This window comes from Pseudomonas sp. sp1636 (assembly GCF_030376615.1).
Lineage (GTDB): Bacteria > Pseudomonadota > Gammaproteobacteria > Pseudomonadales > Pseudomonadaceae > Aquipseudomonas.
The window spans coordinates 1-55,601 of the sequence record NZ_JARRAB010000021.1; the positions used below are offsets into that span (position 1 = coordinate 1).

The 55,601-nt window shown below is 65.0% G+C and carries 51 protein-coding genes; 25 read left to right on the forward strand and 26 right to left on the reverse strand.

Annotation, left to right across the window (positions count from 1 at the left end):
* Positions 1–92: 92 nt before the first annotated feature.
* Positions 93–827 (forward strand): two-component system response regulator OmpR, encoded by a 735-nt coding sequence (gene ompR / locus P8H27_RS17955; RefSeq protein WP_289639042.1) that lies wholly within the window; start codon positions 93–95, stop codon positions 825–827.
* A gap of 92 nt (positions 828–919) precedes the next feature.
* Positions 920–2,233: an ATP-binding protein gene (locus P8H27_RS17960; protein WP_289639043.1), complete on the forward strand. Its 1,314-nt coding sequence runs from the start codon at positions 920–922 to the stop codon at positions 2,231–2,233.
* 126 nt (positions 2,234–2,359) lie between these two features.
* On the opposite strand, the gene rimK is transcribed toward P8H27_RS17960, so the two are convergent.
* Both rimK and P8H27_RS17970 read right to left on the reverse strand, forming a co-directional pair.
* Positions 2,360–3,265 (reverse strand): 30S ribosomal protein S6--L-glutamate ligase, encoded by a 906-nt coding sequence (gene rimK / locus P8H27_RS17965; RefSeq protein ID WP_289639044.1) that lies wholly within the window; start codon positions 3,263–3,265, stop codon positions 2,360–2,362.
* Positions 3,262–3,696, reverse strand: a complete 435-nt coding sequence (locus P8H27_RS17970) for an ATP-dependent zinc protease (protein WP_289639122.1) — start codon at positions 3,694–3,696, stop codon at positions 3,262–3,264. Before P8H27_RS17970 ends, rimK begins: the two co-directional genes overlap by 4 nt.
* 149 nt (positions 3,697–3,845) lie before the next feature.
* Here P8H27_RS17970 and P8H27_RS17975 point away from each other — a divergent pair, with 149 nt between their 5' ends.
* The gene (locus tag P8H27_RS17975) at positions 3,846–4,241 is read left to right on the forward strand and encodes an RNA-binding S4 domain-containing protein (RefSeq protein ID WP_289639045.1); all 396 of its coding nucleotides are present in this window, start codon (positions 3,846–3,848) and stop codon (positions 4,239–4,241) included.
* Positions 4,242–4,487: 246 nt separating this feature from the next.
* The gene (locus tag P8H27_RS17980) at positions 4,488–5,141 is read left to right on the forward strand and encodes a protocatechuate 3,4-dioxygenase (RefSeq protein ID WP_289639046.1); all 654 of its coding nucleotides are present in this window, start codon (positions 4,488–4,490) and stop codon (positions 5,139–5,141) included.
* 4 nt (positions 5,142–5,145) lie between these two features.
* Here the strand turns inward: P8H27_RS17980 and P8H27_RS17985 are convergent, their stop codons facing one another.
* The 6 genes from P8H27_RS17985 to P8H27_RS18010 form a co-directional block, all read right to left on the reverse strand.
* Complete coding sequence (locus tag P8H27_RS17985; protein ID WP_289639047.1) at positions 5,146–6,987, reverse strand: SLC13 family permease; 1,842 nt, start codon at positions 6,985–6,987, stop codon at positions 5,146–5,148.
* 83 nt (positions 6,988–7,070) lie between these two features.
* Positions 7,071–8,255, reverse strand: coding sequence for an NAD(P)/FAD-dependent oxidoreductase (locus tag P8H27_RS17990; RefSeq protein WP_289639048.1), 1,185 nt, complete (start codon positions 8,253–8,255; stop codon positions 7,071–7,073).
* Between the two features lie 65 nt (positions 8,256–8,320).
* Positions 8,321–8,857, reverse strand: a complete 537-nt coding sequence (locus tag P8H27_RS17995) for an O-acetyl-ADP-ribose deacetylase (protein WP_289639049.1) — start codon at positions 8,855–8,857, stop codon at positions 8,321–8,323.
* 30 nt (positions 8,858–8,887) lie between these two features.
* Positions 8,888–9,550 carry an ATP-binding cassette domain-containing protein gene (locus tag P8H27_RS18000; RefSeq protein WP_289639050.1) on the reverse strand — a complete coding sequence of 221 codons (663 nt, stop codon included), beginning with the start codon at positions 9,548–9,550 and terminating at the stop codon, positions 8,888–8,890.
* A complete protein-coding gene (locus tag P8H27_RS18005) occupies positions 9,543–10,304 on the reverse strand; it encodes an ABC transporter permease (RefSeq protein WP_289639051.1) in 762 nt (253 codons plus the stop codon). Before P8H27_RS18005 ends, P8H27_RS18000 begins: the two co-directional genes overlap by 8 nt.
* Positions 10,301–11,254: an ABC transporter substrate-binding protein gene (locus tag P8H27_RS18010; RefSeq protein WP_289639123.1), complete on the reverse strand. Its 954-nt coding sequence runs from the start codon at positions 11,252–11,254 to the stop codon at positions 10,301–10,303. The genes P8H27_RS18005 and P8H27_RS18010 overlap by 4 nt, the downstream gene beginning before the upstream one ends.
* Positions 11,255–11,924: 670 nt before the next feature.
* On the opposite strand from P8H27_RS18010, the gene P8H27_RS18015 reads away from it, so the two are divergent.
* Entirely contained in the window at positions 11,925–13,175 is a 1,251-nt protein-coding gene (locus P8H27_RS18015; RefSeq protein ID WP_289639052.1) for a DNA cytosine methyltransferase, read from the forward strand.
* Between the two features lie 42 nt (positions 13,176–13,217).
* Here P8H27_RS18015 and P8H27_RS18020 read toward each other — a convergent pair whose 3' ends face one another.
* Complete coding sequence (locus P8H27_RS18020) at positions 13,218–14,036, reverse strand: PmeII family type II restriction endonuclease (protein WP_289639053.1); 819 nt, start codon at positions 14,034–14,036, stop codon at positions 13,218–13,220.
* A gap of 444 nt (positions 14,037–14,480) precedes the next feature.
* Here P8H27_RS18020 and P8H27_RS18025 point away from each other — a divergent pair, with 444 nt between their 5' ends.
* Positions 14,481–15,212 (forward strand): ABC transporter substrate-binding protein, encoded by a 732-nt coding sequence (locus P8H27_RS18025; RefSeq protein ID WP_289639055.1) that lies wholly within the window; start codon positions 14,481–14,483, stop codon positions 15,210–15,212.
* 87 nt (positions 15,213–15,299) lie between these two features.
* On the opposite strand, the gene P8H27_RS18030 is transcribed toward P8H27_RS18025, so the two are convergent.
* The 4 genes from P8H27_RS18030 to dbpA all read right to left on the reverse strand — a co-directional run bounded on the left by P8H27_RS18030 (position 15,300) and on the right by dbpA (position 20,832).
* Positions 15,300–16,625 carry a TldD/PmbA family protein gene (locus tag P8H27_RS18030; RefSeq protein ID WP_289639056.1) on the reverse strand — a complete coding sequence of 442 codons (1,326 nt, stop codon included), beginning with the start codon at positions 16,623–16,625 and terminating at the stop codon, positions 15,300–15,302.
* Complete coding sequence (locus tag P8H27_RS18035) at positions 16,625–18,067, reverse strand: TldD/PmbA family protein (RefSeq protein ID WP_289639057.1); 1,443 nt, start codon at positions 18,065–18,067, stop codon at positions 16,625–16,627. The genes P8H27_RS18030 and P8H27_RS18035 overlap by 1 nt, the downstream gene beginning before the upstream one ends.
* 102 nt (positions 18,068–18,169) lie before the next feature.
* Complete coding sequence (locus tag P8H27_RS18040) at positions 18,170–19,405, reverse strand: diguanylate cyclase domain-containing protein (protein WP_289639058.1); 1,236 nt, start codon at positions 19,403–19,405, stop codon at positions 18,170–18,172.
* A 47-nt stretch (positions 19,406–19,452) separates the two neighbouring features.
* The gene (gene dbpA / locus P8H27_RS18045) at positions 19,453–20,832 is read right to left on the reverse strand and encodes an ATP-dependent RNA helicase DbpA (RefSeq protein WP_289639059.1); all 1,380 of its coding nucleotides are present in this window, start codon (positions 20,830–20,832) and stop codon (positions 19,453–19,455) included.
* A 200-nt stretch (positions 20,833–21,032) separates the two neighbouring features.
* Here dbpA and P8H27_RS18050 point away from each other — a divergent pair, with 200 nt between their 5' ends.
* From P8H27_RS18050 to creC, 4 genes are all read left to right on the forward strand, one after another.
* A complete protein-coding gene (locus P8H27_RS18050; RefSeq protein WP_289639060.1) occupies positions 21,033–21,215 on the forward strand; it encodes a hypothetical protein in 183 nt (60 codons plus the stop codon).
* Positions 21,212–23,242 carry a methyl-accepting chemotaxis protein gene (locus tag P8H27_RS18055; RefSeq protein ID WP_289639061.1) on the forward strand — a complete coding sequence of 677 codons (2,031 nt, stop codon included), beginning with the start codon at positions 21,212–21,214 and terminating at the stop codon, positions 23,240–23,242. The genes P8H27_RS18050 and P8H27_RS18055 overlap by 4 nt, the downstream gene beginning before the upstream one ends.
* Before the next feature lie 81 nt (positions 23,243–23,323).
* Positions 23,324–24,013 (forward strand): two-component system response regulator CreB, encoded by a 690-nt coding sequence (creB, locus tag P8H27_RS18060; RefSeq protein ID WP_289639062.1) that lies wholly within the window; start codon positions 23,324–23,326, stop codon positions 24,011–24,013.
* Position 24,014: 1 nt separating this feature from the next.
* Entirely contained in the window at positions 24,015–25,439 is a 1,425-nt protein-coding gene (creC, locus tag P8H27_RS18065; RefSeq protein ID WP_289639063.1) for a two-component system sensor histidine kinase CreC, read from the forward strand.
* 113 nt (positions 25,440–25,552) lie between these two features.
* Here creC and arsN2 read toward each other — a convergent pair whose 3' ends face one another.
* On the reverse strand, positions 25,553–25,987 hold the full coding sequence (gene arsN2 / locus P8H27_RS18070; RefSeq protein ID WP_289639064.1) for an arsenic resistance N-acetyltransferase ArsN2: 435 nt from the start codon (positions 25,985–25,987) through the stop codon (positions 25,553–25,555).
* A gap of 225 nt (positions 25,988–26,212) precedes the next feature.
* On the reverse strand, positions 26,213–26,566 hold the full coding sequence (locus P8H27_RS18075; protein WP_289639065.1) for a DUF2834 domain-containing protein: 354 nt from the start codon (positions 26,564–26,566) through the stop codon (positions 26,213–26,215).
* A gap of 184 nt (positions 26,567–26,750) precedes the next feature.
* Here P8H27_RS18075 and creD point away from each other — a divergent pair, with 184 nt between their 5' ends.
* Both creD and P8H27_RS18085 read left to right on the forward strand, forming a co-directional pair.
* On the forward strand, positions 26,751–28,109 hold the full coding sequence (gene creD, locus P8H27_RS18080; RefSeq protein ID WP_289639066.1) for a cell envelope integrity protein CreD: 1,359 nt from the start codon (positions 26,751–26,753) through the stop codon (positions 28,107–28,109).
* Positions 28,110–28,150: 41 nt separating this feature from the next.
* Positions 28,151–28,456, forward strand: coding sequence for a hypothetical protein (locus P8H27_RS18085; protein ID WP_289639067.1), 306 nt, complete (start codon positions 28,151–28,153; stop codon positions 28,454–28,456).
* A 129-nt stretch (positions 28,457–28,585) separates the two neighbouring features.
* On the opposite strand, the gene P8H27_RS18090 is transcribed toward P8H27_RS18085, so the two are convergent.
* Complete coding sequence (locus tag P8H27_RS18090; RefSeq protein ID WP_289639068.1) at positions 28,586–29,215, reverse strand: glutathione S-transferase; 630 nt, start codon at positions 29,213–29,215, stop codon at positions 28,586–28,588.
* Between the two features lie 345 nt (positions 29,216–29,560).
* On the opposite strand from P8H27_RS18090, the gene P8H27_RS18095 reads away from it, so the two are divergent.
* From P8H27_RS18095 to yegQ, 3 genes are all read left to right on the forward strand, one after another.
* Entirely contained in the window at positions 29,561–29,827 is a 267-nt protein-coding gene (locus tag P8H27_RS18095) for a DUF4212 domain-containing protein (RefSeq protein WP_289639069.1), read from the forward strand.
* Positions 29,828–29,837: 10 nt separating this feature from the next.
* Positions 29,838–31,604: a sodium:solute symporter family protein gene (locus P8H27_RS18100; protein WP_289639070.1), complete on the forward strand. Its 1,767-nt coding sequence runs from the start codon at positions 29,838–29,840 to the stop codon at positions 31,602–31,604.
* A gap of 517 nt (positions 31,605–32,121) precedes the next feature.
* Positions 32,122–33,438, forward strand: coding sequence for a tRNA 5-hydroxyuridine modification protein YegQ (gene yegQ / locus P8H27_RS18105; protein WP_289639071.1), 1,317 nt, complete (start codon positions 32,122–32,124; stop codon positions 33,436–33,438).
* A gap of 156 nt (positions 33,439–33,594) precedes the next feature.
* Here the strand turns inward: yegQ and P8H27_RS18110 are convergent, their stop codons facing one another.
* From P8H27_RS18110 to P8H27_RS18140, 7 genes are all read right to left on the reverse strand, one after another.
* Positions 33,595–34,302, reverse strand: coding sequence for a PolC-type DNA polymerase III (locus P8H27_RS18110; protein WP_289639072.1), 708 nt, complete (start codon positions 34,300–34,302; stop codon positions 33,595–33,597).
* A complete protein-coding gene (locus P8H27_RS18115; RefSeq protein WP_289639073.1) occupies positions 34,299–36,230 on the reverse strand; it encodes a putative nucleotidyltransferase substrate binding domain-containing protein in 1,932 nt (643 codons plus the stop codon). Before P8H27_RS18115 ends, P8H27_RS18110 begins: the two co-directional genes overlap by 4 nt.
* Before the next feature lie 128 nt (positions 36,231–36,358).
* Positions 36,359–36,829, reverse strand: coding sequence for a hypothetical protein (locus tag P8H27_RS18120; RefSeq protein ID WP_289639074.1), 471 nt, complete (start codon positions 36,827–36,829; stop codon positions 36,359–36,361).
* Positions 36,826–38,004: a hypothetical protein gene (locus P8H27_RS18125; protein ID WP_289639075.1), complete on the reverse strand. Its 1,179-nt coding sequence runs from the start codon at positions 38,002–38,004 to the stop codon at positions 36,826–36,828. The genes P8H27_RS18120 and P8H27_RS18125 overlap by 4 nt, the downstream gene beginning before the upstream one ends.
* A gap of 45 nt (positions 38,005–38,049) precedes the next feature.
* Positions 38,050–40,191, reverse strand: coding sequence for a TonB-dependent receptor (locus tag P8H27_RS18130; protein WP_289639076.1), 2,142 nt, complete (start codon positions 40,189–40,191; stop codon positions 38,050–38,052).
* A 277-nt stretch (positions 40,192–40,468) separates the two neighbouring features.
* Positions 40,469–40,843 carry a DUF2946 family protein gene (locus P8H27_RS18135; RefSeq protein WP_289639077.1) on the reverse strand — a complete coding sequence of 125 codons (375 nt, stop codon included), beginning with the start codon at positions 40,841–40,843 and terminating at the stop codon, positions 40,469–40,471.
* 260 nt (positions 40,844–41,103) lie between these two features.
* Entirely contained in the window at positions 41,104–43,293 is a 2,190-nt protein-coding gene (locus tag P8H27_RS18140; protein WP_289639078.1) for a malate synthase G, read from the reverse strand.
* 356 nt (positions 43,294–43,649) lie between these two features.
* On the opposite strand from P8H27_RS18140, the gene P8H27_RS18145 reads away from it, so the two are divergent.
* The gene (locus P8H27_RS18145; protein WP_289639079.1) at positions 43,650–44,111 is read left to right on the forward strand and encodes a GNAT family N-acetyltransferase; all 462 of its coding nucleotides are present in this window, start codon (positions 43,650–43,652) and stop codon (positions 44,109–44,111) included.
* A gap of 67 nt (positions 44,112–44,178) precedes the next feature.
* On the forward strand, positions 44,179–44,697 hold the full coding sequence (locus P8H27_RS18150; protein WP_289639080.1) for a glycine cleavage system protein R: 519 nt from the start codon (positions 44,179–44,181) through the stop codon (positions 44,695–44,697).
* A gap of 276 nt (positions 44,698–44,973) precedes the next feature.
* Here the strand turns inward: P8H27_RS18150 and rarD are convergent, their stop codons facing one another.
* From rarD to P8H27_RS18165, 3 genes are all read right to left on the reverse strand, one after another.
* Complete coding sequence (gene rarD / locus P8H27_RS18155; RefSeq protein ID WP_289639081.1) at positions 44,974–45,861, reverse strand: EamA family transporter RarD; 888 nt, start codon at positions 45,859–45,861, stop codon at positions 44,974–44,976.
* Between the two features lie 307 nt (positions 45,862–46,168).
* Positions 46,169–47,143, reverse strand: a complete 975-nt coding sequence (locus tag P8H27_RS18160; RefSeq protein WP_289639082.1) for a serine/threonine protein kinase — start codon at positions 47,141–47,143, stop codon at positions 46,169–46,171.
* Between the two features lie 171 nt (positions 47,144–47,314).
* Positions 47,315–48,049 carry a ComF family protein gene (locus P8H27_RS18165; protein ID WP_289639083.1) on the reverse strand — a complete coding sequence of 245 codons (735 nt, stop codon included), beginning with the start codon at positions 48,047–48,049 and terminating at the stop codon, positions 47,315–47,317.
* 79 nt (positions 48,050–48,128) lie between these two features.
* Between P8H27_RS18165 and bioB the strand changes: the two genes are divergently transcribed.
* The 8 genes from bioB to P8H27_RS18205 all read left to right on the forward strand — a co-directional run bounded on the left by bioB (position 48,129) and on the right by P8H27_RS18205 (position 55,428).
* Positions 48,129–49,184 carry a biotin synthase BioB gene (gene bioB / locus P8H27_RS18170; protein ID WP_289639084.1) on the forward strand — a complete coding sequence of 352 codons (1,056 nt, stop codon included), beginning with the start codon at positions 48,129–48,131 and terminating at the stop codon, positions 49,182–49,184.
* 140 nt (positions 49,185–49,324) lie between these two features.
* Positions 49,325–50,497, forward strand: a complete 1,173-nt coding sequence (gene bioF / locus P8H27_RS18175) for an 8-amino-7-oxononanoate synthase (protein ID WP_289639124.1) — start codon at positions 49,325–49,327, stop codon at positions 50,495–50,497.
* A complete protein-coding gene (locus P8H27_RS18180; protein ID WP_289639085.1) occupies positions 50,490–51,221 on the forward strand; it encodes an alpha/beta fold hydrolase in 732 nt (243 codons plus the stop codon). The genes bioF and P8H27_RS18180 overlap by 8 nt, the downstream gene beginning before the upstream one ends.
* Entirely contained in the window at positions 51,214–52,014 is an 801-nt protein-coding gene (gene bioC, locus P8H27_RS18185; RefSeq protein ID WP_289639086.1) for a malonyl-ACP O-methyltransferase BioC, read from the forward strand. Before P8H27_RS18180 ends, bioC begins: the two co-directional genes overlap by 8 nt.
* Before the next feature lies 1 nt (position 52,015).
* On the forward strand, positions 52,016–52,705 hold the full coding sequence (gene bioD, locus P8H27_RS18190; protein WP_289639087.1) for a dethiobiotin synthase: 690 nt from the start codon (positions 52,016–52,018) through the stop codon (positions 52,703–52,705).
* 96 nt (positions 52,706–52,801) lie between these two features.
* Positions 52,802–53,101 (forward strand): hypothetical protein, encoded by a 300-nt coding sequence (locus tag P8H27_RS18195; RefSeq protein ID WP_289639088.1) that lies wholly within the window; start codon positions 52,802–52,804, stop codon positions 53,099–53,101.
* A 172-nt stretch (positions 53,102–53,273) separates the two neighbouring features.
* Complete coding sequence (locus P8H27_RS18200; RefSeq protein WP_289639089.1) at positions 53,274–53,414, forward strand: hypothetical protein; 141 nt, start codon at positions 53,274–53,276, stop codon at positions 53,412–53,414.
* 208 nt (positions 53,415–53,622) lie between these two features.
* Positions 53,623–55,428, forward strand: a complete 1,806-nt coding sequence (locus P8H27_RS18205; RefSeq protein WP_289639090.1) for a phenylacyl-CoA dehydrogenase — start codon at positions 53,623–53,625, stop codon at positions 55,426–55,428.
* The last annotated feature ends 173 nt before the right edge of the window (positions 55,429–55,601 follow it).

Here is a 55,601-nt window from a genome sequence, read left to right on the forward strand (position 1 = left end):
GCCACGGCGATGGGCGCGGCTGAGCCATAATGCCGGCGTTGGAAACTGTTTACGCCCGACGGGCGGTACAGATTGTCGGTCAAGGAGCTTCTATGAGCAGTACTGCACTGGCGGTTGAAGGCGAGAAAATTCTGGTGGTCGATGACGATGCCCGTTTGCGGCGCTTGCTCGAGCGCTTCTTCGAGGAGCAGGGCTACCGCGTGCGCACGGTGGAAAACGTCGAGCAGATGGATCGCCTGTTGGCACGCGAGTTGTTCCACCTGGTGGTGCTCGACCTGATGCTGCCGGGCGAGGACGGCCTGTCGGCGTGCCGCCGGCTGCGCGCGGCGAACAATCAGGTGCCGATCATCATGCTCACCGCCAAGGGCGACGAAAGCAGCCGTATCCAGGGCCTGGAACTGGGCGCCGACGACTACCTGGCCAAACCCTTCAACCCGCGCGAACTGCTGGCGCGGATCAAGGCCGTGTTGCGCCGTCAGACGCCAGTGGTGCCGGGCGCGCCGGGCAGCGAGGACGAGAACGTCAGCTTCGGCGAGTACCAGCTGTCGCTGGCTACCCGCGAGCTGAAGAGGGGTGACGAAATCCACATGCTCACCACCGGCGAGTTCGCCGTGCTCAAAGCCCTGGTGCAGCACGCGCGCGAACCGCTGACCCGCGACAAGTTGATGAACCTGGCCCGCGGCCGCGAATGGGACGCCCTGGAGCGCTCCATCGACGTACAGGTCTCGCGCCTGCGCCGGCTGATCGAACCGGATCCGTCCAAGCCGCGCTATATCCAGACGGTCTGGGGCGTGGGTTATGTGTTCGTGCCGGATGGCAGTAAATAACCCGTAAGGGGGATGACGCTTTTTTCATCCGCCATGACTCCGCTCGGTGGATCGATAAAGCGCGATCCACCCTACAACTGCTTCGAGTATCGATGAAAACCCCCCTTTGGTTCCCGCAAAGTTTCTTCGCCCGCACCCTCTGGCTGGTGCTGATCGTGGTGCTGTTCTCCAAGGCGCTGACCCTGGTTTATCTGATGATGAACGAGGACGTGCTGGTCGACCGCCAATACAGCCATGGCGCGGCGCTGACGTTGCGCGCCTACTGGGCCGCCGATCCGGAGGATCGCGAGACGATTGCCGCGGCCGCGGGCCTCAAGCGGGTACCCCGCGAGACTGTGCCGGTCAGCGAGCAGCACTGGCCCTATAGCGATATTTTCCAACGGCAGATGCAGGCCGAACTCGGCCCCGAGACCGAAGTGCGGGTGAGTGCGAAAAGTCCGCCGGCGCTGTGGGTGCATGCCCCGGCGTTGGGCGATGACTGGCTGCGGGTGCCGTTGTATCCGCACCCGCTACGCGGTCAGCGAATCTGGAGCGTGCTCGGCTGGTTCCTCGGCATTGGCTTGCTGTCCACCGCGGCGGCCTGGATCTTCGTGCGCCAGTTGAGCGCGCCCTTGAAGCGCCTGGTGTTCGCTGCCCGGCAGATCGGCAAGGGCCGCAGCGTGCGCCTGCCGGTCGGCGACACGCCGAGCGAGATGACCGAGGTCTACCGCGCCTTCAACCAGATGGCCGAAGACGTCGAGCAGGCCGCCCGCGAGCGCGAGCTGATGCTGGCCGGGGTGTCCCACGACCTGCGCACGCCGCTGACCCGCTTGCGCCTGTCCCTGGAGTTGTTGAAGCACGACTCCGAGCTGACCGAGGACATGGTTCGCGACATCGAGGACATGGACGCGATTCTCGACCAGTTCCTCGCCTTTATCCGCGACGGGCGTGACGAGCCGTTGGAGCCGCTGGATTTTGCCGAGCTGATCCGCGAGGTGGCGGCGCCCTACAACCAGCAGCAAGAGGTGGTGCGCCTGTGCCTGCAGGCGGTGCCGCCGTTTCCGCTGCGGCGGGTGTCGATCAAGCGCCTGCTGGTCAACCTGGTCGAGAACGCCCTGCGCTATGGCGGCAATGGGGTCGAGGTCGCGGTCTCGGTATCGGGGGATCACAGTGCGCCCTATGTGCTGCTCAGCGTGCTCGACCGTGGCGACGGCATCGACCCGGCGGAGCTGAATAGCATCTTCAACCCCTTCATTCGCGGCGACCGCGCCCGCGGCGGCCAGGGGGCCGGGCTCGGCCTGGCCATCGTCAAGCGCATCGCCGCCCTGCATGGCGGCAGCGTCGAGCTGCGCAACCGCTGCGGCGGCGGCCTGGAGGCGCGGGTGTGCCTGCCGTTGGGGTTGCTGCTGCCGCGCGACGCGGTCTAGCCGCAACCGACCGTAGCCCGGATAAGCTCAAGCGCAATCCGGGGAAATCCAGCGTCTGGCCAACCGCTCCCGGATTGCATCCGGGCTACGGGACTCGGCTGCCTCGCCTGCGTTTTCGGCGGCCGGTTAACCCTGGCCGCGGGTGCGCGTGCGGTTGGGGCTGCCGTTCTTTTCCAGGTACTGGATGACCAGGCCGGCGACATCCTTGCCGGTGGTGGTTTCGATGCCTTCCAGGCCCGGCGAGGAGTTGACCTCCATCACCAGCGGGCCGTGGAGGGAGCGCAGGATATCCACCCCGGCGACATTGAGGCCCATGATCTTGGCGGCGCGGATGGCGGTCATGCGCTCTTCCGGGGTGATCTTGATCAGGCTGGCGCTGCCGCCACGATGCAGGTTGGAGCGGAACTCGCCGGGCTTGGCCTGGCGTTTGATCGCGGCGATCACCTTGTCGCCGATCACGAAGCAGCGGATGTCCGCGCCGCCGGCCTCCTTGATGTATTCCTGCGCCATGATGTTGTGCTTGAGGCCCATGAAGGCCTCGATCACCGATTCGGCGGCCTGCTGGGTTTCGCACATGACCACGCCGATGCCCTGGGTGCCCTCCAGCAATTTGATGATCAGTGGCGCGCCGTTGACCATCTGGATCAGGTCGGGAATGTCGTCCGGCGAGTTGGCGAAGCCGGTCACCGGCAGGCCGATGCCCTTGCGCGAGAGCAACTGCAGCGAACGCAACTTGTCGCGCGAGCGGGTGATGGCCACCGACTCGTTGAGCGGGAACACGCCCATCATCTCGAACTGGCGCAGCACCGCGCAGCCATAGAAGGTCACCGAGGCGCCGATCCGCGGGATCACCGCATCGAAGCCTTCCAGCGGTTGGCCGCGGTAGTGGATCTGCGGTTTGTGGCTGGCGATGTTCATATAGGCGCGCAGGGTGTCGATCACCTGCATTTCGTGACCCCGTTGTTCGCCGGCCTCGACCAGGCGACGAGTGGAATACAGGCGCGGGTTGCGCGATAGTACGGCGACTTTCATGGGGCACCAGAGATGTCGAGGAGCGTGGGTTTGTCTTGAACGTAGACCAGCGCCGGGTTGACCACCAGTTGGCCGTCGATCAGCGCCTTGGAGCCGAGCAGCACGCGGTAACGCATGGTCTTGCGGCAGGTCAGGGTGAACTCAACCGGCCACACCCGGTCGCCCAAGGTCAGGTGGGTACGGATCACGTAGCGGCTCTGCACATGGCCGGTCGAGCTCTTGATGTTCTTCACCGTCACCAGCTGCGCCTCGCAGCGATGGCGGCGTTGCACCAGGGTGCCGAGGTGCGCGGTGAAGCGTACCCAGCCCTCGCCATCGCGCTGGAACGGCTGGATATCGCTGGCATGCAGGCAGGAGGTGCTGGCGCCGGTGTCGATCTTCGCGCGCAGGCCGACCATGCCCAGTTCCGGCAGGTTGATCCATTCGCGCAGGCCAATCACGCTGAGGTGGTCGAAGGTCTTCACGTCGGGCGGGTTCCGTCAGGCCGGGTTGGCCCGTAGTTATGGGCATTCTAGTTGGGCCTTATGACAACTGCATCAGGCAAAATGCACAGGAACCGGCTGTTTCGATCGAGAGTGCAATGAGCGATAAAGACGACGACAAGGTACGCCTGGACAAATGGCTGTGGGCCGCACGTTTCTACAAGACCCGCGCCCTGGCCAAGGCCGCGATCGAAGGCGGCAAGGTGCATTGCCGCGGCGAGCGCTGCAAACCGGGCAAGGAGCCGAGGATCGGCGACGAACTGCTGATCCGCAACGGCTTCGACGAGCGCAGTGTGGTGATCCAGGCGCTGTCGACGGTGCGCCGCGGTGCCCCCGAGGCCCAGGCGCTGTACGCCGAAACCGCCGAGAGTGTTGCCCGCCGCGAACAGGCCGCCGCGCAGCGCAAGGCCGGCGCTCTGGGCGTGCAGACCGACGGTCGGCCGAGCAAGAAGCAACGCCGGCAGATCCATCGATTTCGTGATGGGCAGGATTGAGCGCTTGGGAAAAACGCTCGCGACGGCGCTCGATATGCTCACAACCTTCGAGAACAACCCGCGATCCGGGCGTCACTCGCCGCAGGCAGTGCGCCATGGTTCCGGCACAAAAGCTGGCGGGCTGTCGCTTCGCTCCGAGGCCGCCCTACCCGCAAGCAGTGCACCATCGATCAGCGGGCAACACGAAACCGGGACATAGCCTTCGGCTAATCTATACGCATCGCCATTGCCGTTGCGGAGGCCAGCATGACCCCGATACGCATCAACCGTCGCCGCCTGCTCGCCGGGCTCGGCGGCGGCGTCTGGCTGCTGGGCAGTCGCGGGATCTTCGCCGAGCTGCTGTTGACCCCGGCGCAGGCCCTCGGGCCCTTCTATCCCGAGCAACTGCCGCTGGATCAGGACAACGACCTGCTGAGCGTCGGCGACCAGCCGACTCAAGCCCGCGGCATCGTGGTGCAGCTGCACGGGCAGATCCTCGATGCCCGCGGCAAGCCCCTCAAGGGCGCGCTGGTGGAGATCTGGCAGGTCGATGCCAATGGCATCTACCTGCACCGTCTGGGCGGCGACCGGGCCAGGCGCGACCCGAACTTCCAGGGCTACGGCCGCTTCGAGACCGCCAGCGATGGCCGCTACCGCTTCCGTACCCTGCGTCCAGTGCCCTACCCGGGGCGCACCCCGCATATCCATGTCGCCGTGACCCTCCCCGGCCAGCCGCGTTTCACCACCCAGTGCTACATTCGCGGCGAGCCGCTCAATCAGCGTGATGGCGTGCTCAATGCGATCCGCGAGCCGCGCTTGCGTGAACGCCTGATCGTGCCCTTTGTACCGGTGGCCGGCGCGCGGGCAGGCGAGCAGGTGGCGCGGTTCGACATTGTCCTCGGCATAACGCCTGCTTCCTGAGGCATTACAACGGCCAGACCACCAGCAATAGCGGCACGCCGACCAGCACCACCAGGATTTCCATCGGCAGGCCCAGGCGCCAGTAGTCGCCGAAACGGAAGCCGCCGGGGCTGAGGATCAGGGTGTTGTTCTGGTGGCCGATGGGGGTGAGGAACGAGCAGGAGGCGCCAATCGCCACGGCCATCAGCAGCGAATCGGGGTTGACCCCGAGCTGGCTGGCCGCGCTCAGGGCGATCTGGCACATCACCGCGGCGGTGGCGGCATTGTTCATGAAGTCCGACAGGGTCATGGTCACCACCAGCAGCAGGCCCAGCACCACCACCGGGTTGCCCTGGGCCACGTGTTCCATCAACAGGCGCGCCAGCAGGTCGGCCGCACCGCTGCTGGACAGGGCGCCGGCGACCGGAATCAAGGCGCCGAGCAACACGATCACCGGCCAGTCGATGGCCTCGTAGACCGCCCGCAGGGGCACCACGCGCAGCACCATGAACACCAGCACGCCGGCGGCGAAGGCCACCGCGGCCGAGAGCAGGCCGAAGGCGGCGACGGCGATGGCCAGCAGCATCACCCCCAGGGCCAGGCTGGCCTGCCTGGGGTCGGGGATGCTGATGGCGCGGTCGGCCAGCGGTACGCAGGTGTAGTCGGAGGCGAACTCGGCGATATCGTCTGAGGCGCCCTGCATCAGCAGCACATCGCCGCGCTCGATCAGGGTCGAGCGCAGGCGCTTGATCGAGCGATGGCTCTGCCGGGAAATCGCCAGCAGGTTGAGGCTGTAGCGGCTGCGCAGGCGGGTGCTGCTGGCCGAGCGGCCGATCAGCTGCGAGTCGGGGCGCACCAGCAACTCCTGCAGCACGCTGTCATCGCTGCCGGGGTTTTTTTTATGCGCCTCCTCCGGCTTGTGTTTGCTGGTTTTTCGGGCGTCGGCGGCGCTGTCCGAATCGGCTGTTGCCGTCCTCTTGCGCTCGGCCTCCAGGGTCAGCCCCAGCTTGCCCAGCGCCTTGCCGAGAGCCTCGGGCTCGGCCTCGATCACCAGCACGTCGTCGGCCTGGAGGATGCGCCGCGGGTTGGGTGCGGACAGGCGCAGCTTGTTGCGCACCATGCCGACCACCTGGGCATCGACCGCATCGAGCAGTTGCTCGACTTCGCGCAGGCTCTTGCCGGCCGCCTGGCCGCCGTCCTTGACCCGCGCCTCGGTGAGGTAGGTGCCGGTGTCGAAACTGGCCGCGCTGGCGACCTCTCGCTTGGGCACCAGGCGCCAGCCGAGCAGGGCGATAAACACGACGCCGCTGAGTGCCACCGCGATGCCCACCGGGCTGAAGTCGAACATGGCGAAGGGGCCGGCGCCGCTCTGCGCACGGAAGCTGGAGACGATCAGGTTGGGCGGCGTACCGATCAGGGTGGTCATGCCGCCGAGAATGGTGCCGAAGGCCAGCGGCATCAGCACCCGGCCGGGGGGCAGGCCCTGCTTGGCGGCGATTTGCAGGGCAATCGGCATCAGCAGGGCGAGGGCGCCGACGTTGTTCATAAAGGCCGAGAGCAGGGCGCCGAGGCCGGTCAGCGCGGCAATCGACAGCATCGGTCCGGCGTTGGCCGGCAGCAGCCGGTGGGCCAGGGCATCCACCGCGCCGGTCAGCTGCAGGCCGTGGCTCAACACCAGCACGCAGGCGACGGTGATCACCGCCGGGTGGCCGAAGCCGGCGAAGGCCTGCTGCTCCGGCACCAGGCCGGCGATCACGCAGGCCAGCAGGGCACCGAGGGCGACTATGTCATGGCGCCAGCGGCCCCAGAGGAACAGGCCCATGGTGGCGACGAGGATGGCGAAAATCAGGCCTTGGTCTTGGCTCATGGGGCTGGACTATCCCTGGGTTGGGCGCATTGCGTTGCCTGTGTTGTAGCAGAGCCGGTCGGTTCAAGGATAGGCACAGACCACTAGACGTACTGCGCCGCGGCATAACCCGAGGCCCAGGCCCACTGGAAGTTGAAGCCGCCCAGGTGGCCGCTGACATCCAGCACCTCGCCGATGAAATACAGTCCCGGACTCTTCAGCGATTCCAGGGTCTTGGACGACACTTCACGGGTGTCGATGCCGCCCAGGGTCACCTCGGCGGTGCGGTAGCCCTCGGTGCCGGCCGGCACCAGTTGCCAGTCGGCCAGCCGGTCGGCAATCGCCTTGAGTTCGCCCGGGCTGTATTGCTTCAGCGGCTTGCTGGCGAACCAGTGGTCGGCCAGCAGGCCGGCCATCTTCTTGGTGAACAGCTCGGCGAGCAGGGTCTTCAGCTCGCTGTTGGGCCGCTGGCGCTGCTGCTCGGCCAGCCACTCGGGCAGGTCGATATGCGGCAGCAGGTCGATATGCAGGGTGTCGCCCGGCTGCCAGTAGGAGGAAATCTGCAGGATCGCCGGGCCCGACAGGCCGCGGTGGGTGAACAGGATGTTCTCGCGAAAGCTCTGGCCGTTGCAGCTGACCAGGCAGTCCTCCACCGAGGTGCCGGACAACTCCGTGCACAGCGCCTTCAACTGCGGATCGGTAAGCGTGAACGGCACCAGGCCGGCGCGGGTCGGCAGCAGGCTATGGCCGAACTGCTTGGCCACCTGATAGCCGAAGCCCGTGGCGCCCAGGGTCGGGATCGACAGGCCGCCGGTGGCGATCACCAACGACTCGCAGCGCACCGGGCCGGCGCTGGTCTGCAATTGGTAGCCGGCCTCCCGCTTGGCGATCTCGCTGACCGAGGTGTCCAGGCGCAGCTCGACCCCGGCCTGCGCGCACTCGTCGAGGAGCATGCCGAGGATGTCGCTGGATTTGTGGTCGCAGAACAGCTGGCCGAGCTTTTTTTCGTGGTAGGCCACGCCATGTTTGCCCACCAGGCCGATGAAGTCCCACTGGCTGTAGCGTGCCAGGGCCGACTTGCAGAAGTGCGGGTTGGCCGAGAGGAAGTTGCCCGGCTCGCAGTACATATTGGTGAAGTTGCAGCGCCCGCCGCCGGACATCAGGATCTTCTTGCCGGCCTTGTTCGCATGGTCGAGCAACAGCACCCGGCGCCCGCGCCCGGCGGCGGTCAAGGCACACATAAGGCCGGCGGCACCGGCGCCGACAATCACCACATCAGTCACTTGCACAGCCACTTCCCCACCCCAGGCGCCGCGAGCGCGGCGCCAAACAGCGCGCATCTTACCCGAAGCCGCTAGGCCGGTGAGGGCGGCGCGCCGGGTGGGGCGGCGAGCAGGCGTTGGTAAAGCTGCAGGTCGCGGGCCGAGAAGCAGCAGAAGATCAGCTCGTCGAACTCGTTGAACTCTTCCAGCGCCGCCCGCACCGTGCTCACCGCGACCTGCGCCGCCAGTTCCAGCGGGTAACCGTAGACGCCGGTGCCGATGCTCGGGAAGGCCAGGCGACGGATGCCCTGGGCGGCGGCGAGCTCGAGCGAGCGTCGATAACAGCTGGCCAGCAGCGCCGGCTCGCCCCGATTGCCGCCATGCCAGACCGGCCCGACCGTGTGGATGATGTAGGCGGCGGGCAAGCGATAACCTTGGCTCAGCTTGGCCTCGCCGGTGGCGCAACCGCCCAGGCGCCGGCATGCCTCCAGCAACTGCGGCCCGGCGGCGCGATGAATGGCGCCGTCGACCCCGCCACCGCCGAGCAGCGAGGTATTTGCCGCGTTGACGATGGCCTGCACCGGCAGTTGGGTGATGTCGCCTTGCAGGGCGCGGACGGTGGTGGGCATGCTGTGGCTCCGTAGCAACCGCTGTGCCTATTAGACACTCAGCCGGCGCAACTGCTCGCTGATCTGACTGGCGCTGGCGGCCGCGGTCAGGGGCTGATCCCATTGCAGTTCGGCCGGGACGCCATCGAGGTACCAGAGCCGATTGGCCAGGTCGTCGGCGTCCTTGGCGTCGTGGGTCACGCAGATCATCGCCATGCGCGGCTGTGCATCCAGCAGTTGGCTGATCAGGCGGCGCAGCTCGGCGGCACGATCCGGATCCAGCGAGGCGAAGGGCTCATCCAGCAACAGCAGATCCGGCTTGATCGCCAGGCTGCGGGCCAGCGCGGCACGCCGGGCCATGCCCAGCGACAGCTGATCCGGCAGCGCCTCGGCAGCGTCGCCCAGACCGACCTGGGCCAGCAGCCGGTCGATCTCGGCATGGCTCGCGCCGACCATGGCCAGGTTCTGCCGCACGCTGCGCCAGGGCAGCAGGCGGTGCTCCTGAAACAGGTAGCCGAGGCGCAGGTTGCTGCTGCGCTTGATCATCCGCTCGTTCAGGCGCCGATCCAGTCCGGCGATGCCGTTGAGCAGGGTGGTCTTGCCGATTCCGGAAGGCCCCAGCAGGCAGATGCGCTCGCCCGCGGCAACCCGGACGCTGATGTTGCCCAGAACCGGATGGCCGCAGGCCTGGCCGTCGATCCGCAGCTCAAGCATGCTGCGCCCCCGCGGCTCGCCAGCGCGAGGCCCGACGTTCCAGGGGTTGCAGCAGCGCCAGTTCGATCAACTGCACCACCGCGATAAAGGCCAGGCTGTAGGCCAGGATGCTCGCCACATCGAACACCTGAAAGGCCATGTGCAGCTGGAAACCGATGCCGTCGGAGCGGCCGAGCAGCTCGACCACCAGCACGATCTTCCAGATCAACGCCAGGCCGCCGCGGGTCGCGGCCATCAGATAGGGGAACAGCTGCGGCAGCCAGACGTCCGCCAGCCGCTGCCAGCGGCTGAAGGCGTAGACCTGAGCCATCTGCTCCAGGCGCGGATCCAGGCTGCGCGCGCCCTCGCGCAGGGTCACCGCGACATTCGGCACCTTGTTGATCACCACCGCCAGCACGGCGGCGGCCTCGACCAGGCCGAACCAGACATACAGCAGGATGATGGTGACCAGCGCCGGCAGGTTGAGAAACAACACCAGCAGGGGATCGAACAGCGCATTGGCCAGCGCCGAGCGGCCCATCCACACGCCCAGCAGCGCGCCGAGCAACATCGCCAGGACAAAACTGATAAGCACTCGGCGCAGGGTCACGCCCAGGTGCTGCTGCAGTTCGCCGCTCTGCAGCGACTGCCACAGCGAGCTCAGCACGGCGCCCGGCGTGGGCAGCAACGGCGTCTCCAGCAGCGCCGCGATCATGGCCCACAGCGCCACGGCCAGCGGCAGCATGATCCAGTAGGCCCAGCGTGGCGGCTTCATGGTTCGGCTCGAAAGAACAGCGCCTCGGGCATCAACTGCGCCGGCTTGGCCCCGGTCAGGCTCAGCAGGCGGCGCAGGTCGGCGATGCGCTCGGCATCCAGCGGTTCGGGAATGCCCTCGACGAAGCCGTTGCGCAGCGCCGCAAACACCCTGTCGTCCTCGGCGCGCATCAAGGGCCTGATGGCGTCCCAATAGGCCGGGGTGGCGGCCAGTTCGGTTTTGCCTTGGCGCAGCGCACGGTCGAACTTACCGAGCAGCGCCGGGTTCTGCGCCGCCCAGGCCTGCGGGAATAGATAGCCGAGCACCGGCAGGTCGGGGTGCAGATCCAGCACCCGCAGCAGATCCGCCAGGGCAAACGCCGAACGGCTGCCGCCCTCTGCGCGCAGTCGCGCGGCAAAGTGCCAATAGGTCACCAGCGCATCCACCTGACCCCGGCGCAGGGCCTGACTCAGCAGCGGCGGCGCGGCGAATTGAACCTGCGCATCGCGCGCCAGATCGATACCCTGCTGGCTGGCCACTTGCTGCAGCAACAGCCAGCCGAGACTCTCAGGCCCGCCGGCCACGCCGATACGCTGGCCCACTAGATCGGCCACCTGCGTGATCGCGCTGCCGCTGGCGACCACGATCTCACCGATCTGCGCGGAAAACGGCAGATACAGATAGGGCGTGCCGGCGGCATAACGCGACTGCGCCCAGAGCAGATCGCCCACGGCGCCATCGACGCTGCCACTGGCGACCGCCAGCCGCGACGCCGGCAAATCGGCCACCAGCCTGACCTTGAGTTCGAAGCCCTGGGCCCGATCCAACTGCCGGCGCTGCAGATGCTCCAACTCCCAGTGCGCCGTACCGAACTGCAGCACGCTCAGGGTCAGCACCGGCAGAGGCTCACTGCCAGCCTCGGGCGATTTTGCGGCCAGCGCAGACGCACTGCCGAACAACGCCAGCAGCATCAGCGCCGCAGTCACACCGCGCGCAGCAGTCAGGGCGCGGCTAACCGGCAGGGCGAGGAGCAGCAATAAACGCATCATCGCCTCAGGGTACGAAGCCGGGCGCCCTGCACGAATAGTACTTTGGTGCTTGTTGTTTGCTGCGATGGTCGGGGGCGGCAGGCCGGCTATGGTCGCTCCCGTTGCGCGAACGACAGAGTGGCCAGGGCGCTCGCGCCCACTAGAGCGGCCGGAGATACGAATGCAACCGCGCTGACGGCAGGGCTGGAAGAGCGTTGCTCACGGCTTGCGGGGAGAGTCCATATAGGCTTGTTAGGCTCTGGCTTGAGCCGAGCGCACTTGACATATTCAGCATTATTGATAATGATGCTGCGCAACATTGCACAATTTGCGAATCGGTATAAATGAAACAAGACTCATTTTTGGAGCTTTTGTCACAGAGCCTTATAGCTTCTGTAACGGCTCAGGAAACGAAACCATCCAAGGGTAAATCAGTTGATGCTGGCAAGTCCGTATGGATAGTAAAAGTTACGTTGTCTAACGGGAATGTCACAAATTTAACTTCGTCTAGGGGAACTCACAGGGAGTGGGCCTCGCTGGATACTTTAAACGATTGGCTTAAAAAGCAGGGTATTTCAAATTTTCAAATCGTACACATGGAGGTGGCAAGCTTATGAAATATATTTCTTTATTTAGTGGTGCGATGGGGCTTGACCTTGGGCTGGAAATGGCTGGCTTTGAAGCTGGCGTGTGTGTTGAAAATGATAAGGAGGCAGTTAGCACAGTAAGGTACAATAGGCCAAGCTTGCCTATATTCGATTGCTCAATTGAAGATGTTAGCGGAGACGAGCTAAAGAAAGCCGCAAAATTTGGCCGATCAAGAGTGCCGCTAGTTGCAGGCGGCCCACCATGCCAAGCCTTTAGCGTATTTGGAAATAGACTTGGTATTGAGGATGCCAGAGGTCAATTGGTATTTGAATTTTTGCGTATTGTTGAAGAGGCAAAGCCAGCAACCTTTTTAATGGAGAATGTTAGAGGGCTGCTTTCAATGTCAATAACGCCAAATAAAAAAGAGCTCTTGGATGATAGGAGAATACCACGAGAATTCTTTGAAAAAGGATCATTGTTAAATAGAATATTTGAGGAGTTCAATAGCATTGGTTATCACGTAGATTGCTTTGTTGTCAATTCGGTTAATTATGGGGCGCCGCAAATTAGAGAGCGTATATTGCTAATTGGTAATAGGTTTGGTTATTCAGTTGAATTTCCTAAGCCGCTATACAGCAATCGCCAGGAAGATAAGTTACCCCCATTTAAAACTTTAGGCGAAGCTATCTCCCCTGAAGCAGGTTTTATAGATCCATGCCCAGAAATTATGGATTTCAGCCCTCGAAAATTAAGGTATTTGTCTATGGTGCCTGAGGGTGGAAATTGGCGTAGCTTGCCGGTTGAAATTCAAAAAGAATCGATGGGTGGAAGCTGGTATTTGAAAGGGGGAAGAAGTGCTTATTGGAGAAAATTGTCCTATGCCTTTCCTAGCCCTACAGTAGTCACAATGCCAAATCATGCCGGAACTAGCATGTGCCATCCAAAAGAACTGAGGGCCATTACTGTTGGCGAGGCCGCCGCAATTCAAGAGTTCCCTAGTGACTGGGCTTTTCAAGGAACCACAACTGCCAAATTCAGGCAGGTTGGAAATGCCGTTCCAACTAGACTTGGAAGGGTTGCAGGTGAGGTAATAATGTCGCTCTTGAAAAAAATAGAATCAGAAGGAAAGGCGAAAATCCCTAAATGTGGTCACACAATAACTCATTTAAGACCGCATGTTAGAACGAGAACGTTTTGGAAAGATGGAGAGTCTTTCGCTGGCGATAAATGTTATTACGGCAAGGAACATTCAGAAAGGCAACTAGAATTAATATAATTAATTATCAGTGGCGGGCGAGCTCGCCACTGATAACTAATGTCACCCATTTATTTTTTTGAGTAATTTCATCCAGTCAATTTTGCCATTAACTCTAACGTCATTTTCGTATTTATCCACCACTCCTACTTTAAAAGCCTCAAGTAAAGTTGATGCGGTTTCATGTATTTTTTCTTCTTCTAATGCTTCTAGAATTCCCTTTAGCACCCATTCTTGCGTTTCAATCGCTCCACCGCTAAGCCACGTCCAGAAATCTCTCCCGGCGTAAACATGCACATGGCTGGTTAGATCAAAAACATTATGATTGGCACCTCTATTAACCCCTCGGAGAATGTCGTATTTGTCAGTTAGCCCATCCTTTTTCCCATAGAAAACACCAACCGCTATATTGTCAGAAACTTCAGGGTGATTTTCTATAATCTCGCGAAAGGCCACGTTAAGCTGAACGGCCATGGTCAATTGAATAGTCCACTTTCCAGCTTTTAATGATAAAAGCTCCTTTTGGCCATTCTCACGTGTAATGATATGATCTATTTCATCGAAACAAGATTCTGAAAATGGTGGGTTTTGAGCGCGAAATTTTGAATCTAACTTCTGAGCGCCGAATACATTTGGTAATATCTTCTCGTCAACTAGCTTTCCGAATCCGGTATTATGCCCAGTCATCAAGTGACTAGCAATAACCAAGTCCGCCAGTTCTTCAAAGCTACTCAGATCATGATAGTCAAAGAGAAAAGGCATCATGAATGGATTGATAGACATTGTTCCGTTAAGTTGATCTTCAAGTTTTTTCCTGCGTTGGACAATCCACCACTTGCTCCATTCTTTTACGCCAGAAATAATTTCTTGTTTGCTTTTCATTCAGAATCCTTAGTGTGACTTGGAAGTGGTGCTAACTATAAATCAATTAGTGTGATAACACGTTTACGGGTGCGGTGGATAACATACCTCACTATTTTTCTCTGCCGCTCTATTTTGAGGCTTCCGGTGGGTCGATGGTGGCGTAAGGACGTTATACATCACCCCTGCAAAGCCTCGGGTGCTAATCCCCGCGAAGCTAGCCATTCGCCAGCACTTTGTCCAACCTTTGCTTGCCAGGCCTACCTTGCCGACTCAGGTTCCGGCCGTGTCTGCAGGCGGCTTGCCCCGTTTTATGTTGCTTTCAAGCCGTACAGACGTATCAGATAGCGGTTGCCTTGCAACCTGCAGGGTGATTCAGTACGGCAATAACCGATAAGGCTTGCAGACCCGCCGGATGCGCGGGGAATGACCAGTCTGGAATCTTTGCCTTATGGACAGCCCGTCATGAATGGATTGCGTGCGTTGTGCTTGTCGCTGTTGTTGTTGCCGTTGGCCGTGGTGGCGCAGAGCCTGCGTCTGGTGGCCGACTCTTGGCCGCCGTTCACCGACCAGCGTTTGCTCAATAACGGCCTGGCTGTCGATTTGGTGAGCCGCGCGTTGGGCCGTGCCGGTTATGCCACGGATTATGCGCAGGTGCCCTGGGCACGGGCGGTGCGGGGTTTGCAGCGCAGCGACTACGATGTGCTGATCAGCGCTTGGTATAGCGATGAGCGCGCCAGCTTCGGCTATTTTTCCCAGCCCTACCTGGTCAACCGCATCCGCTTGCTGCGGCGTAAGGGCAGCCGCATCCGCTTCGAGCAGTTGTCCGATTTGTATCCCTACCGTATCGCGGTGATGCGCGGTTATGCCTATTCCGCCGAGTTCAACGCCGACCCGCTGTTGCGCAAGGTTAGCGTCGGCAGTTTCGCCAGTGCTGCGCGCATGCTGCAGGCCAAACGGGTCGACTTGACCCTGGAGGACGAGATCGTCGTCCGTTACCACTTCGGCCGCGAGCTGAGCGCTATCCGCGATGAGCTGGAGTTCTTGCCGCAGCCGTTGAGCGAGAACGGCCTGCATATCCTGATCCGCCGCAGTCATCCAGACCATCAGCGGATTGCCGAGGCGTTCAATCAAGCCATTGGCGCCATGCGCGCCGATGGTAGCTATGCGGCGATTCTCCAGCGCCATGGGCTTTGATCGAGGATCTTCCTCCCTCCAGGCCGAGGCTGGCGGGTTGCACCTGCCCTACATGTCCGCATGGATCGGGCGACAGGTCTTGGCGAGCTAGAGCGTCAGTGTCAGGCGCCGGAGCAGGGCGCCGGGGAGCAGGGTCGAGCCGTTGTGGCGCTGGTAATAGGTGCGGGTGGACAGGCTCAGTTCGCGCTCGCGGGTCAGCGCTTCGAGTTGACTGCCGAGCAGTTCGTAGAGGCTGTCGTCGAAACGCATGCTGGCGAGCGGCGCCTGCAGCTTGCCGTCCTCGACCCAGAAGCTGGCGAAGCGGGTCATGCCGGTCAGGCGTCCGGCCGGACGGTCGGAGTAGTTGAGGTACCAGAGGTTGCCGATATACAGGCCTGTGCCGAGGCGGGCGAGGATCTCGTCCTGCTCCAGGCTGCCGGCGGCCATGGCCAGCGCTTGCGGGCTTTCCCAGGGGCTGGCGCCGTTGGCCGGCAGGCCGTATTCGGCGGCGCTGCGGGCGCTGACCAGTTGCGCGCCGGGCTGGCCGGCCTGGATCAGGCTGAGGTCGCGGCGCGGGTAGCCTTCGCTGGAAAACGCCGGAGTCAGCGAGTCTGCGACCTGCTCGTGCAGGGTTAGCAGCGGGCTGAGGCGGGCCGCGCCGGCATGCAGGCGTTGCAGCGGACTGTCCTTGTCGGCCAGGGCCCGGGCGGAGAAGCCGCCCCAGCTCATCAGTTCGAGAATTTCCTGCAGGGCGGCGGGCGCCAGGTAGGCGCGGTAGCTGCCGGGCGCCAGGCTGCGCGCGGGCTGGCCCAGGCAGCTCAGTTGCTCGCGCGCCTGCTGCAGGCGCCGGGCGAAGGCGTCGGCCTGCCAGGTCTGGCCGGCGTATTGCGCCTTGAGCGCCTGGCCGTTGGCGTGGAACAGGCTCCAGTCGAAGTTGAAGCTGCTCGCCTGGTGCCAGCCGAAGGCGCCGCCGGAGCTGGCGAAGCCGCGGCTGAGCGGGCCGGCGGCATAGAAGCCGACCAGATCCAGACCCTGCGCGGCCTGGCCGATCTGCTCGAGCACCGCGGCGCTGTCCGGCAGCGGTTGGAGTTGCACGACATGGCTGTGCCAGGCCTCGCGATTGAGCTGCAGGTAAGGGTCGGGCGGCAGCAGCGGCAGGGTCTGGCGCAGTTGCTGGAGGGCGTCGGCCAGGCGCTGGCGGTCGACTTTCGGCGTGCCGCTGAGGCTGAGCTGCAGCTCGGCATGGCGGCCGGCGTGGATCAGTTGCAGGCACAGGCTGGCCTGCTGCACCTCGCCGGCTTGGCGCACCTTGGCCTGGTTGAAGCGGATGAATGTGGAGGATTCGGCGCTGTAGCCGAGGCTGAAGTCTTCGCCTGGGTTTAGCGCGCCACGCAGCCATTCGCTCAGCGCTTTAAATTGGTTCAGGTTGCTCATCAGGCGGCTCCGCCGAATACGTCGACCTGGCGGAAGACGCAGGCCGGGGTGGCGTGGCCGACGCGCACCACCTGGTTGGGTTCGCCCTTGCCGCAGTGCGGGGTGCCGAGCACCGCACGGGTGCTGGCGTCGCCGACGGCCGCGAGCGAGCGCCAGAACTGGCTGGAGGTGCCGCGGTAGTTGGGGTTCTTGACCACGTCGCGGAGTTGGCCGTGCTCGATCAGTTGGCCCCATTCGCAGCCGAACTGGAACTTGTTGCGCGCCTCGTCGATCGACCAGGAGCGGTTGCTGGCCATCAGGATGCCGTACTCGATGGCGCCGATCAGTTGCGCCAGGCTGTGGCTGCCCGGCTCGATATTGAGGTTGGCCATGCGGTCGATCGGCGGCCGGTTCCAGTTGCACGCGCGGCTGTTGGCCACCCCCGCCAGGCCGCTGCGCCACTGCGACAGGGCGCCGCCGAGGGGGCGCAGGAGCAGGCCGTCGCGGATCAGATATTCCTTGCTGGCCGGGCTGCCGTCGTCGTCATGGGCGTAGCTGGCCAGCTCCTCGGGGATGCCCGGATCGAAGGTCACGTTGAGCAGGCTGGAGCCGTATTGCAGCTGGCCGAAGTCGCTGGCCTTGACGAAGCTGGTGCCGGCGAAGTTGCGCTCGTCGCCGAGGATGCGATCCAGCTCCAGCGGGTGGCCGATGGATTCGTGCAGTTGCAGGATCATCTGGTCGGGCATCAGCAGCAGGTCGCGTCGGCCGCTCGGCGCGTTGGGCGCCAGCAGCAGTTGCAGGGCCTGCTCGGCGACCTGCGGCGCGGCGCCGAGCAGGCCCAGGCGCTCGATCACCTCGGCGCCGCCCTGCTGGCCGAGGTGGGCGCCGCCGAGGTGGCGGGTCTGGCTGTCCTGGCCGTCGTAGGCGGTGACGCTGAGGTGCGGGTAGACGAAGCGCTGGGCCTGGCGCAGTTCGGCGCCGCTGTTGTTGAGGTAGAGCTGTTCGACCTGGGTCAGGTCGAGGCCGACCCGCCAATTGACCAGGCGCGGGTCGCTGGGCACGGCGGCGGATTCGGCGGCGAGCAGTTGGTAGCAGGCGGCGAGCGAGGGGAATGCCTGCTCCAGGCCGGGCGAGCGGTACTCGCCGCGTTCGCGGGAGGGCGCCAGTGTATGCAGCTCGAGCAAGGTCTGTGGGGCGATCTGCCGGGCCAGCGCCGTGGCCCGCTGCAGCGCGGCCTGCAGGCCCTGGCGCGACAGGTCGCTGGTCGCCGCGTAGGCCTCGACCCCGGCCAGCCGCACGCTGAGCATCGCGCCCTGATCGCGGCTGAAGCGCGGCGGCTCGGCCACCTGCTTGCGCATCGCCAACTGTTGGTGATCCTCGCGCACATAGCGCAACGACCAGCATTCGGCGTCACAGCGCAGGGCGGCGAAGTGGCGCTTGAGGGTGGCGCAGGCCTCGAACATACGGCGGCTCCTTTGCGTAGACGGCTGGCTGCATACGGGATGATTGCCGAAGCATCGGCCTGCGACAAGCACCACGGCTTCGCCTGCTGGGCAGGCGGGCCGCTATTGCCAGACGGTCAGGCCGCGGCCCTGGTGCTTGGCCTGGTAAAGGCGCAGGTCGGCCTGGTGCAGCAGGCTTTCCAGGTCGTCCGGGGCGCCCTGGTAGACGCCGGCACTGAACGACAGCGGCGGCGCGCCGGCGGCGTAGTGCAGGCTGGCGCAATGTTGGCGCAGGCGGTCGAGGGTCTGGGCCAGCTCGTCGGCGGTCTGCTGGCTGAGCAGGGCGAACTCTTCGCCGCCGAGACGGCCGAGCAGGGCATCGGGGACGGCCGCGGCGAAGGCGCGGGCGAAGACGACCAGGGCGCTGTCGCCGCTGGCGTGGCCGTGCTGGTCATTGATCCGCTTGAAGAAATCCAGGTCGAGCATGGCCACGCTGAGCTGCTGGCCGGCGCGTTGCGCGTGTTTCAGCTGCTGCAGGCCCTGTTCGTAGAAGGCCCGCCGGTTGTTCAGGCCGGTCAAGGCATCGAACTGCGCCGCCTGCTTCAGGGCGCGCATCAGGTCGCGGCGTTCCAGGGTCGACATCACCCGACAGTTCAGCTCTTCCGGGCAGAAGGGTTTGCGCAGGAAGTCGTCGGCGCCATGCTTGATGAACTTGGCGCTGAGCGAGCCTTTGGCATCGGCGGACAGGCCGATGATGATCAAGTCGTTGCGCTTCATCTTCTGCCGCAGCAGTTTGACCAGGTCGAAGCCGCTGATGCCCGGCATGCGGTGATCCACCACCAGCAGGTCGATATCGGGCTGCGCCTGCAGGGTGCGCAGGGCCTCGTCGCCATCGCAGGCTTCGATGATCTGATAGCGGTGCGGGGTCAGGATATGGCGGATGTACTGGCGGGCGGCTAGCGAGTCTTCGGCGACCAGGATCTTCACCAGGCTATTGCTTTCCAGGCGGTGCAGCAGGCGGAAGGCGTACTCGTAGGAATGCTGACTTTCCTTGAGCACGTAGTCGACCACGCCCTTGAGCAGCAATTCGTCGCGTCGCTGCTCGTTGTAGGAGCCGCTGAGGACGATGCACGGCAGCTGGTACTGCATCACCAGATCGACGCTTTCGCCGTTGGGCGCATCCGGCAGATGCAGGTCGACGATGGCGGCGAAGAACAGGCTGGCGGCGCTTTCCAGCATGATCTGCGCCTCGCCCAGCGAGGCGCAGAACACCGGCTGCAGACCGCTCTCCTGGCGGAACAGGTGGTCGAGGATTTTCAGCACCATGGGGCTGTCTTCGATGACCAGGATATTACGCACAGGAATCTCCAGTAGCTGTGGCCGCGCGCTGTGGCGCTGCGGTTGGATTACAGCGTGCGCACGCGCAGCGAACGGCCTTTGATCTTGCCTTCGCCGAGGCGTTTGAGCGCCTGCCTGGCGCTGCCACGCTCGACCGCGACATAGGCCTGGAAGTCGAAGATGGCGATCTTGCCGACCTGGCTGCCGGGGATGCCGGCCTCGCCGGTGAGGGCGCCGAGAATGTCGCCGGGGCGCAGTTTGTCCTTGCGTCCGGCGCCGATGCACAGGGTGATCATCGGCGGTTGCAGGGGTTCGCCGGCTTGCGCCTTGAGGCTGTTCAGCGGGTGCCAGTTGAGCGGGCTTTTCTGCAGGGTCTCGATGGCCTGGGCGCGATGGCCTTCGGCGGGCGCGACCAGACTCACGGCCAGGCCTTTCTCGCCGGCGCGGCCGGTGCGGCCGACCCGATGGATGTGGATTTCCGAGTCGCGCGCCAGCTCGACGTTGATCACCATGTCCAGGGCGTCGATGTCCAGGCCGCGGGCGGCGACGTCGGTGGCCACCAGCACCGACAGGCTGCGGTTGGCGAACATCGCCAGCACCTGGTCGCGGTCGCGCTGTTCCAGGTCGCCATTCAGCGCGGCCGCGGAAATGCCGTTGGCGGTGAGGTGGTCGACCACTTCCTGGCACTGCTGTTTGGTGAAGCAGAAGGCCACGCAGGATTCGGGGCGGAAGCTGGCGAGCAGCTTGACCACCGCGTCCAGGCGCTGCTCCGGGTCGATCTCGTAGAAGCGCTGCTCGATCTGCGCGTCGTCGTGCAGGGCCTCGGCCTTGACCTGCTGCGGGTTGCGCATAAAGGCCGCACTGAGTTGCTTGATGCCCGCCGGGTAGGTGGCGGAGAACAGCAGGGTCTGCCGCTTGCTCGGGGTCTGGCCGATGATCTCGGCGATGCTGTCGTAGAAGCCCATGTCGAGCATGCGGTCGGCTTCGTCGAGCACCAGGGTGTTGAGGCCGTCGAGCTTCAGCGTGCCCTTGCTCAGGTGTTGCTGAATCCGCCCCGGGGTGCCGACGATGATCTGCGCGCCGTGTTCCAGCGAACCGATCTGCGGGCCGAAGGGCACGCCGCCGCACAGGGTCAGCACCTTGATGTTGTCGCCGGCGCGGGCCAGGCGGCGGATTTCCTTGGCCACCTGGTCGGCCAGTTCGCGGGTTGGGCACAGCACCAGCGCCTGGCAGCCGAAGTAACGCGGATTCAGCGGGTTGAGCAGGCCGATGCCGAAGGCCGCGGTCTTGCCGCTGCCGGTCTTGGCCTGGGCGATCAGATCCATGCCCTTGAGCATCACCGGCAGACTCTGCGCCTGGATTGGCGTCATCGCCGTGTAGCCGAGCGACTCGATGTTCGCCAGCATGGCGGCGGACAGTGGCAGTGAGGAGAAAGCGGTGTGGGTCACGGTTCAGGCCTGCAGATCGAAATGGCGCGCAGTGTAGCAGGCGGCGGGCAGGGCGTTGCTGCTAGTACGACCGGGGGTGTGGCGGTTCACCAGGCGGCGGGATCGCTCTGCACCGCGACCCCGCAACGTGGCAGCCCGGCGGGCTGCATTCGCCGCGGGGCGCGCCTCCTACAAGGTTGCGGGCAGGCTTGAGTCCATGGATGAACCGATTAATCGATCAGGCCCTAGCTGACGGCCCGGATGCCGCCGGCCCCTTGGGCTACGGCGCAAGCAATGGCCGGGCCGCGCGACACGGCGTGACGCTTGCCTGGCGTAAATATTGCCTGTCGTCCTTGCCGCATCCGCTGTCGGGATGCACGGAACTCGTTGAGGTGTCGTTATGACTGGAGTACTCAAGCCGGGAGTTCGCGTACTGGAGCGTTTCAGCTTCGCACGTAAATTTCAGCTGTTGTTTGTCTTGTTCGTCCTGCCGTTGGGCTATGCGTTGTGGGTGATCGCTAGCGATCAGGTGGCGCGCCTGGAACTGATCGACCATGAGCTGGAAGGCATGCACGGGGTCGCGGTGCTGGGGGCGGTGCAGCGTGAGGTGCTCGCGCAGCGCACCCTGCTGGCGCGCTGGAAGGGCACCGACAAACCGGCCGAAGCGCTGTTGCAGCAGCGCGCGAACGGTCTCGATCAAGCGCTGGCGCAGGCCGCCACGCAGCTGGCCAGTGGCCCTTCGAGCGCCCAGGCCCGCGAGCAATTGGCTGCGCTGCAAGGGCTGCGCGCCGAGCTGAGTGTGGCGTCGCTGGGCAAGATGGCGCTACCCGATGCCCTGGAGCGTTACCAAAAGACCCTGTTGCAACTGATGGCCCTGCGCGAACAGGTGGCCACCGACAGCGGTTTGATCCTCGATCCGAACCTCGATACCTATCTGATGATGGAACAGCTGACCTTCACCCTGCCGCGCCTGCAGGAACACCTCGGCAACTTCGCCAGCCAGGGCTATGGCGCGGTGTTATCGCAGCACTTCACCCTGCAAAGCCGGGTGCTGATCCGCGATTTGCGCCGCGCCCTGGACGAGTCGCGCGGCCAGTTGCTCAAGGCGCGTGTCACCCTCGGCCAGCAGGGGGCGCCGTCGCTGGGCGAGCTGCAAGGGGCGTTCGCCGAGGCCGAGCAAGGCTTCGACAAGTTTCTCGCCGAGATCGATCGCGATATGTTCGAGGCCAGCCCCATGGCCTTGAGTCCGCAGCAGTTCATTGAACGGGTCGATGCGTTGCAGACCCGGCTGACGGGGCTGCAGCAGGCGTTGTACCAACAGTTCGCCCTGAACCTGGGTGGCTACCGCCAGCAAATGCAGGGCGAAATGCTGCAGGTGATCGCGGTATTCGGCGTGCTGACCCTGCTGGCGCTCTACGTGCTGCTGTGCCTGAATGCCTCGATTCGGCGCAGCACCGCCGGCATCATCGAGGCCGCGCAGGGCCTGCGTGACGGCGATTTGCGCGTGCACATGCAGGTGCATGGCGAGGACGAGCTGGCGCGCATCGCCACCGCGCTGAACGCGGCGGTCGCCCAGTTGCGTGGTTCGTTGCAAGGCGTCGACCAGGAAAGTCAGAACCTCGGCGGCACCGTGCGGTTGCTCAGCAGCCAGGCGCAGAACGCGCTGGCGGCAGTGGAGCAGCAGCAAGGGCAGATGAGCCAGATCGCCACCGCCGCCACCCAGATGGCGGCCACCGCGCAAAGCGTGGCGCAAAGCTGCGAGGAGGCTGCGGTGGAAGCCGGGCAAACCCGTGAAATCGCCAATCTGAGCAACCAGCGCAGCGTGCGCACCAGCGCCAGCATGCACCAGCTCAGCAGCCGCCTGGGCGACAGCGCCGCGACCCTGCAGCAGTTGCGCGAGCAGACCGAGCAGATCACCCGGGTGGTCGACGTGATCAAGGGCATTGCCGAGCAGACCAACCTGCTGGCGCTCAACGCCGCCATCGAGGCCGCACGCGCCGGCGAGCAAGGCCGCGGCTTCGCCGTGGTCGCCGACGAGGTGCGCAGTTTGTCCCAGCGCACGCAGAACTCCACCGCGGAAATCGCCCAGACCGTGGCCGACCTGCATAGGGTGGTCGGCCAGTCCGTCAGTTTGATGGAAGAGGCTGTGCAGCAGGCCGAGGGCGATGTCGGCAGTGTGTTGGCCATGGGCGAGGATCTGGCCGGGATCGTCGCGTCGGTGCAGCGGGTCAGCGACCGCCTGGCGCAGATCGCCACCGCCGCCGAGCAGCAGGCCGCCACCGCGGACGAGGTCAGCGGCAATATCCAGCGGGTCGATCAGGGCGCCAGCGCCCTGCTCGACGGCGCCCAGGCGGTGAGCGAGGCGGCCGCACAACTGGACAACGGCAGCCGGGTGCTGGCGCAGAACACCGGGCGCTTCCAGCTGGATTGATGCACGGGGCGTCCCGGCTTGACGCTTGGGGTGCTGCTGGCGCAGTCTGCCGGCCCTGGCCGCCAGCGAGCAGGACGCCCGATGCCGCACATTCTGATTGTCGAAGACGAAGCCGCGATTGCCGACACCCTGGTCTACGCCCTGCAGGCCGAGGGTTTCGCCACCTGCTGGTTGAGCCTTGGCGGCGCGGCGTTGGAGCGGTTGGCGGGCGAGCCGTTCGACCTGGTGATTCTCGATGTCGGCCTGCCGGATATCGGCGGGTTCGAGGTTTGCAAGCGCCTGCGGCGGTTTTCCGAGGTGCCGCTGATCTTCCTCACCGCGCGCAGCGAGGAAGTCGACCGGGTGGTCGGCCTGGAGATCGGCGCCGACGACTATGTGGTCAAACCCTTCAGCCCGCGCGAGGTGGCGGCGCGGGTCAAGGCCATTCTCAAGCGCACGGCGCCGCGCCCGCTCGCTGGCGAGGGACGGCCGCCCGCCGCGGCGACGCTGCGCATCGACGGGCAACGCTATCAGGCCCACTACCACGACCAGTTGCTCAACCTGACCCGCCACGAATTCCGCCTGCTGCAGACCCTGCACGGCCAGCCCGAACGGGTGTTCAGTCGCGAGCAACTGCTCGATGCCCTCGGCGTGGCGGCCGCTGCCGGATACGAGCGCAGCATCGACAGCCATATCAAGAGCCTGCGCGCCAAATTGCGCCAGGTGGCGGCATCGGCCGAACCGATCCAGACCCACCGCGGCCTGGGTTACAGCTACAACCCGGAGCGCTGAGATGCCGCTCGGCGTGCGCATCTTCCTGGTCTACTTCCTGTTCGTCGGCCTGGCCGGCTGGTTCGTGCTGAGCACGGTGATGGACGAGATCCGCCCCGGGGTGCGCCAGTCCACCGAGGAAACCCTGGTCGACACCGCCAACCTGCTGGCGGAAATCCTCCGCGACGAGGTCAAGGCCGGTAGCCTGCAGCAGAGCCGCCTGCCCGCCATGCTCCAGGCCTACGGCCAGCGCCAGCCCCGGGCGAGCATCTGGGGGGTGGCGAAGACTCAGGTCAACCACCGCATCTACGTCACCGACGCCCAGGGCGTGGTTCTGCTCGACTCCACGGGGCAGGCGGTGGGCCAGGACTATTCGCGCTGGAACGATGTGCTGCTGACCCTGCGTGGCGAATACGGCGCGCGCTCGACCAAGGAAGAGCCGAACGACCCCGACTCCTCGGTGATGTACGTGGCCGCGCCGATCCGGGATGGCGAGCGGATCATCGGCGTGGTCTCGGTGGCCAAGCCCAACCGCAGCCTGCAGCCCTATATCGCGCGCTCGGAGCAGCGCCTGGCCGGGCTGGGCGGCGGCCTGATCGTGCTCGGTCTGGTGATCGGCGCGCTGCTGTCCTGGTGGCTCAGCGCCGCGCTGCGCAAGCTCACCCGCTATGCCCAGGCGGTCAGCGCCGGCGAGCGGGCCGAGCTGCCCAGCGTGCACGGCGGCGAGCTGGCGCAACTGGCCCAGGCCATCGAGCGCATGCGCACCGAGCTGGAAGGCAAGGCCTACGTCGAGCGCTATGTGCACACCCTGACCCACGAACTGAAAAGCCCGCTGGCGGCCATCCGCGGCGCCGCCGAGCTGCTCGACGGCGAGATGCCGGGCGAGCAGCGCCAGCGCTTCGTGGCCAATATCGAGCAGGAAAGTGCGCGCATCCAGCAACTGATCGAGCGCCTGCTGCGCCTGGCCCAGGTGGAGCAGCGCCAGGGCCTGGAAGAGCAGGTGGCGGTGCCGCTGCATGCGCTGGTCGAAGCCCTGTTGCAGGCGCAGATGGCGCGTATCGAGGCGGCGGGGTTGCGGGTCGACAACCTGATTGATGCCGGGTTGGGCGCCCGCGGCGAGGCCTTCCTGCTGCGTCAGGCCGTGGCCAACCTGCTCGACAACGCCCTCGACTTCACCCCGCCGGGCGGCTCGATCCGCTTCAGCGCCAAGGCCACGGGCAGCCAGATCGAACTGGCGCTGTTCAACCAGGCCGCGCCGATTCCCGACTACGCCCTGGCGCGCCTGTGCGAGCGCTTCTACTCCCTGGCGCGCCCCGGCAGCGGGCGCAAGAGCACCGGGCTAGGCCTGAATTTCGTCCAGGAGGTGATGCAGCTGCACGGCGGCGAACTGCAGGTGAGCAATGTCGAGGGCGGAGTACTGGTGCGCCTGGTCGTTAGTCGCGCGTAGCAGACCGTGGAGCCCGGTTTCGGTCGCCCGGATAGGCCTTGGCGCAATCCGGGGCAACGCCGGCGGTCGCGGACTTCATTGGGCCATGGGGGCTGGCGGGGCCTGCGCCAACACTACAGGCGTTTGCGCATAAAAGCCGCGGTCGCCGGGCAAAGCCCGCAGAACTGCCGGCTCGCGGCAATCGCCAAGGGTGCCGTTGCGCGTTCGCTCAGGCAGTAGCCGCGCCGGGCAAAGAAGGCCTCGGCCGTAGTGGTGAGCAGGTAGATGGCGTGCACGCCATGGGCCGCCGCCTGCCGTTCGGCATGGGCCAGCAACTCGGCGCCGAGGCCCTGGCCGCGCGCGGCGTCGGCCACGGCGAGGGAGCGCAGCAGCGCATCCGTGCCGTGGATCTGCAGGCCTACCAGGCCCATGAGACGGCCGCCGGCCTGGCAGCCAAACAGACGCAGATCGTTCGCGACGTCCTGCAAATCATCGGTGGGCAGGTGGCAGGCGGCGAGCAACTGCTGCGCCTGTCCGTCGATTGCGATGGCTTGAATCGTGGCTTGCATAGGAGTGGCTGCCTGTCAGAGTGGACGTATCGCGCCCCGCGTGGGGCCAGTAGCGGGCAAGGGCCTGGCCGCCCGCGCAATAGCAGAGGCCCCCGATTTACCCGCGGGGGCTGGGTCAGGCCGCCTTCGCGCTCGCCGCAGCAGGCGCGGGTTTTAGCATTGAGGCTGTTTCCTGGTTGGCCCAGGCCTTGTAGCGCAACAGCGAAGTGAGCAGGTGGCCGGAGCTCATACGGGCTTTCCCGCTGAGGTCTTGCCTGACAGCGGTGCCGGCGGTGTGTCTGCTTGCCAGGTTCTTAACACCAGATAGAGCAGCGGGCCTATCGAGACGAACAGCGCAGTCAGGACAAAGAACGGCAGCAGGTAGACCAGTGGCTTGCCACGTGCACGGCCATCGCGGTACATCCAGAGGCAGGCCAGGGCGGCGAGGATATACAGGTCGATCACCACCTGGGCGGTGTCGGCGCTGGACATCAGTTGCAGACCGAACTGCAGCAGCGATTGCTCGGCCTGCAGCATCACGTAAAGGGTGTAGGCGCCAAACGCCAGCAGGGTGAGCAGGGGCAGTGCGAGTTTTTTCATAAGACCGTCCTGGGTTGGGTAGCCGTGCGACCATGCGGGATGATCGACGCTACCCAGTTTCCTGCGGGCTGTCCATGTCCTCTGGCCGCAGCATTTCTCCACAAAAACTCCATCCCGCCTGCATAAACCCTCCATTCGCCCCGCCCAGACTCTGCCTACCTTAATTGCCGCGGAGAGTTGCACCATGAGCCGTATCCTGGGTTTCAAGTTGGGCGCCATCGCCTTGTTGATCCTGCTGTTGCTGATACCGCTGTCGATGATCGGCGGGCTGGTCAGTGAGCGGCAGTCTCAGCGCGAGGCGGTGCTGCAGGACATCGCCCGCAGTTCCAGCTATCGCCAGCAGATCACCGGGCCGATTCTGGTGCTGCCCTACACCAAGGTCTGGCAGGAGTGGAAAACCCTGGCCAAGACCGGCGAGCGTTATCTGCAGGAGCAGCAGTCCCGCGGGCGGCTGTACTTTCTGCCCGAGCGTTTCGTGCTCAACGGCACGGTCGCCACCGAGGAGCGGACGCGGGGCATCTACAAGGCCTTGTTGTACCGCAGCGATAATCGGGTCAGCGGCGCCTTCAAGCTGCCGGCGCGTTTGGGCCTGGGCGATGAGCTGGGGCGGTACCGTTTCGATACGCCGTTCCTGGCGGTGGGCATCAGCGATATCCGCGGCATCGGCAATGACCTGCAACTGCGCCTCAACGGCATGACTCTGGGCTTTGCCCCGGGCAGCGGCGACCAGCGTTTCGGCGCCGGGGTGCATGCGCCCTTGCCGGCGCTGGATAGCCAGGGCGGACAACTGCTGGAGTTCGCCTTCGACCTCAAGCTGCAGGGCACCGAACAACTGAGCATCACCCCGGTGGGCCGCGACAGCCGGGTCGAGTTGAGTTCCGCCTGGGCGCATCCGAGCTTCGTCGGCGAATACCTGCCGAGTAGTCGTGAGGTGAGTGCGGCGGGCTTCAAGGCGCATTGGCAGACCAGCTTCTTCGCCACCAATCTGGAAGAGGCGCTGCACGATTGTGTGCGCAAGGACAGCTGCCAGGGGCTGGCGGCGCGCCACTTCGGGGTGAGCTTTGTCGACCCGGTGGATCAATACCTGAAGACCGAGCGGGCGATCAAGTATGCCCTGCTGTTTATCGGCCTGACCTTCGCCGTGTTCTTTCTGTTCGAAGTGCTCAAGCGCATGCCGGTGCATCCGCTGCAGTACGCCCTGGTGGGGATGTCGCTGGCCTTGTTCTATCTGCTGTTGCTGTCCTTGTCCGAGCACCTGAGCTTCGTCCGGGCCTATGCCCTCTCGGCGCTGGCCTGTGTGTCCTTGATCGGCTTCTACATCAGCCATGTGCTGCACAGCTGGCTGCGCGGCGGGCTCTTCGGGGTGTTGCTGGCGGCGCTCTATGGCCTGCTGTTCGCCCTGCTGAGCGCCGAGGACTATGCCTTGCTGATGGGCTCGCTGCTGGTCTTCGGGGTGCTGGCTTGCGTGATGGTGCTGACCCGCAAACTCGACTGGTACGGCGTCGGCAAAAACACCGGCAATAGCCCGGCCGCCGCCCTTTGACTGAAGCGGGCGCGGCCTTGGCTGCGCCCCGGGAGCAAGTGATGATGCGTGTACTGCTGCGTTTTTCTGCCTGCCTGGCCCTGGGGCTGGTCGTGGTCGTGCTGATCCTGGTCGGGCTGATCTTCAGTGGCCAGTTCGGGCTGATCGGCGGCCTGCTGTGTACCGGCAAGCCCTTGGCACAACTGGGCCTGGCGCTGTTGCCCGAGCCCTTCTGGGTCGCCCTGACCGGCGTGGCGGATGCCCGCCACAGCAGCTCGGTGCAGTCGTTCCTACAGCTCTGCGTCGCGTTGGGGCAAGGCGCCGGGTTGCTGGCGCTGGGGTTCTTGCGCCTGTGGTACTGGCGATGAGCGGGCATGTCGGCCTGCGCGAGGACGCGCTCGCGGGCGCGCGTTTGGCCGCGCGCATTCGACTGTTGTTTGCTTGTCCGGGCCGTCACCCGGTGCCTGGGAATAAGCTTGAGGCGCCGCCGGCTGCCCTCAGGCCAGCGGCACTGTGGCCTGCATCGACGGTCGCTGGCTGACGTCTGCATACCAGTCGGCCAGTTGCGGGAAGCGTTCGCGCCAGCCCAGTTGCGGCTGGCGTAAGTCCAGGTAGCCGAGGGCGCAGGCGACGCCGATCGCGGCGATATCGAAGTGGCAGGCCAGCTCGGCAATGGCCTCGTTCTCGAACTGCTGCAGGGCGCGCTCGATCTTCGCCTGCTGCCCTTGCTGCCACTGTTCCCAGCGCTTTTCCGGCGGGCGCAGAAAGGTTTCGTAGCGAACCAGCACGGCGGCGTCGAGAATCGCGTCGGCCAGGGCGGCCAGGGTCAGGCGCCGCCAGCGCGACGAGCCCTGCAGCGGGATCAGCGGCTCGCCGACATGTTGCTGGTCGAGGTAGTCGAGGATCACCCGGCTGTCGTGCAGCACGTTGCCGTCGGCCAGGCGCAATGCGGGAATCTTGCCCGCCGGGTTGTGCCGATTGAGTTCGGCGTCGGCCGTGGTCGGGGTGGCCTGAACCGGTTGCAGGGCCACGCGGTCGAGCTGGCCGGTCTCGTGCAGCAGCACCATGACCTTGCGCACGAAGGGCGAGCTGGGTGAGTAGAACAGGGTCATGCCGGGGCTGGACATAGGGTCTCCTTAACAGGCGGTTGCAAGAGCAGTGCGTTCGCTGCGCGCGGGCATCCCGCCTGATCCGGCCTGCTGATGTGTTGGGCGGCGTTCCTTATCGGCAACCTGCGGTTCGGTTGAATTGGCGCAGATCCCGCGTTGTATCCGGTGCATGTTCATTCGACCTTGGTAGGGGCGGCGGTTCCCGGCGGCCCGGGTTGGGTGGCCGAACGTCGCGCAAATGGGCGCTATGCGGCTTGCAGCCCGCCGTCGGGCGCGGGCACTCGACCAAAGTCGCGCTAGCGGTCGCCACTGGGACTGCTATGTTGAAACGGTCAAAACAACAAAAACCGAGGAGTCCCTCATATGTCCGTATCCAAGCAAGAGGCCGCCAAGGCCTACTGGAAAGATAACCTGCGGCTGATGTTAATGCTGTTGGCCATCTGGTTCACAGTGTCATTCGGCGCAGGGATTCTGTTTGTCGAACAGCTCAACCATATTCAGTTCTTCGGCTTCCCTCTGGGCTTCTGGTTTGCCCAGCAGGGGTCAATCTATGTGTTTGTCCTAATGATCTTCTTCTACGTCTGGAAGATGAATCAGTACGACCGCAAACACGACGTCCACGAAGAATAAGGCGCCGAGCATGGATACCCAAACCCTGATCTACCTGTTCGTCGGCGCGACTTTCGCGCTGTATATCGGCATCGCCCTGTGGACCCGTGCGGGCTCCACCAGCGAATACTACGTCGCCAGCAAGGGCGTGCACCCGATCCTCAACGGCATGGCCACTGGCGCCGACTGGATGTCGGCGGCGTCGTTCATCTCCATGGCGGGGATCATCTCCTTTATCGGCCTCGACGGTAGCGTCTACCTGATGGGCTGGACCGGCGGTTACGTGCTCCTGGCCATGTGCCTGGCGCCCTACCTGCGCAAGTTCGGCAAGTTCACCGTGCCGGATTTCATCGGCGAGCGTTACTACTCGCAGACCGCGCGTCTGGTCGCGGTGGTGTGCGTGATCTTCATCTCCTTCACCTACGTGGCCGGGCAGATGCGCGGCGTCGGTATCGTCTTCTCCCGCTACCTGGAAGTGGACATCAACACTGGCGTAGTGATCGGCATGTGCATCGTGTTCTTCTACTCGGTGCTGGGCGGCATGAAGGGCATCACCTACACCCAGGTGGCGCAGTACTGCGTGATGATCTTCGCCTACATGGTGCCGGCGATTTACATCTCGATGCTGATCACCGGCAATCCGATCCCGCAGTTGGGCTTCGGCAGCGAAGTGGTCGGCACCGGCCAGTCGGTACTCGAACGCCTGAACGGCTTGAGCACTGAGCTGGGCTTCGCCACCTACACCGACGGCAGCAAATCGACCATCGACGTGTTCTTCATCACCATGGCGCTGATGGTCGGTACTGCCGGTCTGCCGCACGTGATCGTCCGCTTCTTCACCACCCCGACCGTGCGTGCGGCGCGTCTGTCCGCCGGTTATGCCCTGCTGTTCATCGCCATCCTCTACACCACCGCGCCGGCTATCGCCGCTTTTGCCCGGATCAACCTGCTCAGCAGCATTCCGGAAACCAGCTACAGCGAAGCGCCGCAATGGGTGACCAACTGGGAGAAATCCGGTCTGATCGCCTGGCTGGATAAGAACGGCGACGGCAAGATCCAGTATGGCCCGGGTGCTCCGTTCGCCGGTGCGCCGACCTTCGGCCCCGAGCGTGGCGTCAATGGTGAGCGCATGGTGACCAATGCGCCGAGCGAAGCGGCTACCGAGCTGTACGTGGATCGCGACATCATGGTGTTGGCCAACCCGGAAATCGCCAACCTGCCGGGCTGGGTGATCGCCCTGATCGCCGCCGGTGGTCTGGCGGCGGCACTGTCGACTGCCGCGGGTTTGCTGTTGGTAATCTCCACCTCGATCTCGCATGACCTGCTCAAGAGCAACCTGATGCCCAACATCAGCGAGAAGAAGGAGCTGCTCGCCGCGCGGGTTGCCGCCGGTGTGGCGGTAGTGGTGGCGGGCCTGTTCGGTATCTACCCGCCGGCCTTCGTGGCCCAGGTGGTGGCGTTCGCCTTCGGTCTGGCGGCGGCCTCGTTCTTCCCGGCCATCGTCATGGGGATTTTCTCCAAGAAGATGAACAAGGAAGGCGCGATTGCCGGCATGGTGGTCGGTTTGGCCTTCACCTTCAGCTATATCGTCTACTACAAGTTCATCTTCCCGACTGCCGGGCCGGCTGACTGGTGGTTCGGTATCTCGCCCGAAGGCATCGGTACCCTGGGCATGATCTTCAACTTCATCGCTGCCATCGCAGTGTCCACGGTCACCGCTGCACCGCCGGAGCATATCCAGCACATCATCGAAGACATCCGCATCCCACGGGGTGCAGGTGCCGCGATCGATCACTGAGTGCTAAAGCGCTAAACAAAACGCCCCGGTAACGGGGCGTTTTGCTGTGTGCAGGATTCCGGCTTTTTTATCGGCGATGGGCCCGGGCGTGAGGGGCTAGCCGTAAGCGGCTGCAGCCGCGGCATTCGCGGGTAAATCCGCGCCTGCCAAAGCACTACCGTTCATGCAAGCCGTAAGCGGGACTTGGCCTTTTTATAGGCTCTGTACCCGTTAGGTGTTGTATCACCAGGCGCGAACTGCCTGCGATCCGTAGGAGGCCCGACCTCGGGGCGAGCTTTGGCTATACCGCGAAACGATGGGCAGGCAGCCCTGCGGGCTGCATTCGCCGCGGGGCGCGTGACCCACATGGATGTGGGAAATGCCGCTAGCCTGTCAGGAACAGGCGCGGCCCTCCGACAAGAGATCGCGCATGCAACACATAATTGGGACATAGCCTTTTTATAGATGCAGATCAAGGCCGGCCGCCGGCGGCGTGCTTAGAATCGCGCCCCCTCCTGGATTTTCGAGCCTGCGGCATATGCCTTCTGCACCCCGTCATACCGAACTGCTGTCTCCGGCCGGTACCCTGAAGAACATGCGCTATGCCTTCGCCTACGGGGCCGATGCGGTGTATGCCGGGCAACCGCGTTATAGCCTGCGGGTGCGCAACAACGAGTTCGATCACGCCAACCTGGCGCTCGGCATTGCCGAGGCCCATGCCCAGGGCAAGCAATTCTACGTGGTGGTCAACATCGCGCCGCACAACGCCAAGCTGAAGACCTTTCTCCGGGATCTGCTGCCGGTGGTGTCGATGGGCCCGGATGCGCTGATCATGTCCGACCCCGGCCTGATCATGCTGGTGCGCGAGCATTACCCACAGATGTCGATTCACCTGTCGGTGCAGGCCAACGCGGTGAACTGGGCCAGCGTCAAGTTCTGGCAACGGCAGGGCTTGAGCCGGGTGATCCTGTCGCGCGAGTTGTCGCTGGAAGAGATCGCCGAGATCCACGCCGAGGTGCCGGGCATGGAGCTGGAGGTGTTCGTCCACGGCGCGCTGTGCATGGCCTATTCCGGGCGCTGCCTGCTGTCCGGCTATATCAACAAGCGCGACCCCAATCAGGGCAGTTGCACCAATGCCTGCCGCTGGCAGTACAAGGCCGAGCCGGCGCAGGAGAACGAACTGGGCGATATCGTGCGTATCGTCGAGCCGACCCTGGGCGCCGGCGCGCCGACCGAGCAGGTGTTCCTGCTGGAGGACGGCAGCCGTCCCGGCGAGCAGATGGCCGCCTACGAGGACGAGCACGGCACCTACATCATGAATTCCAAGGATCTGCGCGCGGTGCAGCACGTCGAGCGTCTGGTGCAGATGGGCGTGCACTCGCTGAAGATCGAGGGCCGGACCAAATCCCATTACTACGTGGCGCGCACCGCCCAGGTGTACCGCAAGGCCATCGACGATGCGCTGGCCGGTCGGCCGTTCGACCAGTCGTTGCTCGGCACCCTGGAGTCCCTGGCCCATCGCGGCTACACCGAGGGCTTTCTGCGGCGCCATGTGCACGACGAATACCAGAACTACCAACGCGGCAGCTCGGTCTCCGAGCAGCAGCAGTTCGTCGGCGAGTTGACCGGCGAGCGGCGTGGCGAGCTGGCCGAGGTGCGGGTGAAGAACCGCTTCGCCCTGGCCGATGGCCTGGAACTGATGACGCCCCAGGGCAACCTGCGCTTCAATCTCGATAGCCTGGAGAATCGCCAGGGGCAGGCGATCAGCGTCGCCCCGGGCGATGGCCATGTGGTCTACCTGCCGGTGCCGGCCGGGGTGTCGCTGGAATACGGACTGTTGATGCGCGATCTGTAGGCTGGATGCGTCCATGGTGGATGAAATGGGCGTCATCCACCCAGACGATCAAGCCGTGGCCCGGATTGCGCCGCGTTTCGCGGCTTATCCGGGCTACGGGGCTGTTGTCGTGTCGCGGTGCGCCATGCGCCCCAATAACTGTGCGCCGGCCAGGCCTTACAGCGAATGCGCGCGCTGGCGTCGGCGCCAGCTGGCCAGGCGCTGATCCAGCGCCGGCAGGCTGTCGAGCTGTTGCTGGCGCGCCTTGCTGAACAGGATCAGGGCCAGCTCGGCGGTGGCCAGGGCGTCGGCGCTGGCATGATGGCGTTGCTGCACCTGCAGGCCGAAATAGCGGATCCAGTCGTCCAGGCCGCCGCGCGGGATTTTCGCCTGCGGACAGAGCAGCGGCGCCAGTTCGGCGACATCGAAGAAGCGGTGGCGCAGGTGATGGCCCAGGCTCTGCTTGAGGGCGCGGCCGAGCATGCGCTGGTCGAAGCCGGCATGGAAGGCCAGTAGCGGGCTGTCGCCGAGGAATTCCATAAAGTCCAGCAGCGCTTCGGCCGGCTCCACGCCGTTGGCGATCTCGCTGGGTGCGATGCCATGGATCAGCACGCTGGCGCTGACCTTGTGGTCGAGGCGTTGCAAGGTGCATTCGAACTGCTGGCCAAGGTCGATGGCGCCCTGTTCGATCACCACCGCGCCAATCGACAGCAATTGATCGCGTTTCATGTCGAAGCCGCTGGTTTCCAGATCGAGCACCACCAGGCGCTGTTCGCCCAGCGGGGTGCTGTCGAGGGCGGCAGGCCCGGCCAGGCGAATGCGTCGATCCAGTTGCGACTCGAGCAGGGCGGGGCCGCGGCCAGTGAACCAGGTGAATTGACTCATAGCTGGTACCTCAGGGCCAGGCTGCTTTGCAGGCGCTGGGCCTGACGGAAGGCTTCGCGCAGGATGCGCCGATCCAGCTGGTTGAGGCGGTCGGGATCGATGCGGTTGGAGTAGGGCCGATCCTGCTGGGCTTGCAGTTGATGTTGCTGCATGCGCGTCTGCTGGATGAAGTGGTAGGCCTCTTCATAGGCCGCGCCGTCGAGCGGCTCGATCACGCCCTTGGCGATCAGCTCGCGCAATCGTTCCAGGGTGTTGCAGGCTTCGATGTCGTGGGCCAGGGCGAGCAGGCGGGCGCCATCGACAAAGGGGGTCAGACCCTGCACCTTGAGGTCGAGGGTGTCTTTTTCGGCGCCCTTGCGGGCCACCACGAAGTCGCGAAAACGCCCCACCGGCGGGCGCTGGCGCAGGGCATTTTCGGCCATCATGCGTTGGAACAGGCTGTTGCCGGCGACCTGTTTGAGCAGGTTCTGGCGCAGCAGGTCACAGCCGTAGGGATCGCCCCAGACCACCCGCAGGTCGAAGTAGATGCTCGATTTGAGCAGGTTCTCCGGGGTCGCTTCATCGATAAAGCTGGTGAAGCGTCGCGTCCACTCGTGGCGCGACAGGCACAGCTCCGGGTTGCCGGCCATGATATTGCCCTTGCACAGGGTGAAACCGCACTGGGCCAGGCGCTGGTTGATCTCGACGGCCAGCGGCAGCAGGCGGCGGCGCATGTCGGCGGCGCTCGCCGCGTCGCTGGCCTCGAACAGGATGCCGTTGTCCTGGTCGGTGTGCAGGGTCTGTTCGCGGCGGCCCTCGCTGCCGAAGCACAGCCAGGTGAAGGGCACCCCGGGGTTGCCGAGGTCTTCCAGGGTCAGTTCGATCACCCGGCACACGGTGTGGTCGTTGAACAGGGTGATGATGTGGGTGATCTGGGTCGAGCTGGCGCCGTGGGCGAGCATGCGCTCAACCAGTTGCTGGATGTCGCTGCGCAGCGCGGCCAGGGTCTCGACCGAGCCGGCATGGCGGATGGTGCGCGCCAGATGCACCAGGTCGACCCGCTGCAGGCTGAACAGGTCGCGCTCGGAGACCACGCCGCACAGGCGCTCGTGCTCGACCAGGCAGATGTGGGCGATATGCCGCTCGGTCATGGCGATCGCCGCCTCGAAGGCGCTGGCGTCGGGCGGCAGGTAGAAGGGCTCGAGCGTCATCAGGCTGGCGATCGGCTGCTCCAGCGAGCTGCCGTCGGCGATCACCCGGCGCAGGTCGCGCAGGGTGAAGATGCCCAGGGGTTTGAGCGCCGCATCGACGATGACGATGCAGCCGACGTGCTGCTCGTGCATCAGTTGCACGGCCGTGCGCAGCGGCGTGGCGGGCGGACAGCTGATCGGCTGGCGCATGGCCAGTTCACCCAGGCGGCTGTCCAGCGAATACTGCGCGCCCAGGCTTTCCACCGCGCGCATCTGTACCTGCTGGTTGACCTGATCGAGCAGGCTGCTGACCCCGCGCAGGGCGAAGTCGCGAAACGGGTTGGACAGCGCGAACAGCTTGACGAAGGCCGGCTTGCTCAGCAGCAGACAGAAGGTGTCTTCGGCGGCCAGGTGTTCGGTGCGGGTGGCGCGCTCGCCGATCAGCGCCGCCAGCGGGAAGCATTCGCCGCTGGCGATCTCGAAGGTGGTCTCGCTGCCGCGCTTGGCCGAGTGCGGACGCTCGCCATGCACATGGCCCTGCTTGACGATGTAGAAGTATTCGACCGGCCCGTCGCTGGGCTTGATGATGGTCTCGCCGGCGCTGTAGAAGCGCAGCTGGCAGTTTTCCACCAGGTAGGCCAGGTGGGCCATGTCCATCTGGTTGAACGGGGGGTATTTGTGCAGGAACTCCACGGTGCCGTGAATGTTCTGCAACACCGCTGTCTTGCCCGCCTGGGTGTAAGCGTCCGATTTGCTCATGCCGCGCGGCCTCGAAGCAAGGGTGAGTGGCTATGGTCGGCCGCAACGGCCAGGGTGCCCATTGGACGTAAGTCTAGTCGGGCCTGACCGTTTGCCTGCTCGGCGGCGTTGCCTGGGTGTTGTTGGGCTTACTCCAGGCCCAGCAGCTGCAAGGCGCGTTGCGCCTCGATCACCCCGGACAGCGCGTGGCGGCCGCCTTGGCCATCGAACAGCAGGGTGCGCGGCAACTCGCCGCGCCAGCTCGGGTCGATGGCGAACGCCAGGGCTTCGGGCGCCTCGCTGCCGTAGGCGAAATGCCGCCCGGGCACGGCCAGTTTTTCCAGCAGCTCGGCATGGCCGCTGGCGACCGGTTCGCTGGCCAGGGTGATCAGTTGGATGCCCGGGTGCTGGCGCAGCAATTCGCCGAACTGGGCGAGGTTTTTCTTGCAGTAGGCGCATTCCAGCGACCACAGCGCCAGCAGGGTGGGCTGCCGGTATTGGCCGGGGTCGACGAGCAGGCGCGCCTGTTCTTTGTTCAGCGGTTCGATTGACGGCTGGGCGCAGGCCAGGCCGGCGAGCAGGCAGAGGCTGTACAGGCAGCGGGAGACGAAGCGGGTCATGGCAGGGGGTATCCTTGGAGGCCGTATTGTGCGCTGTTCCAGAACGCCAGCAGACGCTGGCCGTGGCGCAACAGGCGGGGGTGGTCGGAGGCGCCGCTGCTCTGCGCCAGCGTTACGCGGCGAAAACTGCGGCCGTTGTCGTCGGAGATTTCCGCCAGCAATTGGGTCTGTTCGCCGTCGAATTCCTTCCACAGCAGCACCACCCGCGGGCCCAGGCTGGCGACGCTGGCATGGGCGGCGCGCGGCCCGCCGACGGCCCGCTGGCCTTGTACGCCCTGCGGGGCGAGCCGGCCGTAGAACACCGGGCCGTCCTCGCCATGGGGGCTGAACCAGACCGCGTGGCGCTGGCCTGCGCCATCCACCGCCAACGCCGGGCCGTGGTGCGGGCAGGCATCTATGCGCCAGGCATCGAAGGTGGCGCGTTGCAGCGGCTCGGCCGCGCCTTGGCGGGGCAGGCGCAACAGGGCATGGTCGCGCTCGCTGTTGGCGAACACCTGGCGCCACATCAGCAGCAGACTGCCGTCGTTATCCTCGGTGAGGGCCAGGCGGCAGCACTGGCAGGAATGGTCGGCCAGTTTGTATTCGGCGGCAAAATTGCGCCCACCGTCATCCGAGTGGGTGGCATAGAGCGTCGAACCGCTGTACTCACGGCCGGCCTGCTCGGCCGCCAACTGTTCGCGGCCGTCGATCCAGACCAATTGCAGGCGCCCGTCCGCGCCCAGGTGCATGCGCGGGAAGCTGTGTCCGGTCAGGCTGCGATCCCGGTGCACGGTGACGGGGGCGCTGAAATCGCGGCCATTGTCGGCGCGGGCGAAGCGCACATCGCCGGTAAAGCGTTGCTCGAAACGCCGCGCCCAGCTGACATAGAGCGCGCCATCGGCGGCCACGGCCAACTGCGGATGGTTTTCGCCATCGGCGGCAATGGCTTCGGCGTCCCGGTTGACCTGGGCGTGGGCCTGCCAGCTGTTGCCGTCGTCCTGGCTGCGTTGGATATGGATGCGACCGTGTCTGACCAGGGCGGCGTAGAGTGCGCCGTCCGGGCCCGAGGCCAGGCCAATGGCCAGCTCGCCGTGCTGGCCGCCATGTTTGTCATGGTCGCCGCCGCCAGCCAGGATCGGCTGAGCGCAACAGCTCAGCAGCAGTATGGCCAGCCAGCGCAGGGGGTGTCGTTTCATTGCAGGGTTCCTGTAGAGGGGGGGCGTTCGCCCCCGGTCGATGGATTACCAGCGCAGTTGCACGCCAACCGTCAGGTTGCGTGGCAGGCCGGCGCTGTAGGTGGGGCCGCTGTTGTTCAATCCGGAGGTTTCCGCATAGCGCTTGTCCAGCAGGTTGCTGAGGCTGGCGAAGACTTCCGTCTGCTCGTCGAACAGGTAGTTGCCGCGCAGGTGCAAGAGGTCATGGCCGCCATATTGGCTGGTGTTGGCCGCATCGCGCCAGTAGCTGCCCAGGTGCTGCCATTCCAGCTCGACCCGGCCGCCGTTGAAGGCCGCCGGGGCGTAGTTGAGGCGGCTGTTGCCGATCACCCGGGGCGCCGCCTCCATCTCCTTGCCGCTGTAGTCGAGGCTGTCGGACACCGACCATTTCTCGTAGCTGTGCTTGGCGTAGGACAGGCTGTTGTCCAGGCGCCAGGCGTCGGCCAGTTGCACGCCCAGGCCCAGCTCGATGCCGCGGTGCAGGGTTTCCCCGGCGTTCACCGCACGGCGCTGGTTGGTCAGCGGATCCTGGAAGCTGAGGATGTCGTCCTTCTTCGTCATGTGGTACAGCGCAACCTGGTAGTCCAGGCGTCTGCCGTAGCCGCGCAGGCCGATCTCGTAGTTGTCCACCAGCACCGGGTCGAGGTCGAGCAGGGCGTCGGCGGCGGCCTGGGCGCGTGCCGCGTTGCTCTCCCGCGAGCTGCGGAACACCTGGCTTTCCGACGGCGCGCGGAAGGCGTTGCTGTAGGCGACGAAGGCGCTCAGGGTCGGGGTGAAGGCATAGGTGGCGCCGAGTTTGGGGCTCAGGTGCCGGTAGCGCACCTTGTTGTCGCCGGCATGGCCGTACCAGCCGTTGCCCGGGAAGGCGCCGGGCACGCCCTGGCTGGCGCCGGCCTGGCCGCCGTTGAAACGGTTGTGGTAGTCGTACTGCATCTGGTCGTAGCGCAGGCCGGCGGTCAGGCGCAGCCTGTCGCTGGGCGACAGTTCGCCGTGCAGGTAGGGCGAGATGCTCTGGAAGGTCACCTCGTAGTCGTAGATGGGCACCGGCGCCACGGCCTGGTTCAGTTGATAGTCGGTGGCACCGTGGGCGTTGCTCGTGCGCGTCAGGGCTAGCGAGTCTTCCTCGCGCGAGCCGGGGCTGTAGTCGTAGTCCAGGCCGACGATCAGGCGCGTGCGCAGCGGTTCGAAGTCGACGCGGTACTTGCTGAGAAAGCCGAACGAGCGGTTGGCCGTGGTGTAGTCGCTGGGGTCGTAGCTGACCGACCAACTGGGGATGATGTCCATGCTGTTGTCGCGAAAATAGGGGGTGAAAGACAGCAGGCTGTTGGCGTCCAATTCATAGTCGAAGGCGCTGGAAAGGCGCAGCGCTTCGACCTGGCGGGTGGAGAAGGGGATGTTGTTGTGCCGCTGGTCGTGGCGGTACTCGGCCTGATTGAGGCTGCCGACATGGGCCTGGTCGATCTGCGAGTAGGACAGCACCGTCTTCACCCGCAGCGCGTCGTTGTGCTGGCGATCCCAGCGCAGCAGGGCACTTTGTCGGTCGTAGCCGGCATGCTCCTGCCAGCCGTCCATGCGGGTGAGGTTGAGACTGGCGCGAAAGCCATCGCGCTCGTTGGAGTCGCCGGCATCCAGCAGCAGGCGCTTCCAGCCGTAACTGCCGATTTCACTGGAGAGGCCGAATTCGGCCTGGGGCGGCGGCTCCGGGGTGAGCACGTTGACGATCCCGCCGATGGCATCGGAGCCATAGAGCGCGCTGCCCGGCCCCTTATTGACTTCGATGCCGGCGGATTGCGGCACGTTGATCTCGTAGAGCGCGTTGTGGTTGAAGAAGCCGGTGGAGCGGGTGGGAATGCCGTCCTCGAGAAACAGGTACACCGGCGCGGTGGTCAGGGGCTGGCGAATGGCGGTGGAGTGGCCTTCGCCGGACAGGTTGCTCAGGCGCACGCCGGGCATGCGATTGAGCACCTCGCTGGGATGCCGCGGGCGCAGTTCGGCAATCTCGTGGCCTTCGCTGCGCACCACGCTGGCGGGGATCTCGCTGAGTTTTTGCGCCTCGCGGGTGGCGGTAATGGTGGTCGGTTCCAGGTGCAGGGCGTGCGGCTGGCCGTCGGCGGCGTTGGCGCCGCCGACTATGCCGGCCAGCAGGCCGGCCAGGTACTTGCTGTTCATGGGGTTCCCCGAAGCGCCCGCTGTCGAGCGGGCACGAATCATGGCTGCCGATGCGGCAATGGCCGTGCCGGCAGTTAGTGGCCTGTGTGGCTAGTTCAATTAGTCAATTTCGGCGCCTGAGGCCCTGATACTGCGTTGCTGCTCCTCGCCATAGCCAGCTATGACTCGTCGCAGCGCCTTGTCTCAGAACCTCAGTCATCCGAACTTGAGTTAACCAACTAGCCGTACAGGCCACTAGCGTTAGCAGATGCTTATAGTTGCTGTGTGCAGGTGGCTTTCAGGCCTGCCGGGGAGGGGCGCGCGAGAGTGCCGCTGGCCAGCTGCGGCGGTGAGGGAGGAAGGTTGTCCTGGCGCCTGTGACGCCGAGGCGCGGCGCGGCGAACAGCGCCAGGTCGAACGTGTGGCCGGGCAATTGCGCCTGGCTGCAATGCAGGCTGCACCACAGGCAGGGGTTGCTCGACTGCTGGGAGCCGCTGGTATCCGCCGGTTGCTCCACGGCAACCTGGACGTAGCCTCGCGCGGTACACATCTGCGCCCAGGTCACGGACGTCCCGGCGCTTTGTCCGGGCATCGGCAGCAACGCGGCAAACACCAGGGCCAGGCTGGTGAGCCAGAGGGTCAACAGGTGTCGGTGCGGCTGCGGACGCGCCATGCGAACAGGCCAGGGGAAAGATCCCGGCACTATAGAACAGCGTCGTTCGGCGCGGCAATGTGGGGATTTGCCACATGGGCGCTGTAACGGGTTTGTTTCGGCTTCGGTTTCACTGCCGATCGCGGACAGGGCCGGCCCGACCAGAAGGACGCGGTTCTGTAGCCCGAATCAACCGCGGAGCGCGGTGCAATCCGGGCGCGCGATCACTGCGGCATAAAAAAACCGCCCCGAAGGGCGGTTTCTCGGTGTTGCGGCGGCGATTACAGGCCGTTCTTGGCCTTGCTCTTTTCCTTGAATTCGCGGCGCCGGCGGTGCAACACCGGCTCGGTGTAGCCGTTGGGTTGCTTGCCCCCCTCGACCACCAGTTCCAGGGCGGCCTGGAACGCGATGTTGCCGTCGAAGTCCGGCGCCAGCGGGCGGTACAGCGGGTCGCCGGCGTTCTGCCGATCGACCACCGGCGCCATGCGCTTGAGGCTGTCGATCACCTGTTCCAGGGTGACCACGCCGTGGCGCAGCCAGTTGGCCATGTGCTGGCTGGAGATGCGCAGGGTGGCGCGGTCTTCCATCAGGCCGATGTCGTTGATGTCCGGCACCTTGGAGCAGCCGACGCCCTGGTCGATCCAGCGCACCACGTAGCCGAGGATGCCCTGCGAGTTGTTGTCCAACTCGTTCTGGATTTCCTCGGGCGTCCAGCTGGTCTCGGCGGCCAGCGGGATGCTCAGGATGGCGTCCAGCGATGCCGGCGCACGTTTGGCCAGTTCGGCCTGACGGGCGAACACGTCGACCTGATGGTAGTGCAGCACGTGCAGGGCGGCGGCGGTCGGGGAAGGAACCCAGGCGGTGTTGGCGCCGGCCAGCGGGTGGGCGATCTTCTGCTCGAGCATCGCCGCCATCAGGTCGGGCATGGCCCACATGCCCTTGCCGATCTGCGCGCGGCCCTGCAGGCCGCAGGCCAGGCCGACGTCGACGTTGTTGTCTTCGTAGGCGGCGATCCACTTCTGGCTCTTCATGGCGGCCTTGCGCACCATGGCGCCGGCTTCCATCGAGGTGTGGATCTCGTCGCCGGTACGGTCGAGGAAGCCGGTGTTGATGAACACCACGCGCTCGGACGCCGCCTTGATGCAGGCCTTGAGGTTGACCGTGGTACGCCGCTCTTCGTCCATGATGCCGACTTTCAGGGTGTTGCGCGGCAGGCCGAGGACGTCCTCGACGCGGCCGAACAGTTCGCTGGTGAAGGCGACTTCTTCCGGGCCGTGCATCTTCGGCTTGACGATGTAGATCGAGCCGGTGCGGGTGTTCTTGCGGCTGGTGTTGCCATTCAGGTTGTGGATGGCGATCAGGCTGGTCAGCAGACCGTCCATGATGCCTTCCGGAACCTCGAAGCCGTCTTGGTCGACGATGGCGTCGATGGTCATCAGGTGGCCGACATTGCGGATGAACAGCAGGCTGCGCCCGTGCAGGGTCAGCTCGCCGCCGTCGGCCCGGGTGTAGACCCGATCCGGGTTCATGGTGCGGGTGAAGGTCTGGCCGCCCTTGGTCACGCTCTCGGCCAGGTCGCCTTTCATCAGGCCCAGCCAGTTGCGGTAGACCACCACCTTGTCGTCGGCATCGACCGCGGCGATCGAGTCTTCGCAGTCCATGATGGTGGTCAGCGCCGCTTCCATCAGCAGGTCTTTGACCCCGGCCGCATCGGTCTGGCCGACCGGGGTGCTGGCGTCGATCTGGATTTCGAAGTGCAGGCCATGGTGCTTGAGCAGCACGGCGATCGGCGCCTGGGCGTCGCCCTGGAAACCGGCCAGCTGGCTGTCGTCGAGCAGGCCGCTGTTGCTGCCGCCCTTGAGGCTGACCAGCAGTTTGCCGGCTTCGATGCGGTAGCCGGTGGCGTCGACGTGGGAGCCGGCGGCCAGCGGTGCGGCCTGGTCGAGGAAGGCGCGGGCGAAGGCGATGACCTGGTCGCCGCGCACCTTGTTGTAACCCTTGCCCTTCTCGGCGCCGCCGGCCTCGCTGATCGCGTCGGTGCCGTACAGGGCGTCGTACAGCGAACCCCAACGGGCGTTGGAGGCATTCAGGGCGAAACGCGCGTTCATCACCGGCACTACCAGCTGCGGGCCGGCCAGTTGGGCGATTTCCTCGTCGACGTTGGCGGTGCTGGCCTGGAAGTCGGCCGGCTGCGGCAGCAGGTAGCCGATTTCCTCGAGGAAGGCTTTGTAAGCCATTGCGTCGTGGGCCTGACCGGCGCGGGCCTGGTGCCAGCCGTCGACCTGCGCCTGGAGGGCGTTGCGCTTGGCCAGCAGGGCACGGTTTTTCGGCGCCAGCTCGTTGATTACGGCTTCGGCGCCGGCCCAGAACTTGTCGGCAGCGATGCCGGTACCGGGGATGGCTTCGTTGTTCACGAAGTCGAACAGCACTTTGGCGACCTGCAGGCCACCGACTTGAACGCGTTCAGTCATCACTTGCCTCACTCTGCTCAGCTCTACTCAATAGCCGCTTCGGATCTGGGGTTTAAGTCTTGTAGTCCGAGGCGCGGCATACTACATCAAGATTCTTGGAAAATCAGTGGGTGCGCGTCGTTGTGCGACCAAGAGGCGCTCTGCAGTCATGTCGAGGCTGTTGTGTTCTCAAAAATTGCAATAATTGTTTCATAAAAGTCTTAAAACGGTACACGTTAATTATGCCGGCTTTCCGGCAGGGGCTCGGCGGACGGCCTATACTGCGGCACCTGTATTGACGATTCGGCTCAACACCTTGCCTGCTGCGACCGCCTGCGCGGAGGTTGTACCCTGTGAGTGACAGGAGGAGTTGCACGATGCATATACACGCGGCCGGCGCGGCCGATCTCGACGAGCTGATCCGCTTGTTTGCCGGCTACCTGCAGTTCTATCGGGAGGACAAGCCGCCGGCGGCGATTCGCGTGTTTCTTGCGCAGCGCCTCAGCCGCGGCGACTCGGTGCTGTTCCTGGCGCGTGATCCGCAGGGTAGGGCGCTTGGCTTCGTCCAGCTCTACCCGTTTCAGGCTTCGCTGGCGTTGGCGCCGGCCTGGTTGTTGAGCGACCTCTACGTGGTCGAGGCCGCCAGGCGCCAGGGGGTTGGCGCAGCGCTGATGAACGCCGCCCGAACCCATGCCGAGAACAGCGGCGCCTGCGGTTTGCAGTTGCAGACGGCGAAGAGCAATCTGGCTGGGCAGGCGCTGTACGAGCGGCTCGGCTATGTGCGCGACGAGCTGTTCCACACCTACTGGCTGGATCTGCCGCGGCCCGGCGGCGACTGAACGCGGCGCCGCGGCCGTTCGCCCCGGCACCATTACCTAACTGCGGAACAACCACGAGAGGCTTGCCATGGATCATCTGGTACTAACGGTCATCGCCAAGGATCAACCCGGGTTGGTCGAACGCATCGCCCTGTGTGTCGCCGACCACGGCGGCAATTGGCTGGAGAGTCGCATGTCGCGGATGGCCGGGCAATTCGCCGGTATTCTGCACGTCGCCGTGCCGGCCGCGCAGCGCGCCGAGCTGGTCGGTGCCTTGCAGGCGCTGGCTGCCCAGGGCATCCGCGTGCTCTGCGACGACAGCGGCAGCGAACCGGTCGGCAGCTGGACGTCGATCCTCCTCGAACTGGTCGGCAACGATCGCCCCGGCATCGTCCGCGACATCACCCGACTGCTCGCCGAGCAGGGGGTCAACCTGGAAAGCCTGAATACCGAGGTGATGCCGGCGCCGATGAGCGGCGAGTCGCTGTTCCATGCCGAGGCATTGCTCGCGGTGCCCCAGGGGCTGGCGTTGGAAACCCTGCAAGGCCAGCTGGAAACCCTCGCCGATGAGCTGATGGTGGAGCTCAATTTGCGCGCCGAGAGCTGATCGCGACCAGGGCGCCAGGGGATATCCACGGCTTGGGTGGGTATCGCTGTGGATAACCTGGGGAGCCTCGGATCCTGCGCTAGTGTCCCGCGGCTTTCCCTGGGTTGATTAAATAAACAGCAATTTCAATTACTTGTGCACAAAGGTCGGGGATGCTTCTGTGGATAAGGTTGGGATGACTGGCTGCGAGCCTGTGCCGGCGCGGGCTGCACGAGATTGATCGTTTATTGTGCAGCGCGCGAGGCTCGGCGTTCCCGCCGCGCCTGCCGGGCGACCTCAACCCCGGCGGCGCAGGGTCAACCAGGCATCCAGGCTATAGAGCGCCAGGCCGGTCCAGATGCAGATAAAGGCCAGCAGCTTGCTGGGGTCGAAACGCTCGCCGAACACCGCTACCGCCAGGATCAGCACCAGGGTCGGCGCGATGTACTGCAGGAAACCCAGGGCGGTGTAGGGCAGGTGGCGCGCGGCGGCGTTGAAGCACACCAGCGGGATCAGGGTGATAGGGCCGGCGGCGATCAGCCAGAGTGCCTCGGGGGTTTCCCAGAACGCCGGCTGACTGCTCATGGCGCCGGGGTTGAACAGCAGCCAGCCGAGGGCCAGCGGCAGCAACAGCCAGGTTTCCACCACCAGGCCGGGCAGCGCGGCGACCGGCGCCTGCTTGCGGATCAGCCCATAGAAACCGAAGGTCAGCGCCAGTACCAGCGACACCCAGGGAATGCTGCCGACCTGCCACAGCTGCTGCGCCACGCCCAGGGCGGCCAGGCCCACGGCCAGCCATTGCAGGCGGCGCAGGCGTTCGCCGAGCAGGAGCAAACCGAGCAGCACATTGACCAGCGGGTTGATGTAGTAGCCCAGCGCGGCTTCGAGCATGCGCTCGTTGTTCACCGCCCAGACATACACCAGCCAGTTGCTGGCGATCAGCAGGCCGCTGACGCTCAGAACGGCAAGGCGTTTGGGGTTGTCGCGCAACTCACGCAACCAGCCTGGGTGTTTCCATAGCAGCAGCAGCGCGGCGCCGAAGACGGCCGACCAGAGCGCGCGGTGGACGATGATCTCCAGCGCGGGGACATCCTGGATGGCTTTGAAATAGAGCGGAAACAGACCCCAGATGATGTAGGCGGTCAGGCCGAGAATGTACCCGCGGCGCGGGTTGGCGGTGGCCATGCAAAATCCTTGTCCAGGCGGCAATTAAAGAGCGGGGATTCTAGCAGGCCGTTGGAAAACTACCTGCGTTGCCGATGCGTCGTTAAAAACAGGCTCAAAATGCTCATTTACAACACGTAAACTGCGCTTTCTCGCCTGTTTTTGCCTAGCCTCGGCTGCCTCGCCTACATTTCTCAACGGCCTGCTAGTCGTGCGCTTCGACACTTGTCTGTAGGTTCAGGTTTTTCCTGCCGGGGAAAACCGCTCTTGCGTAAGGCCGGTTTACCGGCGTAGCCCGCGCGTGTCGCCGATGGCTTGCCGCTGTTGCTCAGAACAGCTTGAGCGGTTCCTCGTCCAGCGCCGCCAACTGCTCGCGCAGCATCAGCACCTGTTCGCCCCAATAGCGTTCGCTGCCGAACCAGGGAAAACTGTGGGGAAACGCCGGGTCGTCCCAGCGGCGTGCCAGCCAGGCGCTGTAGTGCATCAGGCGCAGGGAACGCAGGCCTTCGATCAGCGGCAGTTCGCGCGGGTTGAAGTCGTGGAACTCCTGATAACCGTCCATCAGCTCGGACAGTTGACCGAGGCGCTCATGGCGTTCGCCGGCCAGCATCATCCACAGATCCTGCACCGCCGGGCCCATGCGGCAGTCGTCGAGGTCGACCATATGGAAGGTGTCGTCGCGGCACAGCAGGTTGCCGGGGTGGCAATCGCCGTGCAGGCGGATCGCCTGCACCGGGGTGTCGGCGAACAGCGCATCGAGGCGTTTGAGCAGATCGCGTGCCACCGACTCGTAAGCCGGCAGCAGGCTGGGCGGAATGAAGTTGCCCTCCAGCAGGGTGGCCAGCGAGGCGTGGCCGAAGTTCTCCACCTGCAAGGCTTCGCGGTGGGCGAAGGGGCGCAGCGAGCCGACCGCGTGCAGGCGCCCGAGCAACTGGCCGAGGCGATACAGCTGGTCGAGGTTGCCCGGCTCCGGCGCGCGGCCGCCGCGCCGCGGGAACAGGGTGAAGCGAAAGCCGGCGTGCTCGAACAGGGTCTCGCCATCGCGCACCAGTGGCGCCACCACCGGCACCTCGCACTCGGCCAGTTCGAAGGTGAAACTGTGCTCCTCGCGGATCGCCGCGTCGCTCCAGCGTTGCGGCCGGTAGAACTTGGCGATCAGCGGCGTTTCGCCTTCGATGCCCACCTGGTAGACGCGGTTTTCGTAGCTGTTGAGCGCCAATATGCGGGCATCGCTGAGGTAGCCAATGCTTTCCACGGCATCCAGCACCAGGTCGGGGGTCAGGGCGGCAAAGGGATGGGACATGGTCGGCTCCGGTCTCTGGGCCGACGAGTGTAGCGCTTATCCGGGGGCGGGCGTGTTACCGGTCGCGGCCCGTAGCCTGGATAAGCGCAGCGCAATCCGGGATCGGTGCGTCAAGGCTTCTCCGGGCTACAGGAGCGGTTCGGCTTCAAGGCTCCAGCGTGGCGAGGCGTGCTATTCCCCGGGCTTGGGCGTGCGTGCCAGGCAATAGATGTCGACCCGCGCCGCGCCGGCCTTTTTCAGCAGGCGCGCCAGGCTCTCGGCGGTGGCGCCGGTGGTCAGTACGTCGTCGACCAGCGCCAGGTGCAGACCGCCGAACTGGCTGGCAGGCGCCAGGGCAAAGGCGCGGCGCAGGTTGCGTTTGCGGGTGGCGGCGTCCAGTTGCTGCTGCGCCGGGGTGTCGATCACCCGCCGCAGCCAGTGCTGCTGCACCGGCAACTGCAGTTGTTCGCTGAGCCACTGGGCGAGCAGCGCCGCCTGGTTGAAACCGCGCTGGCGTTGCCGGCGTTCGGCCAGGGGCACCGGCAGCAGCAGGTCGGGCCTGGCCAGGCCTTCGTCGAAGGCATGCAGCAGGTGTTGCGACAACAGCTCGCCGAGCAGGCGTCCCAATGGCCATTGCGCCTGGTGCTTGAAGCGGGTGATCAGGCTGTCGACAGGGAAGGCATAGCGCCAAGGAGCCTCGACCCGGTCGAAGCGCGGTTGCCGTTTTAGGCAGCCGCCGCAGGTCAGGCCGGCGTGCGGCAGCGGCAGGGCGCAGACCTGGCAGCGCGCGCCTAACCACGGCAGTTCGCTTTCGCAACTGACGCAGAGGCTGTGTCGGGTGTCGGCCGGCTCGTCGCAGAGCAGGCAGCCCTGTTGGTTTTTTAACCAGTTGTAAATCTGGTGTTGGCCTTCTGGTTGACAGCGCATAAGGCTTCCTTAAATATGCCGGACATCCGTGTCGTGCTGACTGACTCTAGCAGCCGCTACAACTAACCAGGAATCACCGATGAGCGCCACCACCGCTGCCCACCTGCGTCACGATTGGACCCTCACCGAGGTCAAGGCGCTCTTCGAACAACCCTTCAACGACCTGTTGTTCCAGGCGCAGACCGTGCACCGCGCGCATTTCGATGCCAACCGCGTACAGGTCTCGACCCTGTTGTCGATCAAGACCGGCGCCTGCCCGGAAGACTGCAAGTACTGCCCGCAGTCCGGTCACTACAACACCGGCCTGGACAAGGAGAAGCTGCTGGAAGTGCAGAAGGTGCTGGAGGCGGCCGCCGAGGCCAAGGCCATCGGCTCGACCCGCTTCTGCATGGGCGCGGCCTGGAAGCACCCGTCGGCCAAGGACATGCCCTACGTGCTGGAGATGGTCAAAGGCGTACGCGCCATGGGCCTGGAAACCTGCATGACCCTGGGCAAGCTGGACAAGGAGCAGACCGCCGCTTTGGCCGAGGCCGGCCTCGACTATTACAACCACAACCTGGATACCTCGCCGGAGTTCTACGGCAACATCATCACCACCCGCACCTACAATGAGCGCCTGCAGACCCTGGCCTACGTGCGCGATGCGGGGATGAAGATCTGTTCCGGCGGCATCCTCGGCATGGGCGAGTCGCTGGACGACCGCGCAGGGCTCTTGATTCAACTGGCCAACCTGCCGGAGCACCCGGAGTCGGTGCCGATCAACATGCTGGTCAAGGTCAAGGGCACGCCCCTGGCCGAGGAAAAGGACGTCGACCCCTTCGACTTCATTCGCATGCTCGCGGTGGCGCGGATCATGATGCCGCAGTCGCACGTGCGCCTGTCCGCCGGGCGCGAGGCGATGAACGAGCAGATGCAGGCGCTGGCCTTCTTCGCCGGCGCCAACTCGATCTTCTACGGCGAGAAGCTGCTGACCACCGCCAACCCCCAGGCCGGCAAGGACATGCAGCTGTTCGCTCGCCTCGGCATTCAGCCGGAGGAGCGCCAAGAGCACGCCGACGAGGTGCATCAGGCGGCCATCGAGCAGGCCCTGGCCGAGCAGCGCGACTCCAAGTTGTTCTATAACGCTGCGGTCTGATGGCTCGCGCAGTGGATGGGTAAGTTGCCCACCACCCGAGGTTTGATCTTTTCCGGGTAGGAGCGGGCCATGCCCGCGAAGGCCGTTTGCGGTTCGCGGGCATGGCCCGCTCCTACATCGCTGCTATTGCCGAGGCTTGCATGCCCTTCGACCTTGCCGCCCGTCTCGCCGAACGCCGCGCTGCCGATCTCTACCGGCAGCGGCCCTTGCTCGATTCGCCGCAAGGGCCGCTGGTCAAAGTCGACGGCCGCGAGCTGCTGGCCTTCTGCTCCAACGACTACCTCGGCCTGGCCAACCACCCGCAGGTGATCGAGGCCTGGCGCGCCGGCGCGCTGCGCTGGGGGGTCGGCGGCGGCGCCTCGCACCTGGTGATCGGCCACAGCACGCCGCACCACGAGCTGGAGGAGGCGCTCGCCGAATTCAGCGGCCGGCCGCGGGCGCTGCTGTTTTCCACCGGCTACATGGCCAACCTGGGCGCGGTCACCGCGCTGCTGGGGCAGGGCGATACGGTGCTGGAAGACCGCCTCAATCACGCCTCCTTGCTGGACGCCGGCCTGCTCAGCGGTGCGCGCTTCTCGCGCTACCTGCACAACGACGCCGCCAGCCTGGCCAGCCGCCTGGACAAGGCCGGCGGCAATACCCTGGTGGTGACCGACGGGGTGTTCAGCATGGACGGCGACCTGGCCGCGCTGCCGGCGCTGTGTGCGGCGGCCAAGGCCAGGGGCGCCTGGGTGATGGTCGACGACGCCCACGGCTTCGGCCCGCTGGGTGCCACTGGCGGCGGTATCGTCGAGCACTTCGGCCTGGGCCAGGACGACGTCCAGGTGCTGGTCGGCACCCTGGGCAAGGCCTTCGGCACCGCCGGAGCCTTCGTCGCCGGCAGCGAGGAGCTGATCGAGACCCTGGTGCAGTTCGCCCGCCCCTATATCTACACCACCAGCCAGCCGCCGGCGCTGGCCTGCGCCACCCTGAAGAGCCTGGAATTGCTGCGCAGCGAGCACTGGCGGCGCGAACGCTTGAACGCCTTGATCAAGCGCTTCCGTGAAGGCGCGAGCGCGATTGGTCTCGAGTTGATGGACAGCGCCACGCCGATTCAGCCGATCCTGGTCGGCGACAGCGCTCGCGCCATGCGCCTGTCGCAGCTGCTGCGCGAGCGCGGCTTGCTGGTCACCGCGATCCGTCCGCCGACGGTGCCGGCCGGCAGTGCGCGCCTGCGCGTCACCCTGTCGGCGGCGCACAGCGATGCCCAGCTCGAACGGCTGCTGGAGGCGCTGGCCGAGTGCTGGCCGCTACTGGAGAGCAGCGATGCGTGACCGCCTGATCTTGCTGCCCGGTTGGGGTCTGGGCAGTACCCCGCTGGAGCCGCTGGCCGAAGCCCTGCGCGGCCTCGATTCGCGCCTGCGGGTCGAGATCGAGCCCCTGCCGTTGCTGGACTCCGGCGACCCCGTCGACTGGCTGGACGAGCTCGATGCCAACCTGCCCCAGGACGCCTGGCTCGGCGGCTGGTCGCTCGGCGGCATGCTCGCCAGTGAGCTGGCGGCGCGCCGTGGCGAGCGTTGTGCCGGCCTGCTGACCCTGGCCAGCAATGCGCGTTTCGTTGCCGCGCCGACCTGGCCCGGCGCGATGGCGGCCGAGACCTTTGCGCTGTTTCGCCAAGGCTGCGCGACGGATGCGCGGGCCACCTTGAAGCGCTTCGCCCTGCTCTGCGCTCAGGGCGCCGCGGATCCGCGCGGCTTGTCGCGGCTGCTGCTGGGTGCGGCGCCGCAGCACCGTACCGGCGATCTGCTGGCAGGGTTGGATGTGCTGGCCGCGCTGGATACCCGCGGCGCCTTGCAGGCCTTCGTCGGTCCGCAACTGCATCTGTTCGCCGGCGACGATGGCCTGGTGCCGGCAGCGGCGGCGGCCGCGCTGCTGGCGTTGCTGGCGGATGTCGAGATCGGCCTGATCGATAACGCCAGCCATGCCTTCGCCCTGGAGCGCCCCCACGAGATCGCCGCGGCGATCCAGGCCTTTCTGCATGAGGCCGGCGATGATTGAGCGTGTGCTCGGCGGGTTGCCGGACAAGCGTCAGGTGGCCGCCTCCTTTTCCCGCGCCGCCGACAGCTACGACAGCGTCGCGGCCCTGCAGCGCAAGGTCGGCAGCGAGCTGCTGGATCGCCTGCCGGCTGATCTTGTCCCGCAGCGCTGGCTCGACCTGGGCTGCGGCACCGGGCATTTCAGTCGTGCCCTGGGCCAGCGTTACGCCGCGGCCGAGGGCGTGGCCCTGGATCTTGCCGAGGGCATGCTGCGCCACGCCCAGCCATTGGGCGGCGCGCAACAGTTTGTCGCCGGCGATGCCGAGCGCCTGCCGCTGCGTGGCGAGTCCTGCGACCTGCTGTTTTCCAGCCTGGCACTGCAATGGTGTGCGGATTTTACCGCGGTGCTCGGCGAAGCCCGGCGAGTCTTGCGTCCCGCTGGCGTGCTGGCCTTCAGCAGCCTGTGCGTCGGCACCCTGCAGGAGTTGCGCGACAGTTGGCAGGCGGTGGACGGCTTCGTCCACGTCAACCGCTTCCGCCGCTTCGCCGATTACCAACAGCTTTGTGCGGACAGCGGCTTGCAGCTGCTCAGCCTGGAAAACCAGGCCGAGGTGCTGCACTACCCCGACCTGCGCAGCCTGACCCATGAACTCAAGGCGTTGGGCGCGCACAACCTCAACCCCGGCCGCCCGGGTGGCCTGACCGGGCGCGCCCGCATGCTGGCGCTGCTCGCCGCCTACGAACAGTTCCGTCAGGCGCCGGGATTGCCGGCGAGCTATCAGGTGGTCTACGGCCTTTTGCGCAAAGAGAGTTGAGATGACTGCAGCCTTCTTCGTCACCGGCACCGACACCGAAGTCGGCAAGACCACGATTGCCGCCGGCTTGCTGCATGCCGCGCGCATGGCCGGGTTGTCGACCGCCGCCGCCAAGCCGGTGGCCTCCGGTTGCAGCAAGACTGCCGCCGGCCTGCGCAACGACGACGCCCTGGCCCTGCTCGGCGAATGCAGCCTGGCGCTGCGCTACGAGGAGGTCAATCCACTGGCCTTTGCCCCGTTCATCGCCCCTCATCTGGCGGCACGCGAGGCCGGCGTGCGCCTGGATCTGGCGGCGCTGCGCGGGCCGGTGCAGGCGATCCTCGACAAAGGCGCGGATTTCGTCTTGGTCGAAGGCGCCGGCGGCTGGCGCGTGCCGCTGGCCGGTCAGGCGGCGCTGTCGGATCTGCCGATCAGCCTGGGTTTGCCGGTGATCCTGGTGGTCGGGGTGCGCCTGGGCTGCATCAACCACGCCGTATTGACCGCCGAGGCGATTGCTCGCGATGGCCTGACCCTGGCCGGTTGGGTGGCCAATGTGGTCGATCCCAAGACCTCGCGCCTGGAGGAGAACCTGGCGACCCTCGCCGAGCGCTTGCCGGCGCCTTGTCTGGGGCGGGTGCCGCGCCTGGCCAAGGCGACGCCGGCGGCGGTGGCCGAGTGCCTCGATCTGGCGCTGCTGGAGTTGGAGCTATAAGGCAGCCTTCCGCCATAGCCATTTGCCAGTATGTTGCCGAGGCAATATCTGCTTCAATACAGGGCAACGATTCGTTGCAGTCGCGGGAGCTGGTTTATGCAAATCTCCGCTAACGCCTTCAATTCGGGCATCGGCACCATTCAGGCGGGGCAGCGGCGGGTCGATCAGGCCGCCGCCGAGATCGCCGGCGGTATCATCGCCGGGCCCCAGCAGGCGACGCAGACGCCTGTGCCGAATCAAGTCAATCCGCCGCCGGAAGCCGCCGGTCAAGGCCGTGCGGATCTGGCCGACAGCCTGGTCGCCCTGCGTGTGGGCCAGAACGAGGCACAAGCCGGGGCGCGCGTCGTGCGCACCGCCGACGAAATGCTGGGCACGCTGATCGACACCAAGGCCTGAGAACGCCCCGGTCGCCTAGCCCCGACAGTGTCGTCACTGTCGCTCCGGTCTATTTCGCCCGCCGCGCGGCCGGCGTTTCCCCCGATCTGGCCCGCGCTGCTCAGGCGCCCGTTACGCCATCGCCCAGCCTTGACGATGAACAAACTGCTTTCTCCCGCGAAGCAGCGGAGCAGTGCTCGGCGCCTCGACCCCGTCCATGCTCCAGCCGGACAAGGCCGAATCCAGTCCGCAGCCACGCATCGAGCAACTGCAGCCTGCCGAGCGGGCCACTCGTGACCGCGAAGTGCGCGTTCACGAGCAGGCGCCTGGCTGAGTTGCCGGACTCTGCAGCGCCGATTGATCTGTTTGGCTATCGGTAGTCCGCTGATGCTTGACAAGGCTGGGGCGTAAACGTATGTTTCAAACACTTGTTTGATTGCTGGGTGGCCAAGACGTCGCCAGGCAGTCGGGAGTGATCCCCCAAGCGACCGCCTATCCGGTCACCCAAACACACTAAGAGTCCACCGCAGAGGTTTTCCGCTATGCCTGACTACAAGGCCCCCTTGCGTGACATTCGCTTCGTTCGCGACGAACTGCTCGGCTACGAAGCGCATTATCAGAGCCTGCCTGGCTGCCAAGACGCTACCCCGGACATGGTTGACGCCATCCTCGAAGAGGGCGCCAAGTTCTGTGAGCAGGTATTGGCGCCGCTGAACCGTGTGGGTGACACCGAAGGCTGCACTTGGAGCGAGTCCGGCGTTAAAACCCCGACCGGCTTCAAGGAAGCCTACAAGCAGTACGTCGAAGGTGGCTGGCCGAGCCTGGCCCATGACGTCGACCATGGCGGCCAAGGCCTGCCGGAGTCGCTTGGTCTGGTGGTCAGCGAACTGGTCGGCACCGCCAACTGGTCCTGGGGCATGTACCCCGGCCTGTCCCACGGTGCGATGAACACCATTGCCGAGCACGGCACCGCCGAACAGAAGCATGCTTACCTGACCAAGCTGGTTTCCGGCGAGTGGACCGGCACCATGTGCCTGACCGAGCCGCATTGCGGCACCGACCTGGGCATGTTGCGCACCAAGGCCGAACCGCAGGCCGACGGCAGCTACAAGGTTTCCGGTACCAAGATCTTCATCTCCGCCGGCGAGCACGACATGGCCGATAACATCGTCCATATCGTCCTGGCCCGCCTGCCCGACGCGCCGCAGGGTACCAAGGGTATCTCGCTGTTCATCGTGCCCAAGTTCCTGCCCGATGCAGAGGGCGCTGCCGGCACCCGCAATGCCGTGTCCTGTGGCTCGCTCGAGCACAAGATGGGCATCCACGGTAACGCCACTTGCGTGATGAACTTCGACGGCGCTACCGGTTACCTGATCGGCCCGGCGAACAAAGGCCTGAACTGCATGTTCACCTTTATGAACACCGCCCGCCTGGGTACCGCGCTGCAAGGCCTGGCCCATGCCGAAATCGGCTTCCAGGGCGGTCTGAAGTACGCTCGCGAGCGTCTGCAAATGCGTTCTTTGACTGGCCCGAAAGCGCCGGAAAAAGCCGCCGACCCGATCATCGTGCACCCTGATGTGCGCCGCATGCTGCTGACCATGAAGGCCTTTGCCGAAGGCAACCGCGCCATGGTCTACTTCACCGCCAAGCAGGTCGACATCGTCAAGTACAGCCAGGACGAAGCCGAGAAGAAGCAAGCAGACGCACTGCTGGCTTTCCTCACCCCGATCGCCAAAGCCTTTATGACCGAAGTTGGCTTCGAAGCCGCCAACCACGGCGTACAGATCTACGGCGGCCACGGCTTTATCGCCGAGTGGGGCATGGAGCAGAACGTGCGCGACAGCCGCATTTCCATGCTGTACGAAGGCACCACCGGCATCCAGGCACTCGACCTGCTCGGCCGTAAAGTGCTGCAGACTCAAGGCGAAGCGCTGAAAGGTTTCACCAAGATCGTGCACAAGTTCTGCCAGGCCAACGAAGGCAACGACGCGGTTAAAGCGCTGGTCGAGCCGCTGGCCAAGCTGAACAAGGAGTGGGGTGAGCTGACCATGAAGGTCGGTATGGCGGCGATGAAAGATCGCGAAGAAGTCGGTGCCGCTTCGGTGGATTACCTGATGTTCTCCGGTTACGTCTGCCTGGCCTACTTCTGGGCCGATATGGCACGCCTGGCTGCCGAGAAGATCGCCGCCGGTACTGAAGACGAAGCCTTCTACAAGGCCAAGCTGCAGACCGCACGCTTCTACTTCGCGCGCATCCTGCCGCGTACCCGTGGTCATGTGGAAGCCATGCTGTCCGGCGCTGGCAACCTGATGGACATGCACGAAGACGACTTCGCCCTGGGTTACTAAGCCCTCCCGCGATTTCGCCTAAAAAAGCCGCTACCTCTCGGGGTCGCGGCTTTTTTCGTATGTGGGCAGGGTGGACTTCAGCCCACCGAGGCCCCGATTTAACGCTGCTGGGCTGGAACGGAAGAACCGATATGCGACAGCTTACATACGCCAGGCGACGGTCTTCCGCCGGT

Bases quoted from the DNA above. Each gene is read 5' to 3' on its own strand.
- ompR (WP_289639042.1), top strand. From the start codon at position 93: ATGAGCAGTACTGCACTGGCGGTTGAAGGCGAGAAAATTCTGGTGGTC.
- P8H27_RS17960 (WP_289639043.1), top strand. From the start codon at position 920: ATGAAAACCCCCCTTTGGTTCCCGCAAAGTTTCTTCGCCCGCACCCTC.
- rimK (WP_289639044.1), bottom strand. From the start codon at position 3,265: ATGAAAGTCGCCGTACTATCGCGCAACCCGCGCCTGTATTCCACTCGT.
- P8H27_RS17975 (WP_289639045.1), top strand. From the start codon at position 3,846: ATGAGCGATAAAGACGACGACAAGGTACGCCTGGACAAATGGCTGTGG.
- P8H27_RS17980 (WP_289639046.1), top strand. From the start codon at position 4,488: ATGACCCCGATACGCATCAACCGTCGCCGCCTGCTCGCCGGGCTCGGC.
- P8H27_RS17985 (WP_289639047.1), bottom strand. From the start codon at position 6,987: ATGAGCCAAGACCAAGGCCTGATTTTCGCCATCCTCGTCGCCACCATG.
- P8H27_RS17995 (WP_289639049.1), bottom strand. From the start codon at position 8,857: ATGCCCACCACCGTCCGCGCCCTGCAAGGCGACATCACCCAACTGCCG.
- P8H27_RS18000 (WP_289639050.1), bottom strand. From the start codon at position 9,550: ATGCTTGAGCTGCGGATCGACGGCCAGGCCTGCGGCCATCCGGTTCTG.
- P8H27_RS18005 (WP_289639051.1), bottom strand. From the start codon at position 10,304: ATGAAGCCGCCACGCTGGGCCTACTGGATCATGCTGCCGCTGGCCGTG.
- P8H27_RS18010 (WP_289639123.1), bottom strand. From the start codon at position 11,254: ATGCTGCTGGCGTTGTTCGGCAGTGCGTCTGCGCTGGCCGCAAAATCG.
- P8H27_RS18015 (WP_289639052.1), top strand. From the start codon at position 11,925: ATGAAATATATTTCTTTATTTAGTGGTGCGATGGGGCTTGACCTTGGG.
- P8H27_RS18020 (WP_289639053.1), bottom strand. From the start codon at position 14,036: ATGAAAAGCAAACAAGAAATTATTTCTGGCGTAAAAGAATGGAGCAAG.
- P8H27_RS18025 (WP_289639055.1), top strand. From the start codon at position 14,481: ATGAATGGATTGCGTGCGTTGTGCTTGTCGCTGTTGTTGTTGCCGTTG.
- P8H27_RS18030 (WP_289639056.1), bottom strand. From the start codon at position 16,625: ATGAGCAACCTGAACCAATTTAAAGCGCTGAGCGAATGGCTGCGTGGC.
- P8H27_RS18035 (WP_289639057.1), bottom strand. From the start codon at position 18,067: ATGTTCGAGGCCTGCGCCACCCTCAAGCGCCACTTCGCCGCCCTGCGC.
- P8H27_RS18050 (WP_289639060.1), top strand. From the start codon at position 21,033: ATGAACCGATTAATCGATCAGGCCCTAGCTGACGGCCCGGATGCCGCC.
- P8H27_RS18055 (WP_289639061.1), top strand. From the start codon at position 21,212: ATGACTGGAGTACTCAAGCCGGGAGTTCGCGTACTGGAGCGTTTCAGC.
- creB (WP_289639062.1), top strand. From the start codon at position 23,324: ATGCCGCACATTCTGATTGTCGAAGACGAAGCCGCGATTGCCGACACC.
- creC (WP_289639063.1), top strand. From the start codon at position 24,015: ATGCCGCTCGGCGTGCGCATCTTCCTGGTCTACTTCCTGTTCGTCGGC.
- arsN2 (WP_289639064.1), bottom strand. From the start codon at position 25,987: ATGCAAGCCACGATTCAAGCCATCGCAATCGACGGACAGGCGCAGCAG.
- P8H27_RS18075 (WP_289639065.1), bottom strand. From the start codon at position 26,566: ATGAAAAAACTCGCACTGCCCCTGCTCACCCTGCTGGCGTTTGGCGCC.
- creD (WP_289639066.1), top strand. From the start codon at position 26,751: ATGAGCCGTATCCTGGGTTTCAAGTTGGGCGCCATCGCCTTGTTGATC.
- P8H27_RS18085 (WP_289639067.1), top strand. From the start codon at position 28,151: ATGATGCGTGTACTGCTGCGTTTTTCTGCCTGCCTGGCCCTGGGGCTG.
- P8H27_RS18090 (WP_289639068.1), bottom strand. From the start codon at position 29,215: ATGTCCAGCCCCGGCATGACCCTGTTCTACTCACCCAGCTCGCCCTTC.
- P8H27_RS18095 (WP_289639069.1), top strand. From the start codon at position 29,561: ATGTCCGTATCCAAGCAAGAGGCCGCCAAGGCCTACTGGAAAGATAAC.
- P8H27_RS18100 (WP_289639070.1), top strand. From the start codon at position 29,838: ATGGATACCCAAACCCTGATCTACCTGTTCGTCGGCGCGACTTTCGCG.
- yegQ (WP_289639071.1), top strand. From the start codon at position 32,122: ATGCCTTCTGCACCCCGTCATACCGAACTGCTGTCTCCGGCCGGTACC.
- P8H27_RS18110 (WP_289639072.1), bottom strand. From the start codon at position 34,302: ATGAGTCAATTCACCTGGTTCACTGGCCGCGGCCCCGCCCTGCTCGAG.
- P8H27_RS18115 (WP_289639073.1), bottom strand. From the start codon at position 36,230: ATGAGCAAATCGGACGCTTACACCCAGGCGGGCAAGACAGCGGTGTTG.
- P8H27_RS18120 (WP_289639074.1), bottom strand. From the start codon at position 36,829: ATGACCCGCTTCGTCTCCCGCTGCCTGTACAGCCTCTGCCTGCTCGCC.
- P8H27_RS18125 (WP_289639075.1), bottom strand. From the start codon at position 38,004: ATGAAACGACACCCCCTGCGCTGGCTGGCCATACTGCTGCTGAGCTGT.
- P8H27_RS18130 (WP_289639076.1), bottom strand. From the start codon at position 40,191: ATGAACAGCAAGTACCTGGCCGGCCTGCTGGCCGGCATAGTCGGCGGC.
- P8H27_RS18135 (WP_289639077.1), bottom strand. From the start codon at position 40,843: ATGGCGCGTCCGCAGCCGCACCGACACCTGTTGACCCTCTGGCTCACC.
- P8H27_RS18140 (WP_289639078.1), bottom strand. From the start codon at position 43,293: ATGACTGAACGCGTTCAAGTCGGTGGCCTGCAGGTCGCCAAAGTGCTG.
- P8H27_RS18145 (WP_289639079.1), top strand. From the start codon at position 43,650: ATGCATATACACGCGGCCGGCGCGGCCGATCTCGACGAGCTGATCCGC.
- P8H27_RS18150 (WP_289639080.1), top strand. From the start codon at position 44,179: ATGGATCATCTGGTACTAACGGTCATCGCCAAGGATCAACCCGGGTTG.
- rarD (WP_289639081.1), bottom strand. From the start codon at position 45,861: ATGGCCACCGCCAACCCGCGCCGCGGGTACATTCTCGGCCTGACCGCC.
- P8H27_RS18160 (WP_289639082.1), bottom strand. From the start codon at position 47,143: ATGTCCCATCCCTTTGCCGCCCTGACCCCCGACCTGGTGCTGGATGCC.
- P8H27_RS18165 (WP_289639083.1), bottom strand. From the start codon at position 48,049: ATGCGCTGTCAACCAGAAGGCCAACACCAGATTTACAACTGGTTAAAA.
- bioB (WP_289639084.1), top strand. From the start codon at position 48,129: ATGAGCGCCACCACCGCTGCCCACCTGCGTCACGATTGGACCCTCACC.
- bioF (WP_289639124.1), top strand. From the start codon at position 49,325: ATGCCCTTCGACCTTGCCGCCCGTCTCGCCGAACGCCGCGCTGCCGAT.
- P8H27_RS18180 (WP_289639085.1), top strand. From the start codon at position 50,490: ATGCGTGACCGCCTGATCTTGCTGCCCGGTTGGGGTCTGGGCAGTACC.
- bioC (WP_289639086.1), top strand. From the start codon at position 51,214: ATGATTGAGCGTGTGCTCGGCGGGTTGCCGGACAAGCGTCAGGTGGCC.
- bioD (WP_289639087.1), top strand. From the start codon at position 52,016: ATGACTGCAGCCTTCTTCGTCACCGGCACCGACACCGAAGTCGGCAAG.
- P8H27_RS18195 (WP_289639088.1), top strand. From the start codon at position 52,802: ATGCAAATCTCCGCTAACGCCTTCAATTCGGGCATCGGCACCATTCAG.
- P8H27_RS18205 (WP_289639090.1), top strand. From the start codon at position 53,623: ATGCCTGACTACAAGGCCCCCTTGCGTGACATTCGCTTCGTTCGCGAC.